Source organism: Ruegeria profundi (assembly GCF_049800715.1).
GTDB lineage: Bacteria > Pseudomonadota > Alphaproteobacteria > Rhodobacterales > Rhodobacteraceae > Ruegeria > Ruegeria profundi_A.
The window spans coordinates 55,830-112,331 of the sequence record NZ_JBNAFO010000001.1 but is presented as its reverse complement, the minus strand read 5'-3'; the positions used below and the strand labels follow the sequence as shown (position 1 = coordinate 112,331).

The following is a 56,502-nucleotide window of genomic DNA, read 5'->3' as shown; positions in this document are numbered from 1 at the left end:
GGACGGCTTTGGCCGCATACCCGAGGGACCAGGTCGCAGGTCTATATGGTGAGGATTGGATTACGTTTCTGAACCAATCCTCTGATATACATACATTAAATCAAGAGTTAAGTCATGCGTTGACCGAAGCGCCATACAAGGCGACACCTTCGAACGAAGACCTGAGGCAAATGGCCCGGCATTGGGTCAAGTCTCATAAACCGTATCGGAGCGCATGATGTTTTCCTTCGCTGCTCCCTGGGTCTTTCTCCTGCTGCCGTTGCCCGCAGCCGTGTATTTCCTCGCCCCACCTCGGCGTGAGAAGACGGCCTCCGTCCGCATTCCCTTTTTTCGCCGAGTCGCGCAAGCCGCTGGTGTTGAACCAAAATCCGGCTCCGTGATCCGAAAGCGCGCCAGACTGCAAACAGCCAGTATCATCACTATCTGGGTGCTTCTGGTTTTGGCCCTCGCCAGACCGGAGCGTTTGGGCGAGCCAATTGTGATCGAGAAATCCGCGCGGGATGTTGTTCTTGCCTTGGATATCTCAGGCTCGATGGATCAGCGCGACTTTCAGACTGAATCTGGCGCGCCTATGCAACGGCTGGATGCCGTCAAAGGCGTTTTGAAACAGTTCATTGCCGAGCGCGATGGCGACCGGATGGCCTTGATTATCTTTGGAACCCGCGCATTCATTCAAGCCCCGTTCACCGAAGACCTCAATAGTTTGAATGGGTTCCTGGATCAAACTCAAGTCGGTATGGCCGGTCCAAACACGGCGCTTGGCGATGCGATCGGCTTGGGAATTCGCACATTCGAGTCAAGCGAAGTCGACCAGCGCCTGATGATCGTTCTCAGCGATGGCGCCGATACCTCAAGCCGCATGACGCCGGTAAACGCCTCAGCCATTGCTGCCGAGAAAAACGTGGTCATCTACACGATTGGCGTCGGAGACCCGAACGCCTCTGGCGAAGATCGCGTCGACCTGCAGGCCCTGCAAGACATAGCCGACCGGACGGGCGGAGAGTATTTCTTTGCCGACGATACAACAGCTTTGGCGCAAACCTACGCCCGCATTGATGAGTTGAACCCACGAACCGTCGAAACCCAAAGCTATCGACCCCGTCAAAGCCTGTCTCATATTCCTTTGCTGCTGGCGCTGATGGCCATTCTGATTAGCACAGCCGGGTTCCATTTCTCCCACCGAAAAAAGGGAGTGAGCTGACAATGGACCTCACGGATTTCCATTTTATCCGAGTGTATTACCTGTTACTCCTCATCCCCATGGCGTTTCTGTGGTGGAGGATCAGGCCTAAGCCCACCCGTCAATCCATTCAGACTGCAGGGATCGCACCACATCTTGCTGCCGCCCTGCAATTGGGCGCGGAGGAGAACCGTCGAATTCACCCCATCGACGTCGCCATGATCATCGCCACGCTTGTCACTCTAGCGGCGGCGGGGCCAACTTGGTCGCGCGCGCCCAACCCGCTTATCGCGGATACCGCGCCGTTGGTGATCGCCCTTAAAGTCTCCGAAAGTATGGAGACCACCGATCTTGCGCCGTCGCGCCTTGATCGGGCCAAGTTCAAAATCGCCGACCTGATCAACGAACGCGCCGGAGCACGCACCGCCCTGATCGCTTATGCCGGTTCCCCTCACCGTGTTGCGCCTCTGACCGAAGATGCCAACATTCTGCGCCCGCTGCTTGAGGGGCTGACGCCAGCCGTGATGCCCAAACCAGGTGATTCCGCCGCTGATGCCCTGGCGCTAGCACAATCCATTCTGGACGAAAGCGAGAGCCCGGGTGCGGTTTTGTTCGTTCTGGACGATCTCGACCCGTCTCAGGTTCCCGCTCTAAGCACCCCAACCCATGATCTTTTCTTCCTGACCATGCTGCCCGATAACGACCGGATTGCGCAGCTGGGAAATGTCCACGCTGCTTCGACTGTTGCGTTCACGGATGACGACCGGGATATCTCTCGGCTGCAACGCCAAATTCAGTCGGCCTATACCGCAGCCCTGGACGATGACGATCGTTTGGACTGGCAAGACAAGGGTTGGATGCTGGCCTGGCCCGCTGCGCTTATGTCTCTTTTGTGGTTCCGTAAGGGTTGGGTGATCCGTTGGGCGCTTTTGGCGTTGCTCGTCCTTCCGCCCTCGGGCGCGCGCGCCGAGGGTTGGCGGGATTGGTTCCTGACACCGGATCAGCAGGGGCAAATTGCGATGAATCAGAAGCAGTTTGGAGACGCGGCCGAGCTGTTTGAGGACCCGTATCACAAGGGCTATGCCTATCTCAAAGACGGACAATATGAACAGGCCTCTGAGATTTTCGCCGGTTTGAACACGGCCGAGGCCGCTTTTGCCGAAGGCATGGCCCGTATCCGAAACCGCGAATACCGCCCGGCAATTGCAGCGTTTGAAACCGCTCTGGAACGTCGCCCGGATTGGCCAGAGGCGCAACATAACCTTGAGGTGTCTAAGGCCATCTTGGACTATGTCGAAACGACCCGGGAGCAGTCTGACACGGGCGAGGAAGCTGGCATCGGCGCGGACGATACTGTGTTCGACAATGACGACGCGCGCGGTAGCGAAACCACGGTCCAAGCACCCAAGGACGGACCACAAACGCTGAATGCGGAGCAATGGATCAGCACCATTGATACCGACATGCAGGATTTCTTGCGCAATCGCTTCCTGTTGGAAAATCAGGAGCGAACGGAATGAGATACGCGCTCCTCTTCATTCTCCTCTTCCCCGTTTCTGTCTTCGCACAAGGCAACGAAACAAGTGCCCCGCTGATCACCGTGGAGGCCCCGCAGGAGCCCGTCATCGTCGGCCAGCCAGCGATTGTTCGGATCAAGGTTCTGGTGCCGACCTTCATGCCTCAACCGCCGGAATTTCCCTCCTTGGAGCAGCAGAACCTTTTGGTGCGCCTACCCGAACGGGCCTCGGGGCCGGTTAGTGAGACCGTGAACGGCGAGACATGGTCGGGTGTCCAGCGCAGCTATCGAGTGTATCCTCTGATCGCCGGCGACATCACCTTCGATGCGCAGACGGTCGCCGTGACCTATGCCGATCCTGTCACGAATGCCCCGGTACAAGCCACGGTCGACCTGCCTCCGGTCAAAATCACTGCAGAAATACCGGGTGGCGCGGAAGGCCTCGATCCGTTGATCATCGCAACCGGTTTTACCCTCGAGCAGAAACTCGAAGGCCCAACCGACATGCAGGCCGGTGACGTCATCACGCGCGAATTGACTGCCCGCATCTCTGGTACAACGCCGCTGTTGATCCCGGTTCTGACACCGCAGCAGCAAAGCCCACTGCTGCGCGCCTATCCCAAAGAACCCCGGATTTCAGAAACCGAAGAACGTGGAGTGTTGTCCGGCCAACGTCAGGAGGAGGTCGTGTATATCGCGCAGCAAGAAGGTGACGCGCAGTTGCCCGAGGTTTCCATCGACTGGTTCAACCTGCAGACCAACCAGATCGAAACCGCCTCAGTTCCCGCGACGGACCTGACGCTTGCGCCACCAAAATGGCAGCCGCCAAGTCTGGACGCAGTTCTAAAGTTCGTTGCCTTTACCGCAATCGCCCTTTTTGCGACTGGTGCTTTGTGGCGTTTTCTTTCCGCACGCATCCGCGATCTGAGAGAGGCACACCGTGATCAGTATCTCGCGTCGCGGAGATATGCTGAAGACGCTTTGAAGACCGCGGTACAAGCTCATGATTTAAATGCGACGTATACCGCGTTGGAGCTTTGGAGATCGCGTGGCGGCAACTCTAAGAATGCAGAAAAGCTAGAGGAATGCCTGACCCGTATCGGCGCTGCCCGGTACTCCGGTCGCGATCAATCTGAAGACTGGAGTTCCGCCTTGCAAAGCCTAACCTCAATGAAAGATGCGGTCGCGCGCGACAAGGATGCTTTGCCGCCGCTGAACCCCTAAATTAACTCTGGCAATTGGCAATCAGTTTGCTGCGGTCGATCAGGCGAAGGCGCCCATAGCCGAGTTCGACCAGACCCAGATCCACCAAACGATGCAGGTTGCGATGCAAGGTCGGTTGAGAAACCGCGACCATCGCGGCCAGCTCCTCTTGCGATACGATGATCCATCCGTCGGCTTTCGCAGCACCCTCGTCCAGATGCAACAGACGCAAAACAAGGCGTTTCTCGGTGCCCGTGACGGCCAGATTGGCCATGATGCGCAGGGATGTTTTCATGTTCTCGCGCGTCAATGCGTAGAAATCGCGTATGTATTCCGGGTTGTCCTGAACCAGCCTCTCGACCCGAGAGGTGGGAAAGAACAAGGCCCGGGTTTTCTGGGTCGCCATCACACTAATGAGGCGTCGCGCTTCGGCGAACAGCGCCAAATCACCAACCCAAAACCCGCGCCCATCGCGATGCACGACAAATTCCTGTCCATCATCGGCCGGGGCGGTGATCTGAACAGCGCCGCTGAGAACCGCGTGAATTCCATTTGCCTCATCGCCGTAGAGATAAAGCGTTTCCCCCGCATCAAAGGTTTTTCGCACGGCGCAGGTCATAAGATCGCTCTGAAATTTGTGGCCGCGCGCGCCAAACCAATCCGACTGGGTCAGCGTTCGGATATCCTCATCAACATCAAACATTAGTATCTTTCAAAGCGATCATATGATAAGTTTTCGATACGTTTCATAGCCTAATCTAGTTCTGTTCGATTCTCGGACCAATAGATAGTTTTTTGTCCGACAATCAACACCTTGCTCGCGGTCTTTTCCTTAAGTCGGCCGCTGCCATTAACGATAAAATTACCGGGCCATTAATTCCCGTTTACTGAGGAGTACTACATGTCACCTCCACGAATGATTGCTAACAATTGGCGCAGTGCAGTGCGCAGGGTCGCTGTTGCCACCGTAGCCGTTGTCCTTGCCCTGCCGGCTTGGGCGCAGGATCAAAAGCCCAATATTCTTGTGATATGGGGCGACGACATTGGTCAGTCGAATATCTCGGCCTACACGATGGGCCTGATGGGATATCAGACACCCAATATCGACCGCGTTGCCAAAGAAGGCATGATCTTCACCGACTATTACGGTGAGCAGTCCTGTACCGCAGGTCGATCCTCCTACATCATGGGTCAGTCCGTGTTCCGGACCGGTTTGTCCAAGGTTGGCCTTCCCGGTGCTGATCTGGGGATGCAGGTCGAGGATCCGACCATTCCCGGCCTACTGAAAGACCACGGCTATGTGACCGGTCAGTTCGGCAAGAACCACCTGGGTGACAAGGATGAGCACCTACCGACAAACCATGGATTTGATGAGTTTTTCGGGAATCTTTATCACCTGAATGCCGAGGAAGAACCGGAAAACGAAGACTATCCCGGTGATCGCGTGTTGGCTGATGGCCGCACCTTCCGCGAGGCGTATGGCCCACGTGGCGTGATCAAATCCAAATCCGATGGCACGATCGAGGACACCGGCCCTCTGACCCGCAAGCGCATGGAAACCGTAGATGATGAGACCGTGGCGGCCGCAATCGACTTCATCACCCGCGCGCACGAGCAGGGTCAGCCCTTCTACGTCTGGTGGAACGGGACCCGAATGCACTTCCGGACCCACGTCAAGGACGAGATGCGCACCAAGGCCAACGAAATCTCGGGTCGTGTGGCCGATGAGTACACCGCAGGCATGATTGAACATGACATGCATGTCGGGCAACTGCTCGATTTGCTGGACGAGCTTGGCATCGCCGACAATACGATCGTTCACTACTCCACCGACAACGGCCCGCACATGAACACATGGCCGGATGCCGCCGCGACGCCTTTCTGGGGTGAGAAGAATACCAACTGGGAAGGCGGATGGCGTGTGCCCTCGATGGTGCGCTGGCCGGGCCAGATTGAGGCCGGTTCTGTCACCAACGAGATCGTTCACCATATGGACTGGCTGCCCACCTATCTTGCAGTCGCCGGCGATCCGGACATCAAGGAAAAGCTGAAAGCGGGCTATAGCTCGTCTGGTATGGGCCGTGACTACAAGGTGCATCTGGATGGCTACAATATCCTGCCCTTGCTGACCGGTGAGTCCACCGAAAGCCCCCGGAAAGAGATCTTCTACTTCTCGGATGATGGCGACCTGACGGCGCTTCGTTTTGAGGACTGGAAGCTGATCTTCCTGGAGCAGAAAGCATGGGCAACCCTGCGCGCCTGGATCGAACCCTGGACCGAGCTGCGCATCCCGTTGATCATCAACCTGCGACGCGACCCGTATGAGCGCGCATACCGGACCTCGAACACATACTATGACTGGCTGTTGGATCGGGCCTATTTCCTGGTTCCCGCCCAGCAATATGTCGGTACGTTCCTGAGCACGTTTGAGGAATTCCCACCGCGCCAGAAAGCGGCAAGCTTCAACCTAGATCAGGTTATGGAGAAGCTGACAACGCCGACCAACAACTAATACCGGCGTTCAAATATACCGGGCCGCCCGTCATGGGGCGGCCCTTTTCCATTCCAAAACCACCGAGAATTTCATGAAACACGCTGTTCTTAGCGCCCTTTTGTCTGTTGCCCCCTTTGCGTCGCTGGCGGACCCCCTGCCCAGCTGGACGCAAAGTGACTCGAAAGCCGCGATTGTAGAGTTTGTCCAGGCCGTGACCGACCCTGACGGCCCGGATTATGTCACCCCTGCGGACCGGGTCGCGGTCTTTGACAATGACGGCACGCTTTGGGCGGAACAGCCTGTCTATTTCCAGTTCATCTTTGCGATGGATCGGCTGGCCGCGATGGCTGAGCAAGATCCAAGCATCCTGACCACTCCGACCTTGAAAGCCGCTGCAGAGGGTGATCTTGCGACCGTCCTGGAAGGGGGGCACGACGCGTTGATCGAGGTCGTCAACGCCTCGCATTCCGGCGTCAGCGTCGAGGCGTTTCAGGCAGCCGTAGCAGACTGGCTTGCCACAACACAGCACCCCGATACTGGTTTACCCTTTGATCAGATGACCTACCAACCAATGGTCGAGCTGCTGCGTTATCTGCGTGATGAGGGGTTCACGACCTACATCGTCTCAGGCGGCGGTCTTCATTTCATGCGGGTCTTTGCCGAACAGGCCTATGGTATCCCGCCTGAACAGATCCTCGGCACTTATGGCACTACCAGCTATGCGCAGGTCGATGGTGTTCCAACCATCGTCAAGGAACCGGGCATCGCCTTTATCGACGACAAAGAAGGCAAGCCGATCAACATCGAACGCACGCTCGGCAAACGCCCCATTCTGGCCGGGGGTAACTCGGACGGCGACTTCGCCATGATGGAGTGGACCACGGCGGGTGATGGTCCGCGTCTTGGGGTCCTTGTCCACCACACGGATGCGGAACGGGAATGGGCCTATGACCGCGAGAGCCCAATTGGCCGCTTGGTTGACGGGCTGGATAAAGGCCCCGACATGGGCTGGGTCATTGTGGATATGGCGCAGGACTGGTCTCGCATCTACACTGGTGCTGACTAACCTGCGCCGGAGGCCCTAAGCCCATGTGGACATTGCTTGTTTCTGCTCTCGTTTTTTGTCTCTACGTGACAGCATGCTTGTTCTCGCTGCGCGCGGCACAAACCGCGCGTACCCCTCAGGGGGCCGTGGGCTGGGTGGTCTTCCTGATCTCGGCCCCGTTCTTGGCGGTACCGATGTATCTGTTTCTGGGCCACCACCGCTTTCGCGGCTACCGCATCGCGCGACAGGAAAGCGAGCGCGTCGTCGAAGGCATCAAGACCTTTGCCGACTATTCGAAACCCGATCCCTCGACCATGACACTCAACCCGCGTCCGTTCGAGGTTCTGGCCCACCTGCCCGTCTCACGCGGGAACGGGGCCGAGCTGCTGGTCGATGGGCAGGCCACGTTTGACGCGATTTTCAAGGCCATTGATGCGGCTGAAAACTACATCCTGATCCAGTTCTATATCGTCCGGGATGACACGCTTGGGCAAGAGCTGCAGAAAAAGCTGATCGCCGCTGCCAAGCGCGGTGTGCATGTTCGGTTCATGACGGATGCTGTCGGCAGCTACGGCCTTCCGACAACGTATCTCGAAACGATGCGCGAGGCCGGGATAGATGTGGCCGACCCCAAAGAACAACGTGGCCCGAACTTCCGGTTTCAGCTGAACTATCGCAATCACCGCAAAACAGTGATCATTGATGGCGAAACCGGCTTCATCGGCGGTCACAATGTCGGGGTCGAGTATCTGGGCCAAAGCGATCGTTTCGGCCATTGGCGTGACACACACCTGAAAATGACCGGCCATATCGTGCGGCAACTACAACTGATTTTCTGCGAAGACTGGCACTGGGCGCGCGATGAGGATCTGATTGACCACCTTGATTGGGCAGGAAGCGAGGCCGAGCAGGACATGAATGCCCTTTTGGTGGCAACCGGGCCGGGAGATGACACCGAAACCGGCGCAATGCTGTTCTTTGCCGCCATCGCTGAGGCCAAGGAAAGGTTATGGATCGCCTCGCCCTATTTTGTGCCGGATATCGACATCATGACCGCCCTGCAGCACGCCGCGATGCGCGGCGTCGATGTCCGTATTCTGCTGCCAGACGTGATCGACCACCGCCTGCCGTGGTTGGCCGCCTTCGCCTATTTCGATGAGATCCGAGACTGCGGCGTACGCGTGTTTCGCTACACTGACGGCTTCATGCATCAAAAGGCGTTTGTGGTCGACGATGCCCTGGCTGCGGTTGGAACGACAAATCTGGACAACCGCTCATTCCGGCTGAATTTCGAAGCAATGGCGCTGTTCTTCGACCCACGCGCGGCGGAAGCCGTCAGTGAGATGCTGTCGGCCGATTTCGAGAACTGCTATGAGCTAACGCGATCCATGCCCCAGCAACCAGCCCATATCCGTTTTGGTGCCCCTCTGGCGCGGCTCTTTGCCCCTATTCTTTAAGAGAAAATTCGGTCCTGAAATACGCGCGTCATCATCGCAACCATGTAAGCGGTCGACAGGCCAAAGGCCAACAGCCCCGCCACAGAAGCGAAAGATCCGAAAATCCGAAGTGCCTCACCCAGAACAATGTCGCCGTAGCCCAGGGTCGTGAAGGTCACCAAGGAAAAGTAAATCGCGGTGTTCCAATCCGGCAGAACGTCGAGCAACACCCAGACGATCGCCCAAATCCAAACCTGAATGGTGTGGATCGCGACAATGAAAACGAGAGCCACCGCAATCGGCATCGCCGTGCCCAGAAACACGCCTCTCTTTTCCAGATTGGTTTCCATCTTCATGATCACCACGGTACACCATGTCAAAAGCAGGATTTCGACCAGAAAACAAAGGCCCAGAAACGTGCTTCCCCAGACAATCTGATGTAGCAAGGTCATGTTTTTACGTCCTGAATCAAGCTGCGGTAAGGTCGTCTCAGCATGACCTTTGCGGCCCGCAAGCACAAGGGCACAGGCCGATGTCAGGTATCAAGACCCAGTCGGCACTGGACAGCGGGTCAAACAGTTGCACATCTAGGACGAAAAGCGAGGCGGATCATGCTGTTGTCGATTGAACATGTTCACAAGACCTATCCCGGTGGACGGCCTGTGCTGCAGGATGTTTCGCTGTCGCTGGACCACGGCCAAACCTTGGCGCTAACCGGTGAAAGCGGCAGTGGCAAATCCACCCTGCTGAACCTTTCGGCTGCGCTGGATCATTTTGATGCCGGAGAGATCACGCTGGACGGTATTGCTCTGTCACGTCTGGATGATGCCGGGCGCGCCGGGCTACGACGGAAACACGTCTCGCTGGTATTTCAGCAGTTCAACCTGATCCCATCGCTGACGGTCGCCCAGAACCTGTCCTTCCACGCGCGGTTGGCTGAGTGCCACGACCCCGAATGGGAGGTTCATCTAGCTGATCGCCTCGGCCTAAGTGATCTTCTGTCCCGCTTCCCTGAGCGACTGTCCGGCGGTCAACAACAACGCGTCGCCATAGGGCGCGCGATGGCCGTCAGACCCAACCTACTGCTCGCGGATGAGCCAACGGGAAATCTGGATGAAACCGCCAGTGCGGCCGTTCTGGATCTGATGCTGTCCCTCGTGGCTGAGTCAGGTGCCGCGCTGCTGCTCGTGACCCATTCGCAAGAGATCGCAGGCCAACTGGATCGCCGAGTTCACTTGGCAGGCGGGCGTATTCAATGACGGCTGCCATAATACAGGCGCTGTCGTCTCATTGGCGAAGCCATTGGTTGCAGCTTGCAACGCTTCTGATTGGGATCGCATTGGCAACCGGGCTTTGGTCGGCCGTTCAGGCGATCAACGCCGAGGCCCGCGCCAGCTACGCCCGTGCCAATGCGCAGCTTGCCTTGGGTCAATTTGACGAACTGCGCGACCCTTCAGGCGCGATCCCGCTGGACCGCTACGCCGACCTGCGCCGCGCAGGTTGGCAAGTCGCAGCGGTGCTCGAGGGGCCCTATCGCATCCAAGGCCGAACGCTGCGCGTGTTAGGCGTCGACATGGTCGCCTATCCGGCTCTGCCTGCGATCACCGAGGCTGAGGCCGAAACGGATCCCGCTGATATCCTGACGGCCCCGGGCCGCTTGCTGGCCTCGGACGAGTTGGCCACCCTATTGCAGTCACAGGACAATCTGCCGCCGGTCCTGATCACGACCGAGCTTCCACCCGACGTGATCCTGACGGACATCGGAGTCGCCGAAACCCTGCTCGGCGCGTCCGGCCAAATCTCTCGCCTTGTGGTTCTGCCGAACCAACCCCGCTCGGTCCCTCCACTGTCGGAAATCGCGCCCGAATTGGAGCGGGCCAGCCCTGCCTCACAAGTCGACACCGCGCAGCTGACCGATAGTTTCCACCTGAACCTGACCGCGTTTGGAATGCTGTCCTTTGCCGTGGGGCTGTTCATCGTCAACGGCACGGTCGGTCTGGCCTTTGCACAGCGTCGGGGCATGATCCGAACCCTGCGGGCGCTGGGGGTCTCGATGCGGCGGCTGGTCTGGTTGATCCTAGCTGAACTTACCCTACTGGCTCTGATCGGAGGCACTATCGGCCTGATCCTGGGTTTCTTCCTCGCCGGAGCACTTTTGCCAGATGTGGCCGCCACATTGCGTGGTCTCTATGGGGCGCCTGTGACCGGGCAATTGACCCTCCAACCCGCATGGGCGATGGTCGGACTGGGAATGGCGCTCGGAGGCACTCTGATCGCGAGCGCACAAGCCCTTTGGCGCCTGTCACGAATGCCGTTATTGGCTGGCCCGGGCGTGCAGGCCTGGCGCGGCAGCGGGCAAGGCCAACGGCTAGCGGCCTACAGCGGCGTGGCGCTGCTTGTCTTCGGGGGCCTCGCCTACACCGCGGTCGGAGGCCTCCTCGGAGGTTTCGCACTCTTGGCCGGTCTGTTGACCGGTGCAGCCTTGCTGTTACCACTTTGCCTGTCCATTGCATTAAAACTTTGCGCTCGTCGCGCCCGCGGACCGGTTGCGCAATGGGTCTGGGCCGACATGCGCGCACAACTGCCCGGTCTGTCGCTCGCCCTGATGGCGCTGCTGCTGGCCCTGGCGGCGAATATCGGCGTGGGAACCATGGTCTCCAGCTTCCGCCTCACCTTTGTCGGCTGGCTGGATCAACGACTGACATCCGAGCTTTACCTGACGGCTGAGAGCAACCAACAAGGGCGTGAGATCACCCAGTGGCTAGAGCCGCAAGTCACCGCCATCCTCCCCATACGCAACGTTGAACTGGCGCATGAAACCGGGCCGTTGTTCCTGTATGGCGTGGTCGACGACCCGACCTACCGCCAGTATTGGCCGTTGATCGCGCGCACCGATGACAGTTGGGATCGGGTCATGTCGGGTGGTGCGGTTTTGATCAACGAACAGCTTGCGCGACGCGCCGACCTTTGGCCCGGTGACGTGCTACGCCTTGGTCCGAACCACCAACTGCCAGTCGCAGGGGTTTACTCGGACTATGGCAACCCGACCGGGCAAGCGATTGTTTCGATGGCGCAACTGGACCAAATCGCACCGGGGCAAGAAGCGCGCCGGTTCGGCATTCGTAGCGATCCGAACCGCGCAACCGATTTGGCGCAGACTCTGCGCGAGCGGTTCGACCTTGCGCCTCAGGCCATCGTTCAACAGGCCGCGATGAAAGCCCAATCCCGCGCGATCTTCGAGAAAACCTTTGTGGTGACCTCTGCCCTGAATGTTCTAACGCTTGGGGTTGCCGGTTTTGCCATCCTCACCAGCCTCCTGACGCTCTGGACGCAGCGCTTGCCCCAGATCGCTCCGGTTTGGGCGCTTGGGTTGAATCGCGCGCAATTGGCGCGGCTGGAGCTTTCGCGCAGCGCCATTCTGGCCGCGATGACGGCTTGCCTTGCGCTTCCTCTTGGGCTGATCCTCGCCTGGGTGCTGCTGGCCGTGATCAATGTCGAGGCCTTCGGCTGGCGGCTGCCGATGTATGTCTTCCCATGGGACTGGCTGGTTCTCTTCCTGCTGACCCTCGTTGCCGCGCTGGCCGCGGCCGCCCTGCCCGCCCTGCGTCTGTTACGGCTGCCACCCGCCGACCTGCTGAGAGTATTTGCCAATGAACGCTAAGGCCCTTTTGATAGCCCTGCTTCTTTTTCCCCTCGGTGCCTTGGCTCAGGGGTATGCAGGGCTTGGCGGTTCTGCAGAAGGGTTCGAAGTCCCTCAACGCGGCTACACTTTCGAATTCCCCGCAGATCACGGCCCTCATCCGGCGTATCGGATCGAGTGGTGGTATTTGACGGCCAACCTGAAGGGAGACGATGGGCAGGACTATGGCATTCAATGGACCTTGTTCCGATCAGCCCTCAAACCCTTTGAAACCGAAGGCTGGCAGAGCCCTCAGATCTGGATGGGTCACGCGGCAGTCACCACGCCTGAACGCCATTTCTTTGCGGAACGCCTGTCACGCGGTGGCGTGGGCCAGGCCGGTGTCACGGCGCAGCCTTTTGCGGCATGGATCGACGAGTGGCGGATGAGTGGACCTGACTTTGATACTCTGTCTCTGACCGCCAATGGCACGGATTTTGGCTATAAGTTTGCGCTGAACGCTCAAGGGCCGTTGGTCTTTCATGGGGGTGCTGGCTATTCCGTAAAATCCGCCGACGGACAGGCGAGCTACTACTATTCGCAACCGTTCTACGCTGTGGAAGGCACATTGCATCTGCCGGACCGGGACGTCACGGTCACCGGTCAGGCGTGGTTGGATCGCGAGTGGTCCTCGCAGCCGCTGGCCGAGGATCAGAGCGGATGGGATTGGTTTTCGCTCAGCCTTGATACTGGCGAGAAGCTGATGGGTTTTCGCCTGCGCGGTGATCGTCAGGACTTTACGGCGGCCACTTGGATCAATGCAGATGGCACCACGCGGGCTTTGCCTGACGGGTCGGCCTCCTTCACGCCGCTTGAAACCGCGTCGGTTGCCGGGCGCGACGTGCCGATACGCTGGAACGTCACATTGCCGGACTATGACTTGGATGTTGAGGTCGCGGCGTTGCTCCCCGATGCGTGGATGGGAACGCGATTTGAGTACTGGGAAGGCCCGGTCACCGTCTCAGGCAGCCACGCCGGGCGCGGTTATCTGGAGATGACCGGATACTGATCTACCGCACAACGTAGACCGAGACGTTCGCATGCCGCACCACACGGGCGGCATTCGGCCCCAGAAGATAGTCTTTCAGGTCCGGCTTGTGCGCCCCGATTACGATCAAGTCCGACCCCGCGCTTTCCGCCGTTTTCAGGATCTCCTGATAAGCGGTCCCGGTGGCCACGACATGCCGGACGGAGGCGTTGCGCTCTGCACCCAAGGTCGCCACGCATAACTCGGTCAACTCAGCCTGTGCCTGTTCCAACGCCTTCTCGTGGTGGTCGGCCTCGAAGAATCCCGAGACCCAGCTTTCGCCATAGTCTGGAAGGACGGTCACCACATCCAGTTGCGCGCCGTCCATATCTGCCAGTGCGGCCGCTTTCTTCAGCACCGGGCTGTCCAGATCACCATTGCTGATATCTACGGCGCAGAGAACCGATTGTGTCATGCCGCCACCTCTTCTTGTCTGGCGGCCCGGCCGCGTTGCAGGAAGGCGATCAGGCCCAACAAGAGCATCGCCGGGATATAGATCAGCTGTTTCGGAGGCTGAGCGGACGGCAGGCTGACCGAGCTCAGACGCACCGCGTCATCGCCGTAATAGTCGAATATGCCAAGCTCATCCGCGACAGGCGAACCGAACAGAGGCTCTTCGAGCTTGACCAGTCCGTCCTCTTCCAAGAGCAGCAGGCCCATGGCGTCAACGCGCGCGGCACCGCCCTCTTCATCGCCGACAGTCACGACAACGGTAGTGTCCGTCATCTCGAGCGTGTCGAAGTCCGGTCCACTGACAACAACGCGGACCTCGGTGCCCGGAGGCGTTTCTCCGATGGTTTCCACGAAGGCGGCTGGCTCGACCGAGCTAAAGGGTGGCGAGATCCGGTCCATGAAGAAGTCTGGCCGGAACAGCGCAAAGGCCACCGCGATCAGAGCAACGCTTTCATAGATGCGGTTATGGGTCAGGAAATAACCCATGGTACCCGCCGTGAAGACCAAAATCGCAATCGTAGCAAATATGGCAACGGTGATCCCTTCGACCCATGTCACGTCGATCAGCAGCAGGTCTGTGTTGAAGATAAACACAAACGGCAGCGCAACGGTCCGCAGGCTATAGAAGAAGGCCGTGAAACCGGTACGGATCGCATCACCACCGGACACAGCCGCAGCCGCAAAGCTCGCCAACCCAACCGGAGGCGTCACGTCCGCCATGATCCCGAAGTAGAACACGAACAGATGCACGGCGATCAGCGGCACGATCAGTCCGCTCTGCGCGCCCAGCTCAACAACCACACCCGCCATCAGAGAACTTACGACGATGTAGTTCGCCGTGGTCGGCAGGCCCATACCCAGGATCAGGCTGAGGATACCAACCATCACCAGCATTAGGATCAGGTTGCCGCCCGACAGGAATTCGACCAGATCGGCCATCACTTGGCCCACACCGGTCAGGGTCACGGTGCCCACGATCACGCCCGCCGTGGCTGTAGCCAGAGCGATCCCGATCATGTTGCGCGCGCCGTCGATCAGGCCCTGCCACAGATCGGCAACACCATCGATGAAGCGGTTGTAGACCTCGCTCTCGCCCCGGAAGATCGCCTTGAGCGGCTTCTGCGTCAGAAGGATCACGAACAGCAGCGCCGTTGCCCAGAAGGCGGACAGCCCCGGCGATTTCTGCTCGATCATCAAGAAGTAGACCAGCACGATGATCGGCAGCAGATAGTGCAGACCAGCCTTGTAGATGTCGGCGATGACGGGCAGTTCCACCTCTTTGGCATTTGGATCATCCGGCTCAAGGTCAGGGACCTGCGCAGCCAGATACAGCAGCGCCACATAGACTGCGCAGACGATCAGGCTAAGCACCATGCCAGCGGCGGTTGGCACCATGCTGGTGACCGCTTCGACCGGGTATTGCGAGCCATAGCACAGGCCAGCAAAGACGATGAAGAAGGACAGCATCCCGACCACGGTCCGCGCGAGGTGAACCTCACGGTTGCCCAGCGTAGGCATGTTCCGCTTCACGGCTTCCAGATGCACGATATAGACCAGCGCGATGTAAGAGATCGCCGCCGGCAGGAAGGCATGAGTGATGACCTCAACGTAAGAAATGCCCACATATTCCACCATCAGGAAGGCCGCGGCCCCCATGACGGGTGGCATGATCTGGCCGTTCACGGATGAGGCAACCTCGACCGAGCCCGCCTGTTCGCTAGAGAAGCCGACGCGCTTCATGAGCGGAATGGTGAATGTACCGGTGGTCACAACGTTTGCAATCGACGAGCCCGAGATCAGACCGGTCGCCGCAGACCCCACAACAGCCGCCTTGGCCGGGCCACCGCGCAGGTGGCCAAGGGCGCCAAAGGCCATCTTGATAAAGTAATTCCCTGCCCCGGCCTTGTCGAGCAAGGCGCCGAACAGCACGAACAGGAAGACGAATTTCGTCGAGACTCCAAGCGCGATGCCGAACACGCCTTCGGACGTAATCCACATGTGGCTCATGGCTTTTTTCAGGCTCGCGCCTTTCCAGCGGATCACCTCAGGTACCCATTCGGACGAACCGAAGAAGACATAGGCCAAGAAGATCGTTGCAATAATCGCCATGGCCGGGCCTAGCGCACGACGCGCGGCCTCGAACAGTAACAGCAACCCACCCAGCGCGACCCATTTATCGGTGTCGTCCGCCAGACCGCCCGCATTCACGATCTTGTCGTAGAAGAAATACCCATAGAGCGCCACAAACGCGCCCAGCAGGCCCATAAGCCAGTCCTGCACGGGGATATAGTTCCGAGGGCTGGATTTCAGCGCCGGATAGGCCGCAAAAGCCAAGAACATCGCAAAGGCCAAGTGGATCTGGCGCGAGTTGTTGACCACGCTGCCGGGCAAAACGACGTTTGATACTGGAGAGGCCAAAACGACCTGAAACACTGACCAAAGCGCGGCGACGATCGCCAGAAAGATCCCGACACTACCGACCGGGTTACGACCGCCCGCGTCGGATGAGGCTACAAGCTCCTGCAGCTCTTCTTCGGATAGCGGTCGGTTGGATTGCGTGTCGGAACTCATATAAATGTCTCCCCGTCATCTGGCCTTTTTGGCCTTATTTTTGCCCGTTCGATCCGGGCTTGGGTTGCAGGGCGCCCTTGGGCACCCTGCTTTAGGTCTGGTTTACTGAACCCAGCCTTTTTCTTTGTAGTACTTTTCAGCACCCGGATGCAGCGGAGCCGACAGGCCGTCCGCGATCATCTCTTCGGGCTTCAGGTTTGCAAATGCAGGGTGCAGCTTTTTGAAATCGTCAAAGTTCTCGAAGACCGAGCTGACAACTGCATACACAGCATCTTCCGACACATCTGCCGAAGTTACGAATGTCGCGCCCACACCAAAGGTGGTGGTGTCACCATCTGAGCCACGGTACATGCCACCCGGAATGGTCGCGGTACGGTAGTACGAGTTGCCGTCGATCAGGCCGTCAATCGCGTCGCCAGTGACGTTCACCAGAACGGAGTCACATGCGGTGGTCGCTTCCTGGATCGAACCCGACGGGTGACCCACAGTGTAGATCATCGCGTCGATCTGGTTGTCACACAGAGCTGCCGACTGCTCGGCCGCTTTAAGCTCAGATGCCAGTTCGAAGTCGTCCAGCGTCCAGCCCATAGCTTCCAGAACAACGTCCATGGTGCCGCGCTGACCGGAACCGGGGTTGCCGATGTTTACGCGCTTGCCTTTGAGGTCTTCAAAGCTGGCGATGCCGGAATCGGCACGGGCCACAACGGTGAAGGGCTCGGGGTGTACCGAGAATACGGCGCGCAGATTTTCGAAGGGGCCAGCCTCTTCGAATTTCGATGTGCCGTTAAATGCGTGGTACTGCCAGTCGGACTGGGCCACACCAAACTCCAGCTCACCCTCGCGGATGGTGTTGATGTTGTAGACCGAGCCGCCGGTCGATTCGACCGAGCAACGTACGCCGTGTTCCTTGCGGCCTTTGTTGACCAGACGGCAGATCGCACCACCGGTAGGATAGTACACGCCGGTTACGCCACCTGTACCGATGGTGATGAACTCTTCCGCATAGGCGGCAGGTGCCATCATTGCAGCGGTCACAAACGCGCCGAGGCTAAGCTTGCTGCTGTTTTTCATTTAAGAACTCCCATTATTATGACTTGGGCGGGAAAAGGCTGACGCCTCCCTTCCGGGACCCGCATTGGGGATTGTGCCGATAGGTCAGATCAATCCGCATTGCAACAGGGCCAGCTGTATAGATTTTCCGATATCTCCCAACAGGTCCGAGGTTTCATTCAGATACGCTGAAAGTCAAGGCCAGCCCTTCAACAGAACGCCCCACGCATCAGATATGAGGTTGTTTTCAAATCTTTCCCCATCGCGCTGGGGCTTCTGACCCATTGGACCGCACATCGCGGCAAAACGCATTTTGTTCAGTGGATCGCGGGTTAAATGCCCAATTAGGGTGTACTTGCGTAGCATGACATCACCTGAAAAAGAAAAAACAGAGAGCAGGTTCCCCTAACTCTCTGTTTTTACTTTGGTACCCAAGGCCGGACTCGAACCGGCACGGTATCACTACCGGGGGATTTTGAATCCCCTGCGTCTACCATTCCGCCACTTGGGCCACGGACATTGGATTAGCGTCCCTGACTGGGAAGGTCCAGAGGCAAAAACACACTGCCCCGTCGATTGTTGGCCGCACGGCAGTTGACCCTCCCGCACGCCCGTGGTTTGCCTGTCACGACCCAAGACGCGACTGTGAGAGTGTGATGCTGCGATCCCTGTATGACTGGACCATTCGGCTGGCCGAGCACCCTCATGCCCTATGGGCTCTTGCAGTCGTGGCTTTTATCGAAAGCTCATTCTTTCCGATTCCGCCCGATGTCCTGATGATCCCGATGATTCTGGCGCGCCCCTCGAAGGCGTGGCTCATTGCAGGCGTTGCCCTGGTGGCCTCGGTTCTGGGCGGTATGCTGGGCTATGCGATTGGCGCCTTTGCCTATGAAAGCATCGGAAAACCCATTCTCGAATCCATGGGCAAGGCCGACGCGATGGAAGAGTTCAACACCCGCTTCAACGATTTCGGCTTCTGGGCCGTGCTGGCGGCCGGTGTTACCCCCTTCCCCTACAAGGTAATCACCATCATGTCCGGCTGGACCGGCATGCCGCTGGGTACCTTCATTGCGACCTCGATTCTGGCGCGTGCGTTGCGGTTCTTCCTTGTGGCAGGCCTACTGTGGAAGTTCGGAGAGCCGATCCGGGACTTCATCGAAAAGCGCCTCGGGCTTATGTTCACTCTGTTCATCATCCTGCTGTTTGGTGGGTTTCTGGCGGTTAAATATCTATGACAAAACGATCGACTTACGTGATCCTCGCAGCCGGAGGATCGGCAGCTCTATTGTTGGGCGCATGGGGATTTCAGCATATTGGTGGCCTGGCACCCTGCAAAATGTGCATCTGGCAACGCTATCCCCATGTTGCTGCAGTCGTGATCGGGGCTCTGGCCTTGGTGTTGCCAAAACTCAACCCGCTACCGCTGATAGGAGCCTTGGCCGCGATGATCACGGCCGGAATTGGCTTCTTCCACGCGGGCGTCGAGCAAGGATGGTGGGAAGGTCCCTCAACCTGCACCTCGGGCGATATCGGAGGGTTGTCAGCAGAAGAGCTGATGAACCAGATCATGGCTGCCCCGCTGGTGCGCTGCGATGAGATTCCGTGGGAAATGTTTGGCTTGTCCATGGCCGGATGGAACGCAGCCATATCTGCGGTTTTGGTATTGCTCTGGCTGGCCGCGTGGCGGGCGAAGGCTTAAGCCTCGTCCAGTTCCGCGTCCCAATAGAGGAAGTCGATCCAGCTGTCATGCAGGTGGTTCGGCGGGAATTTCCGTCCGATATTGCGCAAAGCCTCTGCATCGGGCTGACGCGGTGGTTTGCGCAGGTTCATTCCTGCCTGACGTAGCGATTTGGAGCCTTTGCGCAGGTTGCACGGGCTGCATGCCGCAACCACGTTCTGCCAGCTCGTCACACCTCCGGCGGCGCGCGGCACCACATGGTCAAATGTCAGGTTGTCCCGGCTTCCGCAATACTGGCAGCGGAATTCATCCCTCAGAAATAAATTAAAGCGCGTGAAGGCCACGCGCTTTCTGGGTTTTACATAGTCTTTTAGGACAACCACCGACGGTATTCGTATCTCGGTACTCGGGCTGCGGACCACTTCGTCGTATTCAGCCACGATGTCGACCCTGTCCAACCAGGCTGCCTTGACCGCCTCCTGCCACGGCCACAGAGACAAGGGATAGTAGGATAGAGGGCGGTAATCGGCATTCAAAACCAAGGCCGGATGCTGTTTGAGCATACCCGGTTCTCTTACAAAATCGGTCCTGAAGTCTCCGTCCATCACAGAATCGCTCCTCGCTCTCAGCTGCCCGTTTGTGACACCAGAGCGGAGAGCACCCGCTCCGGCCTTAAGATAACTATATATCGTGTTAAAACTCTGACAAGCCCTGAGTTTCCACAATATGTCGCAGACTGGGTAAGCCGAATCCGTAACAGACAGATGACAGTTATCCACAGGTTGCACACAGCGTGTTTTGCAGGCTATGGCGGAGGTATGAGCTGGTTCATTCGATTCAACAAACCCTTTGATGTGCTGCCGCAGTTCACCGACCGCGCAAACGCCGAGTCGCCGCGTAGCACCCTGTCGGATTTCATCGATCTGCCCGGCGTCTATCCCGCCGGTCGGTTGGATCGTGACAGCGAAGGGCTGATGCTGTTGACCGACAACGGCAAGCTGCAGGCGCAGATTTCAGACCCCAAGCACAAGATCGCCAAAACCTATTGGGTGCAGGTCGAGGGCGAGCCGGATTTGGCGGCACTCAAGGCCCTGCGCGACGGTGTCGAGTTGAAGGATGGCCTAACCCGCCCCGCCAAGGTGCGGGAAATTGAAGAGCCCGAAGACCTCTGGCCCCGTATTCCTCCAATCCGCGAACGCAAGACCGTGCCGGACAGCTGGATCGAACTGACGATTCGCGAAGGCAAGAACAGACAGGTGCGCCGGATGACAGCGGCGGTTGGTCTGCCGACCCTGCGCCTGATCCGCTGTCGCATCGGAGACTGGACGCTTGAAGGGCTCAAGACGGGCCAGTGGGACAGCCTGCCGATGCCGCAGATACAGGTTACGGCTCAGCGCAAACGGGATCGACGCCCCCGACGGTGACAGACCACAAGCGCCGGGCTAAACTGAACCGCATGAAGGTGACACCCGAGATACCGGCCCCCTCTGCCATCTTGGAAGCGGCGCTTTATGTCGATGATCTGGACGCCGCCGAACGGTTCTACGGTGAGGTTCTGGGTCTGGAAAAGATACAACGCATTGAGGACCGCCACGTGTTTTATCGGGTCGGAGCCTCTGTTCTGCTGATATTCAATCCTGAAAAGACCCAGCTGCCACCGCTAAACCCAGACCTGCCTGTCCCTCCGCACGGCGCGCTAGGGCCAGGGCATGTGTGCCTCGTCCTGACGCGGGATGAGATGGCTGCAATGCGAAAGCATCTGCTGGATTGGAACATCCCCCTGGATGCCGAGTTCGATTGGCCAAACGGCGCGCGGTCCCTTTACGTGCGGGATCCTTCTGGCAACTCGGTCGAATTTGCCGAAGGGCACCTTTGGGCCTGAAACCGTCAGCGCAAGGACTGCTTTTCCCCACCCACAACGCGATAGATCTCGCTTGAGATCACACCGACCTCAGCCAATACGGCTTGGAACGCCGCCATATGCGGGGCGGCGAAATGCGCCTCTAGCGACGCCTGATCCTGCCATTCTTCATAGACCCGGAAGAGGTTCGCGTGGCCGAGTACCTGACTGAACTCATAGATCAGGCAGCCCGGCTCTTTCACCGTTTCTGCGACCATCACCTTTGCAGCCTCGGCCGCCTTTTCTACATGATCGGCCGAGACTTCGACGGTTCCGGTGACAATCAACATGCGTTGCCCTTTCCAAGATCAAAGCGTTTCGAAATTCGATTGACCGGTGTGCCATCCCGCAGTGGGCGGCCATAGTCCACAGAATAGTCAACGAACCCCATTTTTTCGTAGTAGCCAAGGCCCGGCGAATTGTCCGCACGTATGGTAGCGTTGATCGCCTTGAACCCCAAGGTCGCCGCTGTTTTCGAGGTTTCTTGAAACAACGCACGCCCTGCACCACGCAATGGAGGATCGCGCCGGGTAAAGGTGGCAATATCCGCACAATCCTCGGGCAAGGCATCGTGAGTTCCCAACCACTGAAACCCGGCTAACGCGCCTTGGTCGTCCAGAGCGACGTGGCAGCAGATCTTATCGGCCCCGGTCAGATAGCTTTCTGCAAACAACGCCTCCGAAAACGGAATTTCATGTGCGGTTGTCCCACCTGCGGCGATGATATCGTTGAGAATGCGGCAGGCGTCGGCCACATCCTCGGGCATCATGGGGCGAACCGCAATCACAGCTACAGGCTCAGCTTGTCGCGCATGAAGGCTAGCGCCACACTCAGGCCGTCCGGCGCGATACCGTGGCCGGTGCCTTTCATGACATGGGCGTAGACCTCTTTGAAATCCGCCGCTTGCAGGGCCTCGGCCGCCTCGGGCAGCGATTGCGGAGGCACGACGTCATCGGCATCACCATGGACCAATAGGATCGGCATCCGACTGACCGTTTCGTCTGGAAGCAAGTCAGGCTCCAGCAAACGGCCTGAAAAGGCGACGATGCCAGCCACTGGGTCCTCACGGCGCGGGGCGACGTGCAGGCTCATCATTGTGCCCTGGCTGAACCCGAACAGTACGACCTGCTCGGGAAGCACGTCTTCGTCCACCATAAGCGCGTCGAGGAAGGCGTTGAAGTCGTCGCTTGCCATCTCCATGCCGCGTCGGGATTCTTCCTCGGACGATCCGTCGATCCACGGGATTGGGAACCACTGAAATCCATTTGGCATTCCTGGGATCTGCTCCGGCGCATCAGGGGCTACGAACAGCGTATCGGGCAAATGCTCGCCCAATGGGTCGGCAAGGCCCAACAGATCGGCTCCGTTCGCCCCATAGCCGTGTACGAACACCACGACCGAGCGTGTGTCGCCCGAAACCGGCTCTTTCCTGAGCGCGTTCAAAACCCGTGTCATCTGATCCCTTCTCTTTGCTTGGCCACCCGGTAATAGGCCCACAAAACCCGCGCCGCAACCGACCGCCACGGAGACCATGCCTCGGCCATCTGTCGCAGCTCTTTGTCTGTTGGACGTTTGGGTAGATCGTAGAGAACGCGCGCGGCCTCTTGCAGGGCCAGATCGCCCGGAGCGATCACGTCGGCGCGGCCAAGTGAAAACATCGCGTAAATCTCGGCCGTCCAGACACCGATTCCGGACACTTCGGTCAGGGTCGAGATGACTTCTACATCAGGAGCGTCGCGTAACGCTCTGTAATCAATACGCGCTTCAGCCAGAGCACGGGCATAGCGGATCTTCTGGCGGCTTAGCCCGACGGCCCGCAAATCCTCATCAGTCGCCCACATAATCTTGCGCGGGCCGGTCAGTTTCGCCTCTTGCATTCGTTTCCAGATCGCATTGGCCGAGGCAACGCTGACCTGTTGGCTGACGATTGCGCTCAACAACTGCGCAAAACCATCCGGTTTACGACGCAGAGGCAGAGGCCCCGTCTGTTCCATCGCATAGGCCATACGCGGACAGGATTGGGCAAGCCACTCGGCCCCTTCGGACACACAGGCGTTGGTTTCGATGATGCGTCCGACGGACATGTGCGCTCCGGTGTTTTCGGTCACTTGCACGTTAGGGCGCTTTGCCGCGTATGCAACCCGCTTGTGCAAGCCGCAGATCGCCGATACGCATGGCGTCATGACTGTGATTTCAGAGACTCCGAACGACTATCAGGCCAAGCGCAATGTTGCAGTCCTTGTGGCAGCGCAAGCTGTTCTGGGCGCGCAAATGCCAATGATGTTCATTGTCGGAGGGCTGGCCGGCCAATCTCTGGCCACAAACGCCTGCCTTGCGACGCTGCCCATTTCGCTGATCGTTTTGGGATCAATGCTGGCGGCAACGCCTATCTCTGCGATCATGCAACGCTGGGGCCGCCGCGCCGGGTTTCTGGTCGGAACAACCGCCGGTGCGCTTGGCGGTCTGATCGGAGCATATGGTCTGTATCTGGGCTCTTTCCCGGTTTTCTTGATCGGCAGTCTGTTGACCGGCATCTACATGAGCGCGCACGGGTTCTACCGTTTTGCGGCGGCTGACACAGCATCGGACGCGTTTCGGCCCAAAGCGATTTCTTATGTGATGGCGGGCGGGCTCGCAGCTGCCATAATTGGCCCGCAGATCGTCAAGCTGACCTCAACGGCCTATGTCATTCCGTTCCTGGGCACCTATCTGGCGGTGATCGGCATCAACGTCATCGGCTCGGCGCTGTTCTTCTTTCTCGACATCCCCACACCTCCGCGCGCGAGCGAAGACAGCCCCAAAGGCCGGTCGCGGATCGAGATGCTGAAGACCCCTCGGATCGCCGTCGCCATTATTTGCGCCATGGTGTCCTACGCGCTGATGAACCTCGTGATGACCTCGACCCCTCTGGCTGTGGTCGGGTGCGGATACACGGCCAATGATGCGGCAGATGTGGTGACTGGCCACGTGCTTGCCATGTATATTCCCAGCTTCTTCACCGGCCACCTGATTGCCCGTTTCGGCGTTGAAAAAATCGTTGCGCTCGGCCTTGCCATTCTCGGCGCCGCAGGCGTCGTCGCACTCCAAGGGGTGGAGCTTGGCAACTTTTTCATCGCTCTGATCCTGCTGGGGATCGGCTGGAACTTCGGCTTCATTGGCGCGACCTCAATGCTGGCCGATTCTCATGACGTGAGTGAGCGTGGCCGGATGCAGGGCATGAACGACCTTTTGGTGTTTGGCGGCGTGACCTTTGCCTCGCTGGCCTCGGGCGGGTTGATGAACTGCTCGGGTGGGTCCCCGGTCGAAGGGTGGACGGCTGTCAACCTTGCCATGGTCCCCCTCCTTACGCTGGCGGGAGGCGCATTGTTGTGGCTGGTCATGCGCCCGGCCGAGCCAGACACCGCCTGATCACCAGCGGCCCGTGCTGGCCGTCCACATCAGAGAGATCCTGCGCCCGAGTTCCCCCTGCGCCAGATCCCCGCGCGCGACACGCGCGGGATTGGCCAGGACCTTCCGCAAAACCCACTCGGCCTGCCATCCGGCATAGAGCGCCGGGCGAGCGGCGCGGGAAACCTCAGATCGCCTGCTGCGCGCGGACTTCAACCGCCTCAACGCAGTGTCCGCCAACGCGCGTACTCCGTCCTCAGTGCCGTCAAGCAAGGGAATCCGCCCTCGGGCCTCCAGTTCCGGAATGGCCCGAAACCAGTTTGCGACGCCGACTGCGTAGCCGAAATCGCGCAAAACGCCCTCATCCGCAGCCCCGAGGGATTGCGCAGCGACTACCATCAACGTTCCAGCGCTTTGGTCGATGTACTTCTCGAAATGCTCTGTATCCTCGAACGGATCGCGGTAGATATCCCACCGCCTGACAGCCACGTATTCATCCAGCAAACCGGCCAGATGTGGCGACAACACCCTGGACAGAGGGGTCACCACCTCATGCCGCCGCACCTGTCGCCCTTCGGCAATTTCCTGCAACGCATCGCGCCACCACTGCAGGCGCATTTCGGCAATCATCGCCTCTTGTGTGACCCATGGTGCGCGCGCAATTTCGGCATTCAACGCATAGATCGGAAACAGAACTGCCCGCGCTTCGACGGGGGACGCCATGGTGGCAAGAAAACGGTCCGGATCGGCCTTTTGCACAAGGGCCGCACAAGCCTTTACGTCTTCGTCAAAGACGGCGGTCACTCGGCCGCCGCTTTCCGATGCCCACTATCGCGGACCAGTTTCCACTGGATCGCCTCCAGCAGCGCTTCGAACGAGGCGTCGACTATGTTGGCACTTACACCCACGGTCGACCAATGCCGCCCCTGCCCGTCTTCGCTGTCGATGATGACGCGGGTCACCGCCTCGGTTCCGCCTTGGGTGATCCGCACTTTGAAGTCCACCAGCCGCATATCCGACAGCACCTGCGAATACTGCCCCAGATCCTTTGCCAGCGCCCTGGAGAGCGCGTTCACCGGCCCTCGGTCGCTGCCTTGGTCATCCACCGATTCACTGACCGAGAGCTTCTTTTCACCGTCCACTTTCACCACAACAACGGCCTCGGACAGGCTGACCATCTTGTTGTACTTATTCTTGCGGCGTTCAACGGTGACCTTGTAGCGCTTGACCTCAAAGAACTCGGGCATCTGCCCCAGCTCATCACGCGCCAGCAGCTCAAAACTCGCCTGAGCGGTATCGTAGGAATACCCCTCAGCCTCGCGCTGTTTGATCCGATCGAGAATACGGCCAAGGGCGGGATCGCCCTTTTCAACCATCAGGCCAGCGTCGTTCAGCCGTTTGCGCAGATTCGACTGCCCGGCCTGGTTCGACATCGGAATGATCCGCGTGTTCCCTACCGTCGCCGGGTCGATATGTTCGTAGGTCGATGGGTCCTTGAGAATCGCACTCGCATGAAGCCCCGCCTTGTGCGCAAAAGCCGAGGCCCCTACGTAAGCCGCTTGCTTGCTCGGCACCCGGTTCAGGATATCGTCCAACATCCTGCTCACCCGCGTCAAACCGGCCAGCGCGTTCGGGTTCACACCGATCTCGAACCCCGAGGCATAGGGCTCCTTCAACAGCAATGTCGGGATCAGAGCGGTCAGGTTGGCATTGCCACATCGCTCTCCCAAACCGTTCAGAGTGCCCTGAATCTGGCGCGCGCCCGCATCGACAGCCGCCAGTGAACACGCGACGGCGTTTTCGGTGTCGTTATGGGTGTGAATACCCAGCCGATCCCCCGGCAGACCTGCGGAGATCAACTCGGACACAATGCGCCCGACCTCGGATGGCAAAGCGCCACCATTCGTGTCACACAACACTACCCAACGCGCGCCCGCATCCAAAGCGGCCCGGCAGACCTCGGTCGCATAGGTCGGGTTGTCCTTGTAGCCGTCAAAGAAATGCTCCGCATCGAACAGCGCCTCACGCCCCTTCGCCACAAGATGCGCGACCGAGGCGCGGACGTTCTCGACATTCTCCTCCAGTGAAATGCCAAGCGCATGGGTCACGTGGTAGTCATGCGATTTGCCCACCAAACAAACGGCCTGCGTCCCGGCATTCATAACGGCCGCCAGGACATCGTCGTTCTCGGCCGACCGTCCGGAGCGTTTGGTCATGCCGAAGGCTGTCAACCGGGCAGAGGTCTTCGGAGCGACCTCGAAAAACGCGCTGTCCGTGGGGTTCGCCCCGGGCCACCCGCCTTCGATATAGTCCACCCCAAGCGCGTCCAAAGCCTGCGCGATCTGCACTTTCTCCGCCGTCGAGAACTGCACACCCTGCGTCTGCTGCCCGTCACGCAGGGTCGTGTCATAAAGATAGAGGCGTTCCTTGGTCATGGCTTGCTCCCGCTGGCCCAGAGTAGTCGATCTTTCCACGTGGCGCGCGGATTTCCTTCAAACATCTTCCAGTTTCGACGCATCAAATCCCGCAGCCGGAACCAGTTCAACGCCTTCTTTGCTCATGCGCACTTCCAGACCTGCGGCGACAAAAACGGATTTCAAACGGTCCACTTCTGAGAAGTCCTTGCTTTGCATCGCTTCGGCCCGTGCTTCAGCCAACCGGGCAGCGAAAGTGCTCAGATCCATCGCTTCGGCCCAAGCGCCCATATCATTGCCCAAAAGCCCGAGAACTTGTGCGCTGGCAAGCAGAGCCGCCGCATCTCCATCCGCAGCCAAACGGTGCAGTTCCGCGATGGCACCCGCCGTGTTCAGGTCGTCCGCCAGCGCCTCGATGACCGAGGGGGCCGCGCTGGCGGCGGGCTCGACGCCCGCTGTCAGCGCCCGCCACTTGCGCAAGGTGGCCTCGGCTTCACGCGCCTTTTTCTCAGTCCAGTCCATTGGCTTGCGATAGTGGGTCTGCAGGAAAACAAAGCGGATCACCTCACCCGGCACGCCCTGTTCCAGCAAGTCATGCACAGTGAAGAAGTTGCCCAGAGACTTGGACATCTTCTTGCCTTCGACCTGCAGCATCTCGTTGTGCAGCCAGACGCGCGCAAACTCACCCTTCGGATGAGCGCAGCAGCTTTGGGCGATTTCATTCTCATGATGTGGGAACATCAGATCATTGCCGCCGCCGTGAATGTCAAAACTCGCCCCCAGCAACTCATAGCTCATGGCCGAGCATTCGATATGCCACCCCGGACGGCCCCGACCCCAAGGCGAGTCCCACCCCGGCAGCTCATCGGTCGAGGGCTTCCACAGCACAAAATCCATCGGGTTCTTTTTGTAAGGCGCAACCTCAACCCGCGCACCGGCAATCATGTCATCGACCGAGCGACCGGAAAGCTTTCCGTACCCCGATTTCCAGCTATCGACAGCAAACAGCACATGACCTTCAGCGGCATAGGCATGACCTTTCGCAATCAGCCCGTCGATCATTTCGATCATCTGCGCGATATACTCGGTCGCGCGCGGCATTGCGTTTGGCTCCAACGCCCCAAGCGCGCCCATGTCATGCAGATACCAACCGATGGTCTCATCGGAGCGTTCCTGCACCAACTGCTCCAACGACCCCTCGGCCCCGGCCTGTTTGCGGGCCAGAGCGGTGGCGTTGATCTTGTCATCCACGTCGGTGAAATTGCGCACATAGGTGACCTGATCCGCACCGTAGACATGGCGCAGCAATCGATAGAGCGTGTCGAACACAACCACCGGCCGCGCGTTCCCCAAATGGGCCCGGTCATAAACGGTGGGTCCACAGACATACATCCGCACGTTATCGGAATCGATCGGAACAAAGTCTTCCTTCGTCCGCGTCCGTGTATTGTGCAGCTTGATTGTCGTCATCACTCGGGCTCCTAAAGCTTGCGCGTTGGCGCGGGCTTAGCAACTTGTCTCAGGGATGAAAACGAAAGAAACCGGCCCGCTTGAGAATTCAGCAGGTAATGCAGCAGATAATGGTGCAGATCATCCGGTTCATGCGCTCGGCATATCATGCGTCACGCGCCAAGCCAAGGCTTGAGTTCGCGCGTCTTCTCCAGCACTCTGCGCGCATGAGCCGGGATTTCGTCAACTCTATCTGCCGTAAGCTGCCGGGCGCCGAATGGTCGGATCCTTGGGGCGGCGGCCATGATGCGTGGAAGGTCGGCGATAAGATGTTTGCTTGCATCGGGACCGCGAATGATGGCGTTTCGGTTAAAACACCCGATATCGAAACCGCGCAGATGCTGATTGATGCAGGTGTCGGTGTGAAAGCCCCGTATTTCCACCGCAGCTGGGTTCGCCTGCCCTTTGACGCGGATGAGGACGAAATGCGGTACCGCCTTGCCGCCTCTTACGATCTGGTACGGGCATCGCTCACGAAAAAGGTTCAGGCCACCCTTCCTGCGCGAAGCTGATTGACAATTTCGGATCGCTCTGTCCCTGTCGCCACAAATACAAACCGAGGCAAGATCATGAAACTGTCAGATCGCATCACGCAGATCACCGGAGGCGGCAGCGACGGGTGGGATGTGTTCTATCGCGCGCGTCGCATGGTCGCCGAAGGCCACGCCGTGACGCAGCTGACAATCGGCGAACATGACATCGGCACCGATGCCTCGATCCTGGATGCGATGAACCGATCGGCCCGCGACGGCCATACCGGTTATGCCATGGTGCCGGGCACCGATCTGCTGCGCGACACGGTCGCCGCACGGGTTCAGACCCGGACCGGAGTACCAACCACCCGAAACAATGTCCTGATCACTCCAGGCGGACAGGCGGGGTTGTTTGCGGCTCATATGGCCGTGTGCAACCCCGGCGACGTCGGGCTGTTCCTTGACCCCTACTACGCCACCTATCCCGGCACCATTCGCGGAACCGGCGCTGTGGCGCGGGCGGTTCAGACCTCGGCTGAAGATGCCTTTCAACCGCGTGCCGAACAGATCGAGGCCAAGGTCGATGGCGCGGTGTCATTGCTGATCAACACACCGAACAACCCGACCGGAGTGGTTTACTCGCCCGAAACGCTGCAAGCCATTGCCGAGCTGTGCCAGAGGCGCGACCTGTGGCTGATCTCGGATGAGGTTTACGACACACAGATATGGAACGGCGCGCATCTGTCTCCGCGTGCCCTGCCCGGTATGGCCGATCGCACTCTGGTCGTCGGTTCCATGTCCAAATCGCACGCAATGACCGGATCACGTTGTGGCTGGATCATTGGCCCAGAAGAGGTCATCAGCCACCTCATCAATCTCGCCACCCACACCACTTATGGCGTTCCGGGCTTCATTCAGGATGCCGCGCGCTTTGCGCTGAACGCGGGTTCAACGCTGGAAGACAAGATTGCGGCCCCCTTCCGTCGCCGCCGCGCCCGCGCGCTAGAGGTGCTGGCCGAACAGAATACCATCGGCCTCGTCCCCGCGGATGGCGCGATGTACCTGATGTTGGATATCCGTGCGACCGGTCTGACCGGTGAGGGGTTTGCAAATGCCCTTCTCGATAAACACGCGATTGCCGTCATGCCCGGAGAGAGCTTCGGTACAGCCGCTGCAGGACACGTGCGGGTTGCCATGACCATCGATGATGACCGCTTCGAAACGGCTCTGAAGACGATCTGTGCCTTCGCATCCGAAATGGCAGGTCAGCAAGCCGCCGAGTGAAGGCGCTTAGAACCGGAACGTTGTGCGCAGGTTGAAGATATTCGTGTCCAACCCACCGCCCGAGCGGGTGACATCGTCAAAATCCTGCCGCAACGCTTCGCCACTGATCACGAAGTTGTCGCCGATGGGATAGGCAATGCCGATTCCATAAACCGCCGCTGTGTCATTCTCTTCCGAGGTTTCAACACGCGCAGCGCCGACCACGACATACCCCATTGCCGCGCCAAAATCATACCCGCCGCGAAACTTCAGCCGGGTTATACTGTCAACGCTGCCCTGATCCTGACCAAGGTTGAGGGACAGGCGGTTATACTCCAGCTCACCGCCCAGAACGAAGGCACCGAAATCGCGGTCATACCCGACATGAGGTCCGAAAACGGTATCGTTGCCACCCGCGCCACCAGACCCGTCCGCATCCGCGTAGCCAAAGCTGAACCCCGCATAGGCCCCCGTCCAGTCCTCGGCCGAGGCCGGGCTGGTTATCGCCATCGTCGCAGCGACAATAAGGGCCGAGAGGGGCTTCATACACGTCTCCAAATTAGGCGCATCGCCGGTTTTTTTGCGGACCAAACACCCGCGTATTTGAGTGTTTAACCTAGGAACGCCACTGCTAAATTCAAATCTGCATCAACGATAAGTGAATGCAGTATAACAGATTTCCCCTATAACGGGTTAAAATCTCTTTAAGATACGTTCAAAAACCCAGCGCGAGCCTTTTCACCATAAAAAACGCCCCGACCACCTGAGTGATCGGAGCGTTGAATAAGCGCCTGCATGGTTCTTAAAGATAGTCGGACCGCTGCAGACCGTATTTGGCCATCTTCTCGTTCAACGTCCGGCGCGGCAGGCAAAGCTCATCCATCACCGACGCGATCGAACCCTTGTGGCGGCGCATGGTGTTGTCGATCAGCATCCGCTCGAACGCTTCCACGTATTCCTTCAGGGGTTTGCCTTCGGTGGTCATGACCGGCTGCATTTCCTCGTGATCGGACATCAGCAAGGACGCAATCGTCCCGGAACCACGCCGCGATTGCAGCACCGCGCGTTCAGCGATGTTGATCAACTGCCGCACGTTGCCCGGCCAAGGGGCTTGCAACAGTTGCGCCGCTTCCTGCGCACTGACCTGAGGGGCGTCGCAGCCATATTCCTCGGCGAACTGCTCACTGAGGCGGGTAAACAGCGTCAGGATATCCTCACCGCGCTGTCGCAGCGGCGGCATTGTAATGCGCAGTGCGGCCAGGCGGTAGAACAGGTCCGGGCGCAGCACGTCCTCGGAGGTTTTACCCGCCTCTTGCAGGTTTGAGATCGCGACGATCCGCGTTTCTGCCGGTGTCCCCTGCTCGTTCATCACGCTCAGCAGGCGGGCCTGCAACGTGTCACTCAACGCCTCGACATCTTCCAGCACCAGCGTACCGCCTCGCGCCTCTTCAATCGCGGGAAGCTGCGCATCCTCGGGCATCATCGGGCCGAACAGGCGTTTCGAAAGCACTTCTTCTTCCAGCGCCGCACAGGACACCAGAACGAATTTCTTGCCCGCTCGGCTGCCAACGGCGTGCAGAGCATGCGCGACAAGCGTCTTGCCGGTACCAGTCTCTCCGTCAATCAGAACATGGCCGTCCGCCTGCCCCAGATCGAGGATATCCTCGCGCAAACGCTCCATCACCGGGCTAGCACCGATCAGTTTGTTCATGATCTGCGTACCACCGGACAGCTCACGCCGCAGGGCCCGGTTGTCCAGCGTCAACCGCCGTGCGTTGCTGGCGCGTTTGGCCAGTTCTGACATGCGGTCGGGGTTGAAGGGTTTTTCGAGGAAATCAAACGCGCCAACGCGCATCGCCTCAACCGCCATCGGCACATCGCCGTGGCCGGTGATCATGATAACGGGCAGCGTGCTATCCGCCCCCATCAGTTTTTTCAGCAATTGAATGCCGTCCATGCCCGGCATCTTGATGTCCGAGATCACGATCCCCGGATAATCCGGCCCGAGAACCTTGAGTGCATCTTCTGCGCTGGCAAAGGTTTCGGTGTCATATCCCGACAGCGCCAGCCATTGGCTGATCGACTGGCGCATGTCCTGTTCGTCATCGACAATGGCGATTTTCATGGCCTGTGCCATAGTATTCCCTCGTGTTATTCAGCGGCCTGGAGGCCGTCGCTTCCCAGTGGCAGTTGCATCTCGAAGACCGCGCCACCCTTCTGGCCGTTGCGTGCGGTTAGCCGTCCGCCATGGTCGTTCACGATCCCTGACGAGATAGCAAGCCCCAGCCCGACTCCGTCGCCGGGCTGCTTGGTGGTGTAGAAAGGCTCAAACAGGCTTTCGATATCCTTGATACCATACCCGTTGTCGCGCACGGTAAGCACCGCCATGTCGCCCGCCGCCAGGATGATCTCAACATCCGGCTCTGCTACAGATTTGGTGGCGTCCAGTGCGTTGCGCAAGAGGTTGACCATCACCTGCTCAATCCGCATCCGGTCGCCCATAACAATGACAGGGTCTTCGGGCAGGATCTGCGTGATCTTCACATGGCGCTGCCGCAGCTGAGGCTCCATCATCGACAGCGACGAGGCCAGCGCTTCGCCAAGGTTTACTGGCGAAAACGCATCCGCCCCCTTACGCGCGTAAGACTTTAGCTGCCGGGTAATCGCGCCCATCCGCTCGATCAGACCATCAATGCGACCAAAGCTGGCGAGGGCCTCTTCCGGTCGGTTTCTGCGCAGCAGCAGACGTGCCCCGGCAAGATAGGTTTTCATTGCAGCCAGAGGTTGATTAAGCTCGTGACTTACCGCCGCTGACATCTCGCCCAAGGCGGCCAGTTTGGAGCTTTGCGCAAGCGTCTGTTCCGCCAAATCCAACGTCTTTTCAACCCGTTCGCGCTCAGCGATTTCTCGCTGCAGCCTTGCGTTCAATGCGCGAAGCTCTGCCGACTCGCGCTGGAAAAGAACCACGCGCGAGGCCGCACGACGGCTGAGAAGATAGAACGCCGCCGCCAGGAGAATCGCAAAGCCCATGATTTCCAGCGCCAGCACGCTGTTCACCTTTTCGCGGATCGAGTCATAGGTGGTGAACGAGGCCATTTGCCAACCGCGGAACGGTATGCGTGTCTCAAGCCGAATGACGGCCTCACCTTCCAGATAACCATCCGGCGGCAATGCAGACCAGTCGGCCGTCGCCCGCAGCGCGCGCTGGATCGCACTTTCCGGCGTCTGCCGCAGCATGGCCGAGCTTTCGTCCAGCCCCCGCCATTGCGGCTCGGTCGACAGAATGATGTTGCCGGTGCTGTCCCGCACCAAAACGGCATCGGAGATCCCGGCCCAGGCGCGTTCGAATTTCTGCAGGTCAACCTCTACCACGATCACGCCGAGGATCTCGGAATTCGCTTCGATCCTGCGGGAGTAGATAAAGCTGTAGTCGCCGGTTTCGCGCGGGCTGACCGTGAAAATCGTCGCGTTCGAGCGGATTGCATCCACAAAATAGGGCGCATTGCGATGCCCTTCGAGCAGGCGATTGCGGTCAGTAGCCGCCACCGTTACGCCATCCCCGTCCATCAGCATCAGGGACGCGGCCCCGATCTCTTCCACGAAAGAGATCAGACGCTGGCTGGACAACAGATAGTCACTGGATTGCAGTGCCGAGATCAGCGTCGGGTCCCGCGACAGAAGCTGCGGCACAATCGCATTGCGTCGCAATTCGCTAAGGAGGTTGCCAGAATACAGGGCAAGGCGCAGCTCGGCGCGGTTGCGGGTCGACTCAGTGAAACGGTCGGTCAGCAACCGGTTCGTCACCCAGATCGTCGCAACAGCGGTCAAAAGGACGAGAATAACAGCCACACGTAGCCGCCACCCCAAAGGGGCGCCGCGAAATGGACGGGTCATTTTGTCCTTAATCGAGTGAAGGCCTGAACTCATTCCCGAAAGTTACGCGGGCTGAGCGGCGACCTCAAGTCACGCCGGGGCCAGAACGCCCGACAATGCGCGGAACAATGCCGTCCCGTCGGTGCCACCATGCCCTTCATCCGCTGCGCGTTCGGGGTGCGGCATCATGCCAAGAACGCGACGGTTTTCCGACAAGATGCCCGCGATATCCCCGACCGAGCCATTTGGATTCTCGGTATAGGTGAACGCAATCCGGTCCTGATCCTTCAGCGCGGACAAGGTGGCGTCATCGGCGAAATAGTTTCCGTCATGGTGGGCAATCGGAATGCCGATCATGTCGCCTGCATTGTAGCCTTGCGTGAAGGCGCTGTCGCTCGTTTCGACCTTTAGGCCAATCGTTTTGCAGATGTATTTCAGACCGGCATTGCGCAGCAGCGCACCGGGCAGGATTCCGGTTTCAGTCAGGATCTGGAACCCGTTACAGATGCCAACAGCATAGCCGCCACGCTCGGTATGATCGACCACAGCCTTGCAGATCGGAGATTGCGCCGCGATGGCCCCACAGCGCAGGTAGTCGCCATAAGAGAAGCCACCGGGAACGCCGACGATGTCGACCCCCTCGGGCAGCGCGGCATCCTTGTGCCAGACCATGTCAACGGCGAATCCGGCCTGTTCAAAGGCTACGGCAAGGTCCCGGTCGCAGTTTGATCCGGGGAATACGATGACGGCTGCGCGCATGGCGGACCCTCCTAGCAAGTAAAATCAGTGACAACCGCCACACCCGGAGGTGCAGGAGCGTCGAAAGCGGCGAGTTCTTCACTCACCTGGTTCAGAGATACGTGTCGTGTCACGAGCGGGCTGAGATCAAGATCCGAACCCATGATCAACGACAGAAGCGATGGATAGCGCCAACTGGGCATCCCTCGTGTTCCATATACAGAAAGCTGACCGGAATAGAGCACATCCATCGGCAGCGTCATAGCCGCATGATCGCCCGCAGGCATGCCGATCTGAACCATCCGGCCCAGTTTGCGCAGGGACCGCATCGACGCCACGGTCGTGGCTTCAATCCCCAACGCCTCGATTGCCACATGGGCACCACCGCCAGTGATATCTTTCACCGCTTCAGGCGCATCGCATGTCGCCGCGTTCACAACCGCATCCGCGCCCAGGGATTTGGCGTAGCTCAGCTTGTCTTCCGAAATATCGACGACAACCACCCGTGCGCCAAGCGCCTTGCCCAATAACAGGGTTGAGACGCCTACTCCGCCACCGCCGAACACGGAAAGCCATTCGCCGCCTTGTAGCTGCGCGCGTCCAACCAGCGCCTGCCACGCGGTCGTCACCCGACATCCAAGCGCCGCCGCGATCTCGGGCGCGAGTGTCTCGGGCAGTTCCGTCAGATTGGCATCCGCATGCGCAACCGCAATATACTCGGCGAACGCACCGTCACAGGTAAACCCCGGCACGACCTGGTCGGCGCAAGTGGTTTGGTTGCCTTGAGCACAGTCCTGGCAATGACCACAAGCCAGAATGAAAGGCGCAATCACCCGATCACCGGTTTTCCAGCGGCGGACGCGGCTGCCTACCGCAACTACCTCACCGCAGTATTCGTGACCGGGAGTCATCGGCAGGATCACATCCGGGTCTGAACCCGACCACGCATGCCAATCTGACCGGCAGACGCCGCAGGCCAACACTCGGACGACAACGCCATCCTCGGCCGGTTCAGGGTCGGGAATGGTGGTCAGCTCCAGCGGCTGGCGATAGGTGATCAGACGCGCTGCCCGCATCCAATCAGACCAGTTCGATCTCGTAGCGTTCGATGACAGTGTTGGCCAACAGCTTTTCGCACATCTCGGTCACGTCTGCCTCGGTCGCGCCTTCGGCCAGTTCCAGATCAATGACCTTGCCCTGGCGCACAGCTTTGACCTGATCAAAGCCCATGGCACCCAATGCGTGGCGGACCGCCTCACCCTGAGGGTCCAGCACCCCATTCTTGAGCATCACATGCACCCGTGCCTTCATCTTCGCAACTCCACCTGAGGGCCACGATCGAAGGCCCATTTCGTTGCGCGGGGGATAGCGCGGTTGCGCCTTTGGGACAACCCTGTTTGCGGCGAAGATTGAAAAGCTACGAAAGGGCGTGCCTCAAATCGGTCCGCGCGGGTGATGCGGGTCGAACGGCATACCCTGCTCTCGCACGAAAAACGCCGCCCAGATCGGGACGGCGCTTTGCAAATCTTTTAGGCAGAGGCCGAGATCAGTTGATCAGCGTCGGCTTGGTCACGTTGCTTTGCGGCAGAACACCCAAGCGGCGCGCGACCTCGGAATAGGCGTCGGTCAGGTTGCCGAGATCGCGGCGGAAAACATCCTTATCCAGCTTCTGGCCGGTTTCGATATCCCACAGGCGGCAGCTGTCGGGGCTGATCTCATCAGCGACGATCAGACGCTGGTAATCACCGTCGAATACGCGGCCGATCTCAATTTTGAAATCAACCAGTCGAATGCCCACGGCCAGCATGACACCACTCATGAAGTCGTTCACGCGCAGTGCGAGGCTGAGGATATCGTCCATGTCCTGCTGACTGGCCCAGCCAAAGGCCGCAATATGTTCCTCGGTGACCAGCGGATCACCCAGAGAGTCGTCCTTGTAGCAGTACTCGACAATCGGACGCGGCAGCTGCGTGCCCTCTGCAATGCCCAGACGTTTGGACATCGTACCGGCTGCATAGTTGCGCACGATCACTTCCAGAGGGACGATCTCGCAATTCCGCACCAGTTGCTCGCGCATGTTCAGGCGGCGGATGAAGTGGTTCGGAACACCGATCTGGGTCAGGCCGTTCATGAAGAACTCGGACAGGCGATTGTTCAGGACGCCTTTGCCGTCGATCACGTCTTTCTTTTCCGCGTTGAACGCGGTTGCGTCATCCTTGAAGTACTGCACGATTGTGCCCGGCTCGGGGCCTTCATACAGAATCTTGGCTTTGCCTTCGTAGATTTTCTTGCGACGCGCCATCGGGGCCCCTTCCATATCGGCAATACGCGCAGATCGCGCGGCTGCGGCCCTCATAGAACAGCCCGCCCCAACCCGCAAGTTGTCTGGTTGCTTTCCATCAGAGCATCCGCTTTCGAAAGGTTCCTCATAGGTATTGCGCACCCTTAAGACCTGCCAACGAAGCCTGCGTGCAGCAACACAGCGCATTTGGTCGCGCAAGGCCCATTTTCGCTATACATTCCGAAATTCGTTTCTTATCTAGATGAGGAATGTCCACGCTATGAGGTCCCAATAAAATGACCACGTTCGACGAACGCGAAAACGCCTTTGAAGCCAAGTTCGCCCATGACGAAGAAATGCAGTTCAAGGCCCAGGCCCGCTGCAACAAACTGCTGGGCCTTTGGGCGGCGGCAAAGCTGGGGAAAACCGGCTCTGAAGCGGACGACTACGCCAAAACCGTCGTGATCGCCGATATGGAAGAGGCAGGTCACGAAGACGTCGTGCGCAAGGTCTCTGCCGATCTGGGCGGTCTATCCTCAGATGACGAAATCCGCGCCAAAATGGCCGAGCTTCTGCCCGAAGCCAAAGCTCAGGTCATGAGCGAGACGAACTAAGCCACCGGCCACCTCATGATCTTCATGAGTAATATGAATTTGATTTGACGCCCCGGTCATGAGACACGGGGCGTCTCATATTCATACGGGCGCTTTGCGCCAAACACGTCGGACCAAGCCCATGACAAACGCGTTGACCCAACTTCTCGAGACCAAAGAGGCCATTCTGGCCGATGGTGCGACCGGAACAAATCTGTTCAACATGGGACTGCAATCGGGCGACGCACCCGAGCTGTGGAATGTGGATGCGCCGGACAAGATCCGCGCGCTGTATCAGGGCTCGGTCGATGCGGGCAGCGATCTGTTCCTGACCAACACCTTCGGCGGCACCTCGGCCCGGCTCAAGCTACATGACGCGCAAAACCGCGTGGGTGAGCTGAACCGCATTGGCGCTGAACTCGGGCGTGAGGTCGCAGACAAATCCGGACGCACCATCGTGGTTGCCGGCTCGGTCGGGCCAACCGGTGAGATCATGGAGCCAGTCGGAAGCCTGTCGCATTCCGAAGCGGTCGAGATGTTCCACGAACAGGCTGAGGCCCTCAAAGAGGGTGGCGTTGATGTTCTGTGGGTCGAAACGATTAGCGCCCCGGAAGAATTCCGCGCCGCGGCCGAGGCCTTCGCGCTGGCCGAGATTCCATGGTGTGGCACCATGAGCTTTGACACTGCTGGGCGCACCATGATGGGTGTTACCTCGGCGGATCTGGCCCTTCTGGTCGAAACGCTGCCCAACCCTCCGATAGCGTTTGGCGCGAATTGCGGCACCGGAGCGTCGGACATCCTGCGCACTGTACTTGGGTTCACCGCGCAAGGGACCGAGCGGCCCTTGATCTCGAAAGGCAATGCCGGAATTCCGAAATATGTCGATGGTCATATCCACTATGACGGCACGCCTGATCTGATGGCCGACTATGCCGTGATGGCCCGCGACGCAGGTGCAAGGATCATCGGAGGCTGCTGTGGCACCATGCCCGCACATCTTGAGAAAATGCGTGTAGCTCTGGACAGCACAGAGCGTGGCGCACGCCCGACGCTTGATCAGATAACGGATGCGCTAGGGCCGTTCTCATCCGCCTCGGATGGTACGGGCGACGACGCCGCGCCCGAGCGCCGCACCCGACGCCGCCGCCGCGCCTGAGTTAGCGCCCCTCGAATTTCGGGGGGCGTTTTTCCATGAAGGCCACCACGCCTTCGGCAAAGTCGCGCGAACGTCCACATTCACCTTGCAAATGCGCCTCGGTCGCCAATTGCTGTGGCAAGGTCTTCTCATAAGTACCGCGGAGCGCCTGTTTGATCGCGCCATAGGCCGCCGTCGGACCTTGGGCCAAATGTGCGGCCCGACTACGCCAATGGGCATCAAACGCATCATCGGCGACGGCTTCCCAGATCAGACCCCAATCATCGGCCTGTCGTGCGGTGATCTTGTCAGCAAACAACGCGGCCCCCATGGCCTTGGCCAGCCCCATCTGACGCGGCATGAACCATGTGCCACCAGCATCCGGCAGCAAGCCGATGCGGGAAAAGGCCTGCAGGAAATAGGCGCTCTCGGTCGCGATCACCACATCGGCACAGAGCGCAAGGTTGGCCCCTGCCCCAGCTGCCGGTCCGTTGACCGCAGCAATGGTAGGCACCGGGCTGTCATGGATGGTCTCGAGCATCGGCTCATATTCATCGCGCAGCGAGCGTTCCAGGTCGATCTTTCCGGTCGAGGACGCATCACCCAGATCCTGCCCGGAACAAAAGGCCGGTCCGGCCCCGGTCAACACGATGCACCGCGCATTTCGAGCCGCGTGTTTCATCGCGTGGGTGATCTCGGCTCGCATCTGCGTAGTCAGCGCGTTCATCTTGTCGGGGCGGTTCAGCGTCAGCACCGCCAGCCCGTCCGTGATGTCCAGCAGGATCGTTTCGTAGTCCATAAAGCTCTCCCTCGCGCCTGTGCGTGAGCGGACACTGCCGTATTCACAGGCCGAGGAAAAGCGGAACCACGCGTCAGTCTTTCAGAATTTGGCGCAGGCGCTCTTTTTCGGCGTCGCTCAGCCCGTCGCTTTCACCCAATGCTTGCGCCTTGGCCCGGTTGCGCAGAAAGACCAAGCCCACACCAGCTGCAATCAGCAACATGATCGGCCCGGCCAACCACAGCATCAGGTTCGAGCCCGTGACCGTCGGCTTCAGCAGCACATATTCACCATAGCGGTCAACGATGAAGGCGATCGCCTCTTCATCCGTATCCCCGGCCACCAGCCTTTCACGCACCAGCAAACGCAAGTCGCGCGCCAGATCGGCGTTGCTTTCATCGATACTCTCGTTTCGACATACCAGACAGCGCAACCCGGTGCTGAGGTCGCGGGCCCGTTGTTCCAGCTCCGGATCGTCCAGCACTTCATCCGGTTGCACCGCAAAACCCGGTGCAGCCACCAGCATGAGGATCAAGATCAGACGTTTCATTCTGCGGGTACTCCGGCGGAAGGGGCTTTGCGTGCACCAGCGGCCACCCGGAATCGTCGGTCGCAGAGGCTGAGGACGCCGCCCAACGCCATCATGAGACATCCGGCCCAGATCCAGTTGGCGAAGGGTTTGATATAGGTCCGCAAGACCCAGCCTCCATCTGCCTGCTGGTCTCCGATCACCACATAGAGATCGCGCATGACCCGGTAGTCAATCGCGGCCTCGGTGGTGGGCATACGCGCAACCGGATAGTCGCGTTTTTCGGGATGCAACGTCCCGATCATGCGCCCGTTGGTCTCCACCTTCACATCCGCCATGGTCGAGAAATAGTTCGGCCCTTGCACGCGATTGACATCCTCAAGCGTCAAGGTGAATTGACCAACCTCAAAAGGCTGTCCTGGTTGGGCAACGCGGATATCCTCAACCTCCCACGCAGTCAGACCGGCGATGGCGAAGATGGTCACACCCAGACCCGTGTGGGCAACCGCCTTGCCCCAATCGGCCCCGGGCAGGCGGAACAGGCGTTTCAGACTGCCGTTGCGTCCCGTCCGACTCCATAAATCAAGAACGGCGCCGAAGGTGATCCATGCGCCCAGAAACAGACCAATTGGCCCCAAGGCACTGCGTCCCGTCTGCATGGCCCAGACCAGCACGCCAAGGGCGACGGCCAGCACAAACGCATAGCGCAGCGACCATGCTGTTTTGCCCAGTTTGCCGCGCTTCCACGGCAACATCGCGCCAACCGGCAAGACCAACCCTAACAGCACCATGAATGGCGTGAAGGCCGCGTTAAAGAACGGAGGTCCGACCGAGAGTTTCCGGTCAAACATCATCTCGGCCACCATCGGCCACATGGTGCCCACGAACACTACGAAACAGCTGACGGCCAACAGCACGTTGTTCACGACCAGTGCGCTTTCCCGGCTGACCATGCCAAAGACGCCTTTCGCCTCCATCGCCTGCGCCCGCGCCGCAAACAGCGTCAGCGCGCCGCCGATAAAAAACACAAGGATCAACAGAATGAACACGCCCCGCTCTGGATCTGTTGCGAAGGCATGGACTGAGGTCAGAAGGCCCGAGCGCACAATGAATGTCCCGATCAGCGAGAATCCGAAGGCAATGATCGCCAGCAGGATTGTCCAGCTCTTCAGCGCCTCGCGCTTTTCCACCACAATGGCGGAGTGCAACAATGCAGCCGCCAAAAGCCACGGCATAAACGAGGCATTCTCGACCGGATCCCAGAACCAAAAGCCACCCCAGCCAAGCTCATAATAGGCCCACCACGACCCCAGCGCGATCCCGATGGTCAGAAACACCCAAGCGGCCAGAGTCCACGGTCGCACCCACCGGCCCCAGGCCGCATCGATACGGCCCTCGATCAACGCGGCCACGGCAAAGCTGAACGCCATGCTCAGACCGACATAGCCCAAATACAGAAACGGCGGGTGGAACGCCAAGCCCGGATCTTGCAATAGCGGGTTCAGGTCGCGCCCATCGAACGGAGCAATCGCCAGACGATCAAAAGGGTTCGAGGTAAACAGGATAAAGGCAAAAAACGCCACGGCCACAGCCGACTGCACAGCCAACACGCGAGCTTTCAGCGTCGGCGGCAGGCCAGCGCCAAAAAACGCGGCCATTGCGCCGAACAGGGTCACAATCAACACCCACAACAGCATCGAGCCTTCGTGGTTCCCCCATGTACCACTGATCTTATAGATCATCGGCTTCGCCGAATGGCTGTTCTCAACCACGATTCTCAGCGAGAAATCAGACGTGGTGAACGCCCAAACCAGCGCTCCGAAGGAGAACGCCGTCAGCAGGAATTGTGAGATTGCCGCCGGTTCCGCAAACGCCATCCATCCAGCCCAGCGTTTCGATGCCCCGATCAGGGGCACCACGCTTTGCACGATAGCGACGAAAAAGGCGAGGATTAGCGCGAAGTGACCTAGCTCTGTAACCATAGGGCAGGATATATGCCGGAGGCACGGCAATCGCCAACCACTTTCGTTTGATTTCGGGGCACATAGTGTCGCAACTCAGCCTCGTTCGCGTCGCCAATCCTCTAGCGCCGGGTTCGCATCGGCCAGCAGGCTCTCTTGCGACAAGCGCGCATCCGGCCCCGTATCTGCCACACCGGGTCGGTCACTACGCATATTTCCTAGCGCATCAAGATTGGCCAGAACTGTTGGAGTCCGCGCCATCACGTCCGAGATATCGCGTTGCAAATCCTGCGATTTCGCCTGATGTCGCGCTCCGAAATAGAACGATACAATCACGCCCAGCAACCACCACAAAGGCTCGGGCACGAGCGCGATCCCCTGCATTCGCGCCGAAAACCAGATCGGATCGATCATGGCAGCAGCAAACAAGCCCAACGTTCCCAGCGCCAAGGCCGGACGCGGAAGCCGGTTCAACCCATCCATGAACCGGTCGAACATGCCTTTGGGCGGCCTTTGAAACTCAGCCCCGAACTGGGTCATGGCCTGAATTTGCGCCACGATCCGGCGCTGGGCGCCCGCATCCGCGTTTTCCCGAAAGACCTCTGCAGTTTCGCGCACCACGTTGCGCCCGCCACCGAACAAGAACCCCAAAACGCCCGTTATCAATCCCATCCCGCAACCCTCCTCTGAAACGCCTCATCGCTCAGGTGATAGCGATCAGACAGGAACTCTTCCGCCCGTCTGATCCAACCGCCTTTCCCGCCCGCACGGGTACGCGCATACTTTCGCGATGCAGGCCGCCGATCTGCGAGCCGAAAGTAATAGTTCCGCCGCGCCACCCCATAAGCGTCCCGCAACTGAACCGAATTCGGGCGCGCCGCGTCCTGACTGGCGCCTATGGTTTGTGGGCCGATAACCCCGTCCACCACAACGCCAAAACCCATCTTCACCAACAGCGATTGCAAAATGCGTACCGCCTGCGCGCCCGCATTCACATACATGTCGAACACGCTGGCCTGCAGCGCCTCAGGCAAAGCAGCGATCCCCGGTTTCTCAAAATAATGCTGCACAAAGATATCAATGGCATGCGCGCGGCTGAGCGCCCGTACATCCGCGGCATCAACCACCCCGTCCCGCGTCAAATCCAAGCCCAAACGCCGCATCGTGTGAATGGTCACGCCGAAATTGGTGGCTCCTCCCGGATCATCCGGGTCATCCACAAACCCACCTTCCCGCTGCACGATTTCTTCGGCAATCTGTCGAACCGTCTGCATCCCGACCCCCACCTGAACTAGTCGAGGGAACGATCCTGCAAACTCCTTAACAACCCCAAACGAAACAGAGCGCCGCCTGCCATCCGCGCGCAACGCCCCTGCTTCTTCTGTTCAAAAATACCTCCGCCGGAGGCACGCAGCGCAGCTGCGTTCAGCTTTCGCCAGGATCCTTGTAAACGCCCTGTTCTTTCAAGGCGTCCATGACCTCTTTCGGCATATAAGTCTCATCATGTTTGGCAAGGATTTCAGTCGCTTCAAACACACCGTTCACGTAGCGACCCGTCCCAACCATACCCTCATTTTCCGAGAAGAGATCCGGCAGAACCCCGGTAAAGGCCACGGGAACACTCTCTCCGCCATCGGTGACCACGAAGCGCACCGTTTCGCCCTGCCCCCGCACGATCGAGCCCTCTTCGACCAGACCACCAATTCGAAACACCTCGGTCGGCGCGGGCGGTTCAGCGATCACCTGGCTGGGCGAGCGGAAGAAGTTGATGCCATCGCGCATTGCATACCCAATCAACGCAGTCGACACCGCCAGGGCCGCTACGGCCACCAGAATGATCTGAACTCGGCGACGTTTCTTGAGCGTTTTCATACCGTCCTCACGGGAACAACGGGGCCATCATCAGCCCTCGGGTTTCATCCTCACCTAACATCAGGTTGGCATTCTGCAAGGCCTGCCCGCTGCTACCTTTTGTCAGGTTATCCAAAGCGGCGATCACAATCGCGCGCCGTTCCATCCGGTCCGCAACAACACCTATGTGGCAGAAATTCGATCCCCGCACATGGTGGGTCGAGGGCGCCTCGCCCATCGGCAGAACCTCAATAAAAGGCTCTTCAGCATAGGCTTTTGCCAGCGTTTCGTAAACGCTCTGCGGGTCGCCCTTCACGTAGGAGGTTGCCAGAATACCCCGGTTCGCCGGGATCAGGTGCGGTGTGAATTGGATATGCACCGTGCGCCCGGCCAATTTCGAAAACTCCTGATCGAATTCGCCCAAATGCCGGTGCGTGCCACCGATGGAATAGGCATTCGCGCCTTCGCTCAGCTCGGCATGCAGCAGGTTTTCTTTCAACGACCGGCCAGCGCCCGACACAGCGCATTTCAGGTCGAGGATGACGTCGTCCAGATCAATAACCCCAGCCGAAATCAGCGGCCGCAGCACATATTGTCCGGTTGCCGCGTTGCAGCCCGTACCGGCCACAAGCCGTGCGGTCCGAATGTTGTCACGATAGAACTCGGTAAGGCCATAAACCGCCTCTTCCTGCTGCTCCAATGCGCCATGCGGGTTGCCGTACCATTTTTCATACTCATCGGCGTCCTGCAGCCGGAAATCAGCAGACAAATCAATGATCTTCAGGTTCTTCGGCAGGTCCCGGATCACTTCCTGACTAGTTTTGTGCGGCAACGCGCAGAAACACAGGTCGATCTGGGAAAAGTCGATCTCAGAAATCTTGCACAGGTCCGGCAGGTTCATATGGCGCAGATGTGGGAAAACCTGAGCCATCGACAGGCCCGCCTTTCGTTCCGCCGCTAGAGCCACGATCTCCATGTTCGGGTGCTCGGCGATCAGCCGCACCAGTTCAGCGCCAGTATAGCCCGAGGCGCCCAGAATTGCGATTTTATGGGTCATGTCAGACCTCTTCTTTGCATGTGTCACATATCATGACCGCCACTGTGACGGTCTTGGATTTAGAAAATCGGAGGGGTGGCGTCCTTGACCTAAATCAGGCCGCCTCAAACGAGATTTGTCGTCGGAGGAACTGTGTCGCCCGATCACTGACAAAACCGGGCTTGCCGGTGGTCAGATAGCCGCCTTCTCCCTCACCGAGCATGGTCGGGTGGCGTTGCAGATAGTCGGCCAGGCTTTCAGCCACCAGATCGCCCTGGCTGAACACCTGAACATCCGCGCCCAGAGCAGCCTGAAACGTCTCGGCCATCAAGGGGTAATGCGTGCAGCCCAGAATCGCCGCCTGAGGTTCGGGCATCTTGCGCTTCAACGCATCCACATGGCTGCGCACCAGAGCTTCGGCCAGAATCAAATCACCGTCTTCAATGGCATCCACCACGCCGCCGCAGGCCTGTGCCTCGACATCCACACCAATCGCGCGAAACGCCAGTTCCCGCTGGAAGGCGCGGCTGGAGACTGTGGCGGGCGTTGCAAACAAGGCCACATGCTTGACCGCCACTTCCCGCGGAGGCGAGTTGTCGCCCCATTGCCGCTCGGTCAGCGCCTCGATCAGAGGGACAAAGACCCCAAGAACCCGTTTGCCTTCGGGCACGCCTTCTTCCTGCATCCGGCGCAGGGCAGCCGCGCTGGCGGTATTGCAGGCCAGAATCACCAGATTGCAGCCGCGATCCCACAAGTCGTAGACCGCCTTGCGGGTCAGCTGATAGATATCCTCGGCATCGCGCACGCCGTAAGGCGCATGCGCACTGTCCGCGTAATACAGGAAATCCACGTCAGGCAGCCGTTGCTGCGCGGCGTTCAGGACGGTCAGACCGCCCAAACCGGAATCAAAGATACCTACTGCCATTAGCCCCTTCAGGCGCGATGCCGTTCCTCAAATTCATAGCCGTAGTCATATGACTTCAGCGGTGTCGGAGACAGCTCATACGTGGCTTTGCGCAGGAAATCCATCATCTTGCGCGTATCCTTGCTGAGTGGGTCCAGAACATCACGGCCAATCGGTTCGCCGATCACCACTCTCACAGGTGTATCGACGCGTTTCTTGAACTCCTTGATCAGCAATCCCATCCGCAGGGTGTTGTGCAAATGGCTGGCGATCTGGAACAAACGAGACGTGTGGCCGTCAAAGAAAACCGGCACCACTGTGGCATGGGATTTGGCGACCATCCGAGCGGTGAATCCGCGCCAGCCGGGGTCCATCGGGTGGTCGAACGGCGTGAGGGCCGTGCTGACGGTGCCACCGGGGAAGATTCCAATCGCCCCACCGTCGCCAAGATAGTTCAAGGCGGTTTTGCGGGTTTCGAGGTTCAGCTTCATCGCCTCTTTCGTCTCATCAAACGAGATTGGCAGAATGATGCGGTTCAGATCTTCCGCCTTGCGGAACACGCGATGGGCCAGAATCCGGAAATCGCCGCGCGTTTCAGACAGGATATGCCCCATCATCAATCCGTCCAGAATGCCGTAAGGGTGATTGGCAATCAGGATCAGAGGGCCGTCCTTCGGGATATTCGACAGCGCCCCGCCCACAACATCCAGCGTCAAACCGTAGCGTTCGACCATGACATCCCAGAAATCGCGCCCCTTGGCGACGTCTTGTTCGTACCCGTCCGCACGCTTGATCAGGCGCATGCGGCCTGTGGTGTTTTCCATCAGCTTGATGACCATCCGACCGCCCTTGGTTTCGGCGGAATGGGCATAAGAAATGTCTCGAACGACGTGACGGCGCGATGGCATCTGAGGACTCCGGAACTAACTGCCTGCATTATACGTTGAGCGGAGATTTTGCCTAGCGAAGGTGACAGGTTTGTGACGCCTCATTCCGCCGCAGCGCGCATCTCCGGTCCTCCGCTGCGGATCGTCGCCAGCAGCTCCTCGCGCCGTTTGGCAGCTTTGGCTTCGTTTTGCATTAAAACAGGGCCAAAACCGCGGATATCCAGTGGCAAACGGGCCAGTGCAACAATCGCATCCTGCGTGTCTTCCGTTATCAGAGGCAGTACCTCTTTCATGTCCTGTTCGTACTGTTTGATCAGCGCGCGTTCCATCCGCCGCTCGGCTGAGTAGCCGAAGATATCCAAAGGCGTGCCGCGCAAACTCTTCAACTTGGCCAACAGTTTAAGAGGTCCAAGCATCCATTCCCCAAAGGCGCGCTTGCGCGGCCTGCCATTGCTACCCTCCCCACCAAAAATCGGCGGGGCTAGATGGAAAGTCATGTTGAAATCGCCGTCGAACTCGGCTGCGGCCTTGTCCCGGCTGGTCAGTAAAAGGCGCGCGACTTCGTATTCATCCTTGTAGGACAACAGCTTGTGATAGCCTTTTGCTACAGCCTCGCGCAGCGTTTCATCTGCTATACCGTCCACCAGCTTGCGGTAGCGTTTCGCCAATCGGGCCGACTGGTAGTCGGTCAGGTGCTGCGCCCGGAAGTCGATCATTTGGTCCAGGGTCTTGGGCAATTCCGAGACGGAAGGTGCCAGTATCGCCTGTGCCTCCTCCGGGTGTAGAACAGCCCAGCGACCCACGTCAAAAGCCCGTTTGTTGCGTTCCACGGCGGTTCCGTTCAGCTCAATCGCGGTCATGATCGCCTCATGACTGACAGGCAGAGTACCGCGCTGCCATGCCGCGCCGAAGACCATCATGTTGGAGTAGATCGAATCGCCCATCACGATCTTGGCCAGATCGGTCGCATCGAACAGGCTCACCCCGTTCTTCAGCCGCGCTTGCAGCGCCAGCTCCAACTGCTCGCCCGGAATACGGAATTCTGTATCGCGGGTAAAATCGCCGGTCACCGTGTTGTGGTTGTTGACCACCGCGCCGGTCTGTCCGGCCCGTGTCAGGCCCAGAGTTTTTGCCCCGGCCGAGACCACGAGGTCGCCGCCGATCAGCGCATGCGCCTCGCCGGTTGCGACGCGAATGGCGCTAATATCTTCCGGTCTGTTCGCCAGACGGCAATGAATGTGCACCGCGCCGCCTTTTTGGGCGAGGCCGGCCATCTCCATCATACCCGCGCCTTTGCCGTCAATCTGTGCCGCTTGCGCCAGAATCGCCCCGAGGGTCACAACACCTGTGCCACCAATTCCGGTGATAACCACATTATGCGTACCCTTGATTTGCGGCAGATCAGGCATCGGCAGATCGGGCAGATCAAGCTGTTTGGTCGCCTCTTTCCGGATCTTTGCCCCTTCCAAGGAAACAAAGGACGGACAGAACCCGTTCAGGCACGAGAAATCCTTGTTGCAGCTGGATTGATCAATCGCGCGTTTGCGGCCCAGTTCGGTCTCCTTGGGCACGATTGAGACGCAGTTTGACTGCACCCCGCAATCACCGCATCCTTCGCAAATATCTGTATTGATGAAGACGCGTTTGTCCGGGTCCGGGAACTCACCGCGCTTGCGGCGACGGCGTTTCTCAGCCGCGCAAGTCTGGACATAGACGATGACCGAGACGCCTTCGATCTCGCGGAACCGATCCTGCACTTTCATCAACTCGGCACGTTCAAAGCTTTCCACGCCCGAAGGTAGAGCCCCAAGGTTCACGTCTTCCTTCTCATCATAGACCAGCGCAACATGCTGCACGCCCATGGCTTTGACCTCGGCCACGATCCTTTCAGCCGTCAAATCGCCTTCGTTCCCCTGCCCGCCAGTCATGGCAACCGCATCGTTGAACAGGATTTTAAAGGTGATGTTTGTGCCCGCCGAAAGCGCCGCCCGGATCGCTTGCACGCCCGAGTGGTTATACGTCCCGTCGCCGAGGTTCTGGAACACGTGTTTGGTGGTCGAGAACGGAGCCTCGCCTATCCAGTTCGCACCCTCGCCGCCCATCTGGGTAAAGCCAGTCGTCTCCCGGTCCATCCACTGCACCATGTAGTGGCACCCGATACCTGCATAGGCGCGGCTGCCCTCGGGCACTTTGGTTGAGCTGTTATGGGGACAGCCCGAGCAGAAATAGGGCAAACGCGTCGCGATTTCTTGTGCGTTATCAGCCCGTCGCGCCTCGGACAGTTTGGCGAGGCCTGCGCGGACACCATCCGTATCGCGCCCCTCTTCGATCAGTATTCCCCCAAGCTTTTCGGCAATCATGATCGGGTCCAACGCGCCGCGTGTGGGGAACAACTCCTCACGATGCAACGTACCCGCGCCACCCTTGTACCAGCCATAAACGCGGCGACCCCGGCGGTCGTCAAAGATCGCCTCTTTGACCTGCACCTCGATCAGCTTACGCTTTTCCTCAACGATCACGATCAGGTCCAGACCTTCGGCCCAATCATGGAACCCGGCCATATCTAGCGGGAACGTCTGCCCGATCTTGTAAGTTGTGATGCCCAGCCGTTCTGCTTCGGTCTCGTCAATGTTCAACAAAGAAAGTGCATGGGTCAGATCCAGCCAGTTCTTACCTGCCGCTACGAACCCGATCTTGGCCCCCGGCTTGCCCCAGACACGTTTGTCCAGCTTGTTGGCATGCGAGAACGTCTCGGCCGCGAAACGCTTGTAGTCGATCACGCGGGCCTCTTGCAGATGCGGCGTATCGCCAAGACGGATGTTCAACCCACCTTCGGGCATGTCGAATTCGGGGATCACGACGCCCATCCGGTCGGGCCTGCCATCGACGACCGAGGTCACCTCGATCGTGTCCTTCATCGTCTTCAGACCAACCCAGACACCCGCGAACCGGCTGAGCGCAAAGCCGTAAATGCCGTAGTCCAGAATCTCCTGAACGCCTGCTGGGCTGACCACGGGCATATACATATCGACCAGAGACCATTCCGATTGGTGCAACACGGTGGAGCTTTCACCCGTATGGTCATCACCCATCGCCATCAATACACCGCCATATTGCGCGGTGCCCGCCATATTGGCGTGACGCATCACATCGCCCGACCGGTCAACCCCCGGCCCTTTGCCGTACCAAAGACCAAACACGCCGTCATACCGGCCATCGCCGCGCAGGCCCGACTGCTGGCTGCCCCAAAGCGCGGTGGCGGCAAGATCCTCGTTCAGCCCATATTGAAAGGTCACATCGCTTTCAGCCAGATAGCGCTGGGCGCGCATCATCTGCTGATCCACCGCACCCAAAGGTGAGCCACGATAGCCTGTCACCAGTCCGGCGGTGTTCAACCCGGCCTGTTGATCGCGGGCCTTCTGCATCAACATCAGACGCACAAGCGCCTGTGTTCCGTTCAAAAGAACGGGTGATTTCTCAAGATCGAAGCGGTCGTTCAGCGTTATGAGTGGCTGACTCATCAGACGTCTCCCCTCGTCAGATCAGTGTGCTTTATATTCACGCATTTTAGGTCACAATTATTGACCTGTATAGCCATTATCCCCTGAATCCCAAGGATTTCATGGTTTGATTGTGGAACTTGTTACCTATTTCATATAGGGCTTCACGAGGATAACGAAAGTTGCGGCGATGGATTGGGACAAGCTTAGAATATTTCACGCGGTGGCCGATGCCGGCAGCCTGACCCATGCGGGGGACAGGCTCAATTTATCTCAATCCGCCGTGAGCCGTCAGATCCGCGCGCTGGAAGAATCACTCGATGCGACCCTGTTCCACCGCCACGCACGCGGTCTGATTCTAACCGAACAGGGTGAGTTGCTGTTTGATGCAACCTCGGCCATGTCCAAACGTCTAGACGCCGCCGCCGCGCGCATCCGCGACAGCGAAGAGGAAGTGTTCGGCGTCCTGCGTGTGACCACCACTTTCGGCTTCGGCACCCTGTGGCTCGCCCCGCGCCTGCCTAAGCTATACGAACAGTACCCCGATCTTAACATCGACCTGATGCTGGAAGAGCGTGTTCTGGACCTGCCCATGCGTGAGGCCGATGTTGCCATCCGCATGAAAGAGCCCAGCCAGGCCGATCTGATCCGCAAACGCCTGATGACCGTTCAGATGAAGCTATATGCCACACAGGAGTATCTGGAATCCCATGGCGGGATGCTGAAATCGCTGGACGAGATCAAGGAACACCGCCTGATCAGCCAGACCCCGTCGGCCCCGCAGGTGGGCGCAAGCGCGGCGATGGTGCGCCATCTGATGACCTTCAATCCGGGGTCCCTGCTGACAGTGAACAATTATTTCGGCGTGCTTCAGGGTGTGTTGCACAATTTGGGAATTGGCGTCCTGCCCGACTACGTGACGCAGGACTTCCCGCACCTCGTTCCGATCTTGTCGGAAATCGAAAACGCGGACGTTCCCGTTTACCTCGCCTACCCGGAAGAATTGCGCCATTCCAAGCGGGTCGGAGCATTCCGCGACTTCGTTCAGGACGAGATCATCGCGCAACGCAAGCAGCTGAAAATGATGGGTAAACTCTAGCTATGCACTCGCAGCATAGCAGCAATGCTGAACGATCAGATTAAAACTTCTTGAACGTTCACAAACCGACCCCTAAATGAGCACTCGAAGGCGGTGATGCTGAAACGCTCATCATCTTCATACCTCCCTGTTGGACTATGGCCGAGCTTAGTGCTCGGCCTTTTTTTTGGCTTCTCCAAGATTCATTTTTTAGTTTTCCCCAAACTCACCGTCCAGAGCGATGAAATTTCTGGGAAAATCTCCATCACCTGCCTATGATCCGAAAAAACGTTTAAAAATTCGTGTTCGAGGACAGCACCATGATAAGCCCCCTCCGCCTTCTGGCGGCGATTTTTTCACTATTTTTACTGGTTGGACCCCTGCATGCCCAAGTCGCGGGCACGTCGACCTCCAGTGCGCCTGCCCCTGTTAGCATTCCCGAAGACCTGACGCCCGAGCAGGTTGATGACTTGGTTGCACGGATGTCGGATGATCAGGTCCGCTCTATCCTGTTGGAGCGTCTGGACGCGGTGGCCGAGAAAAACGCAGCCGCTGCAGAGGATCGCGAGGATCCGATTACCGAGTTGAATGAAGTCTGGAGCGAAATGGTCGCCTCTTGGACGCATGTCATAACGACCGTCCCCAATATCTTCAGCGCGCAAGCCACCGCCATCAAGAATTTTGCGACCACATTCACCTCATTCGGTGCGTTGGTTCTGATGGGGCTGATTGCTAGTGTTCTGGTTGTGGGCTTCATCGCCGAAAAACTGTTCGAGATTCTGACCCGCCGCTGGCATGTCCAGACCGAGGCGGAGGCCGAGGGCGATCTCTGGGGCGCTGCCCGGTATCTTTTCGGTCGTTTCTGTCGGGAAATCGCAGGGCTTGTAGTATTTTACGTGGTCATCCGCGCGGTTGGGCGTGGACTGCTGACGCCCGAGCAAATCACCTATGCCGGGCCGTTTGTGTTCTACCTGATCTGGGTGCCACGGCTGGGTGCCGCCGCCTCGCGCTTTGTGCTGGCGCCGAACAAACCCCATTACCGTCTGGTCAATATCGACGATCACTGGGCCAAATACCTTCATCGCAACCTGATCGGGTTGCTGATCCTGATCGGTTTCACCCTGTTCCTGCTACACTTCAACAGCCTGAACGGCATCACGGGTGATGATACGCGTATCGGCTTCTGGCTGAACGCAGGCATTCACATTTATATCGGCCTGATCGCGTGGAAAGCGCGCGAAGGTCTGTCGCAGATGATGCTGGGAACTGACCCGGACCACACCAAGTTCGACGAGGAAGTGGCACATTATTACCCGTACTTCGCCATTGCGGTCTCGGCTGCGACATGGCTGCTGGTCGAGTTCCTGGTGGCTCAGCGCAACCCGGCATCGCTGGCTCTGCTGGTTCAGGGCGCGCATTTCACGACCATGTTCTGGCTGTTGATCGCCCCGGCGCTCGACACACTGATCCGAGGGCTTGTCCGGCATCTGCAACCGCCGATGCAGGGCGAAGGTTCGGTGGCTGAACGCGCCTATAAGTCAACCAAGCGCAGCTACATCCGTATCGGTCGGGTTCTGGCGGGCATTCTTGTCATCTTGATGATCGCCAATGCCTGGGATCTCGATCTGCAGGAAATCGCTGGTGGAGACGCGGATTCAGGCAGCAAACTGGTGCAGTTCTTCATCATCATTGCCGTCGGCTACATCTTGAATGAGGTCGTCTCGCTCTGGATCAACCGCCGACTGGCAAAAGAGATGACCGCCGCGCAAAGCCCGGACGAAGAAGCTGGCGAAGGCGGCGGTGCTGGTGGCTCGCGTCTTGCAACGGTTTTGCCGCTGCTGCGGGTAACGGCTCAGGTGGCGATTGCCGTGATCTTCGTTTTGCTGGCCTTAGGCGCCCTTGGGCTCGACATCACACCGCTTCTGGCTGGTGCTGGTATCCTGGGTCTGGCCATCGGTTTCGGTGCGCAAAAACTGGTGTCTGACATCGTTGGCGGCATTTTCTTCCTGATCGACGATGCCTTCCGCGTGGGTGAGTATGTCGATGTGGGTGGCACCACCGGCACGGTCGAGAAGATCTCGATCCGCTCGATGCAGCTGCGTCACCATCGCGGGCCGGTGCACACCATTCCCTATGGTGAGATTCAGAAGCTGACTAACTACAGCCGCGACTGGGTCATCATGAAGCTGAAGTTCACCGTGCCTTTCGACACCGATCCCAACAAGGTGAAGAAGATCTTTAAGAAGATCGGCGCCGAGATGATGGAGGACGAGACCCACAAGGATGGCTTCCTGCAGCCCTTCAAGTCTCAGGGTGTGTTCGACTTTGACGATGTCGGCATGATCATCCGGGGCAAGTTCATGGCAAAACCCGGCAAGCAGTTCACCCTGCGTAAAGAGATCTTCAACCGCGTCAAGGCAGCCTTCAAGGAGAACGGCATCGACTTTGCCCGTCGCGAAGTGCGCGTTGCCATCCCCGGTCTGGATGACGCTGAACACCTGAGTGAAGACCAGAAAGCAGCGGTCGGCGCCGCCGCTGGAGCGGTCGCGCAGCAAGCGCAGCAACAAGACCAGCAGAAGTAAACTCACCCGGCGCGCGGCTGTTTTTGTCGCGTGCCGATCCCTCGATTGAGGCTCTGTACGATCCGCACAATTTGCACCTTTGTCCGGTTTGCAACAGGACAGCGCGCGGAAAGTGCCTTTTCTCTTCCCCCCGGCGGTCCCTTCCCCTAAAAGGCGCCAAACATTGCCATCTCGGGGACCGAAACAGGATGCAAGAGCCAGCCATCACACCTGATCTGATTGCCGCCCACGGGTTGAAGCCCGAGGAATACGACATGATCCTCGAGATCATCGGGCGTGAGCCGACATTCACCGAGCTTGGCATTTTCTCGGCCATGTGGAACGAGCATTGCTCGTACAAATCCTCCAAGAAATGGCTGCGTACCCTGCCAACCTCGGGCCCTCAGGTTATTTGCGGACCAGGTGAGAACGCGGGTGTTGTCGATATCGGCGACGGGCAAGCTGTTGTCTTCAAAATGGAAAGCCACAACCACCCGTCTTACATCGAACCCTATCAGGGTGCGGCAACCGGCGTTGGCGGCATTCTGCGCGACGTCTTCACCATGGGCGCGCGCCCGATCGCCTCGATGAACGCCCTGTCCTTCGGCGAACCGGGCCATCACAAGACCCGCCAACTGGTCAACGGCGTGGTCGAAGGTATCGGCGGCTATGGTAACTGCTTCGGCGTACCCTGCGTCGGCGGCGAAGTCCGTTTCCATCCAGCCTACAATGGCAACTGCCTTGTGAACGCCTTTGCAGCAGGTTTGGCTGATAGTGACAAAATCTTCTACTCGGCGGCCTCTGGCGTCGGAATGCCCGTCGTGTACCTCGGTGCCAAAACTGGACGTGACGGCGTGGGCGGTGCAACCATGGCTTCGGCCGAGTTCGACGATACCATCGAAGAGAAACGCCCAACCGTTCAGGTCGGCGATCCCTTCACCGAAAAGCGCCTCATGGAGGCGACGCTGGAGCTGATGAAAACCGGCGCCGTGATTTCGATCCAGGACATGGGCGCGGCAGGCCTGACCTGCTCGGCCGTTGAGATGGGCGACAAAGGTGGTCTGGGTGTCCGTCTGGACCTCGAAAACGTACCGCAGCGCGAAGAGAACATGACAGCCTATGAGATGATGCTGTCCGAGTCTCAGGAACGCATGCTGATGGTTCTGAAGCCCGAGCTGGAGGCCGAAGCCCGCGCCGTATTCGAAAAGTGGGACCTCGACTTTGCCATCGTCGGCGAAACCATCGCGGAAGACCGTTTCCTGATTATGCACAATGGTGAGGTGAAGGCTGATCTGGTCCTGTCGAAACTCTCGTCGACCGCGCCGGAATATGACCGCCCATGGGTTGCGACGCCCGAGGCTGCGGAATTGGCCGACGTGCCGCAGATCGACCCGATTGACGGTCTGCGCGCCCTGCTCTCTTCGCCCAACTATGCGGGCAAGCAGTGGGTTTATGAGCAGTATGATACCATGGTCATGGCTGACAGCGCCCGTACGCCGGGTCTGGGTGCCGGTATGGTGCGTGTTCACGGCACCGATAAGGTACTTGCCTTCACTTCAGACGTGACACCGCGCTATGTCCGCGCCAACCCGATCGAAGGCGGCAAGCAAGCGGTGGCCGAGGCTTATCGTAACCTGACCGCTGTCGGGGCCAAGCCGCTGGCCACAACCGACAACTTGAATTTCGGCAACCCCGAAAAGCCCGAGATCATGGGCCAGTTCGTCGGCGCAATCCAAGGCATCGGAGCCGCCGTTGGCGCGCTGGATGTGCCCATCGTGTCCGGCAACGTCTCGCTTTACAACGAGACCGACGGTCAGGCGATCCTGCCCACCCCGACCATTGGCGCTGTTGGCCTGCTCAACCACACTGATGAGATCATCGGAAACGAGGTGCGCGAAGGCCACGTGGCCCTTGTGATCGGTGAAACCAAAGGCCATCTGGGTCAATCCGCCCTTCTGGCCGAGGTGTTCAACCGCGAAGAAGGCGATGCGCCCCACGTGGATCTTGAGGCCGAGAAGCGCAACGGCGACTTCATCCGCGCCAACCGCGAGATGATCAAGGCCTGCACCGACCTGAGCGACGGCGGCCTCGCACTTGCCGCGTTTGAACTGGCCGACGCAGCTGGCGTTGGCGTTCACCTTGACGATGCCTCGACCGAGGTACTGTTCGGCGAAGATCAAGCCCGCTATTTGGTCGCCTGCAACTTTGATCAGGCCGAGGCATTGATGATCGCAGCCGGCCAGGCTGGCGTTCCCCTGACCTCAGTCGGTCGCTTTACGGGCGAAACTGTAAAGATCGGCAGTTCCGAAGTCCCTCTGGCCGAATTGACTGAGGTTTTCCGCCAAAGCTTTGCCACCGCGGTCGCCTGATCTCACTTCTCGTTCTGCAAAGGAATAGTTCCGCGCCCTGATCGGTGCGGGATTTGCATATCTGAAAGACCTTCCACATCTTGCACGCGCCTTCCCATCGCTCTACATCTTGGGAAAGACCTTCAGGAGTAAGCCTAGATGCCAATGAGC

The 56,502-nt window shown here is 58.9% G+C and carries 53 protein-coding genes and 1 tRNA gene (2 of these 54 running past the window's edge); 23 read left to right on the top strand and 31 right to left on the bottom strand.

The window, feature by feature from the left end; genetic code table 11:
• The 4 genes in view from ACP15L_RS00560 to ACP15L_RS00545 are tightly spaced (at most 2 nt apart) and all read left to right on the top strand, a layout consistent with a single transcriptional unit that may run on beyond the window.
• Nucleotides 1–218, top strand: the 3' end of a protein-coding gene (locus ACP15L_RS00560) for a DUF4381 domain-containing protein (RefSeq protein ID WP_425082751.1). 256 nt of this gene lie to the left of the window's left edge; the window shows 218 of its 474 coding nt (coding positions 257–474); the start codon falls outside the window, past its left edge; the stop codon is at nucleotides 216–218.
• Nucleotides 218–1,201 carry a vWA domain-containing protein gene (locus ACP15L_RS00555; protein WP_425082750.1) on the top strand — a complete coding sequence of 328 codons (984 nt, stop codon included), beginning with the start codon at nucleotides 218–220 and terminating at the stop codon, nucleotides 1,199–1,201. The genes ACP15L_RS00560 and ACP15L_RS00555 overlap by 1 nt, the downstream gene beginning before the upstream one ends.
• A 2-nt stretch (nucleotides 1,202–1,203) precedes the next feature.
• Nucleotides 1,204–2,700, top strand: coding sequence for a VWA domain-containing protein (locus ACP15L_RS00550; protein WP_425082749.1), 1,497 nt, complete (start codon nucleotides 1,204–1,206; stop codon nucleotides 2,698–2,700).
• A complete protein-coding gene (locus ACP15L_RS00545; RefSeq protein WP_425082748.1) occupies nucleotides 2,697–3,920 on the top strand; it encodes a hypothetical protein in 1,224 nt (407 codons plus the stop codon). The genes ACP15L_RS00550 and ACP15L_RS00545 overlap by 4 nt, the downstream gene beginning before the upstream one ends.
• Nucleotide 3,921: 1 nt before the next feature.
• Here ACP15L_RS00545 and ACP15L_RS00540 read toward each other — a convergent pair whose 3' ends face one another.
• A complete protein-coding gene (locus tag ACP15L_RS00540) occupies nucleotides 3,922–4,602 on the bottom strand; it encodes a Crp/Fnr family transcriptional regulator (RefSeq protein ID WP_170373655.1) in 681 nt (226 codons plus the stop codon).
• A gap of 198 nt (nucleotides 4,603–4,800) precedes the next feature.
• Between ACP15L_RS00540 and ACP15L_RS00535 the strand changes: the two genes are divergently transcribed.
• From ACP15L_RS00535 to cls, 3 genes are all read left to right on the top strand, one after another.
• The gene (locus ACP15L_RS00535; RefSeq protein WP_425082747.1) at nucleotides 4,801–6,411 is read left to right on the top strand and encodes an arylsulfatase; all 1,611 of its coding nucleotides are present in this window, start codon (nucleotides 4,801–4,803) and stop codon (nucleotides 6,409–6,411) included.
• Between the two features lie 73 nt (nucleotides 6,412–6,484).
• Nucleotides 6,485–7,459, top strand: coding sequence for an HAD family hydrolase (locus ACP15L_RS00530; protein ID WP_425082746.1), 975 nt, complete (start codon nucleotides 6,485–6,487; stop codon nucleotides 7,457–7,459).
• Nucleotides 7,460–7,482: 23 nt separating this feature from the next.
• Nucleotides 7,483–8,895, top strand: a complete 1,413-nt coding sequence (gene cls / locus ACP15L_RS00525; RefSeq protein WP_425082745.1) for a cardiolipin synthase — start codon at nucleotides 7,483–7,485, stop codon at nucleotides 8,893–8,895.
• Here the strand turns inward: cls and ACP15L_RS00520 are convergent.
• On the bottom strand, nucleotides 8,892–9,326 hold the full coding sequence (locus ACP15L_RS00520; RefSeq protein ID WP_425082744.1) for an ion channel: 435 nt from the start codon (nucleotides 9,324–9,326) through the stop codon (nucleotides 8,892–8,894). The genes cls and ACP15L_RS00520 overlap by 4 nt on opposite strands.
• A gap of 159 nt (nucleotides 9,327–9,485) precedes the next feature.
• Between ACP15L_RS00520 and ACP15L_RS00515 the strand changes: the two genes are divergently transcribed.
• Genes ACP15L_RS00515 through ACP15L_RS00505 form a run of 3 tightly spaced genes read left to right on the top strand, consistent with a single transcriptional unit; the run spans nucleotide 9,486 to nucleotide 13,562 of the window.
• Nucleotides 9,486–10,133, top strand: coding sequence for an ABC transporter ATP-binding protein (locus ACP15L_RS00515; RefSeq protein ID WP_425082743.1), 648 nt, complete (start codon nucleotides 9,486–9,488; stop codon nucleotides 10,131–10,133).
• The gene (locus tag ACP15L_RS00510) at nucleotides 10,130–12,535 is read left to right on the top strand and encodes an ABC transporter permease (RefSeq protein ID WP_425082742.1); all 2,406 of its coding nucleotides are present in this window, start codon (nucleotides 10,130–10,132) and stop codon (nucleotides 12,533–12,535) included. Before ACP15L_RS00515 ends, ACP15L_RS00510 begins: the two co-directional genes overlap by 4 nt.
• Nucleotides 12,525–13,562 (top strand): lipocalin-like domain-containing protein, encoded by a 1,038-nt coding sequence (locus tag ACP15L_RS00505; protein WP_425082741.1) that lies wholly within the window; start codon nucleotides 12,525–12,527, stop codon nucleotides 13,560–13,562. The genes ACP15L_RS00510 and ACP15L_RS00505 overlap by 11 nt, the downstream gene beginning before the upstream one ends.
• A 1-nt stretch (nucleotide 13,563) precedes the next feature.
• Here ACP15L_RS00505 and ACP15L_RS00500 read toward each other — a convergent pair whose 3' ends face one another.
• The 4 genes from ACP15L_RS00500 to ACP15L_RS00485 all read right to left on the bottom strand — a co-directional run bounded on the left by ACP15L_RS00500 (nucleotide 13,564) and on the right by ACP15L_RS00485 (nucleotide 18,165).
• Complete coding sequence (locus ACP15L_RS00500; RefSeq protein WP_425082740.1) at nucleotides 13,564–13,995, bottom strand: universal stress protein; 432 nt, start codon at nucleotides 13,993–13,995, stop codon at nucleotides 13,564–13,566.
• Nucleotides 13,992–16,604 carry a TRAP transporter permease gene (locus tag ACP15L_RS00495; RefSeq protein WP_425082739.1) on the bottom strand — a complete coding sequence of 871 codons (2,613 nt, stop codon included), beginning with the start codon at nucleotides 16,602–16,604 and terminating at the stop codon, nucleotides 13,992–13,994. The genes ACP15L_RS00500 and ACP15L_RS00495 overlap by 4 nt, the downstream gene beginning before the upstream one ends.
• A 102-nt stretch (nucleotides 16,605–16,706) precedes the next feature.
• On the bottom strand, nucleotides 16,707–17,675 hold the full coding sequence (locus ACP15L_RS00490) for a TAXI family TRAP transporter solute-binding subunit (protein ID WP_170467054.1): 969 nt from the start codon (nucleotides 17,673–17,675) through the stop codon (nucleotides 16,707–16,709).
• 404 nt (nucleotides 17,676–18,079) lie between these two features.
• Nucleotides 18,080–18,165, bottom strand: a tRNA-Leu gene (locus ACP15L_RS00485).
• A gap of 145 nt (nucleotides 18,166–18,310) precedes the next feature.
• On the opposite strand from ACP15L_RS00485, the gene ACP15L_RS00480 reads away from it, so the two are divergent.
• Both ACP15L_RS00480 and ACP15L_RS00475 read left to right on the top strand, forming a co-directional pair.
• Nucleotides 18,311–18,889 carry a YqaA family protein gene (locus ACP15L_RS00480; RefSeq protein ID WP_425082738.1) on the top strand — a complete coding sequence of 193 codons (579 nt, stop codon included), beginning with the start codon at nucleotides 18,311–18,313 and terminating at the stop codon, nucleotides 18,887–18,889.
• Nucleotides 18,886–19,353, top strand: coding sequence for a disulfide bond formation protein B (locus ACP15L_RS00475; RefSeq protein WP_170638759.1), 468 nt, complete (start codon nucleotides 18,886–18,888; stop codon nucleotides 19,351–19,353). Before ACP15L_RS00480 ends, ACP15L_RS00475 begins: the two co-directional genes overlap by 4 nt.
• On the opposite strand, the gene ACP15L_RS00470 is transcribed toward ACP15L_RS00475, so the two are convergent.
• The gene (locus ACP15L_RS00470; RefSeq protein WP_170458136.1) at nucleotides 19,350–19,937 is read right to left on the bottom strand and encodes an HNH endonuclease; all 588 of its coding nucleotides are present in this window, start codon (nucleotides 19,935–19,937) and stop codon (nucleotides 19,350–19,352) included. The genes ACP15L_RS00475 and ACP15L_RS00470 overlap by 4 nt on opposite strands.
• A gap of 213 nt (nucleotides 19,938–20,150) precedes the next feature.
• Between ACP15L_RS00470 and ACP15L_RS00465 the strand changes: the two genes are divergently transcribed.
• Nucleotides 20,151–20,756 (top strand): rRNA large subunit pseudouridine synthase E, encoded by a 606-nt coding sequence (locus ACP15L_RS00465; RefSeq protein WP_425082737.1) that lies wholly within the window; start codon nucleotides 20,151–20,153, stop codon nucleotides 20,754–20,756.
• 32 nt (nucleotides 20,757–20,788) lie between these two features.
• The gene (locus tag ACP15L_RS00460) at nucleotides 20,789–21,214 is read left to right on the top strand and encodes a VOC family protein (RefSeq protein ID WP_425082736.1); all 426 of its coding nucleotides are present in this window, start codon (nucleotides 20,789–20,791) and stop codon (nucleotides 21,212–21,214) included.
• Between the two features lie 5 nt (nucleotides 21,215–21,219).
• Here the strand turns inward: ACP15L_RS00460 and ACP15L_RS00455 are convergent, their stop codons facing one another.
• From ACP15L_RS00455 to ACP15L_RS00440, 4 genes are read right to left on the bottom strand one after another with little or no spacing between them, the layout of a single operon-like run.
• Entirely contained in the window at nucleotides 21,220–21,522 is a 303-nt protein-coding gene (locus tag ACP15L_RS00455; RefSeq protein WP_425082735.1) for a putative quinol monooxygenase, read from the bottom strand.
• The gene (locus ACP15L_RS00450; RefSeq protein WP_425082734.1) at nucleotides 21,516–22,019 is read right to left on the bottom strand and encodes an N-acetyltransferase family protein; all 504 of its coding nucleotides are present in this window, start codon (nucleotides 22,017–22,019) and stop codon (nucleotides 21,516–21,518) included. The genes ACP15L_RS00455 and ACP15L_RS00450 overlap by 7 nt, the downstream gene beginning before the upstream one ends.
• A 2-nt stretch (nucleotides 22,020–22,021) precedes the next feature.
• A complete protein-coding gene (locus ACP15L_RS00445; RefSeq protein WP_170479682.1) occupies nucleotides 22,022–22,687 on the bottom strand; it encodes an alpha/beta hydrolase in 666 nt (221 codons plus the stop codon).
• Entirely contained in the window at nucleotides 22,684–23,316 is a 633-nt protein-coding gene (locus ACP15L_RS00440) for a DNA-3-methyladenine glycosylase family protein (protein WP_425082733.1), read from the bottom strand. Before ACP15L_RS00440 ends, ACP15L_RS00445 begins: the two co-directional genes overlap by 4 nt.
• Before the next feature lie 97 nt (nucleotides 23,317–23,413).
• On the opposite strand from ACP15L_RS00440, the gene ACP15L_RS00435 reads away from it, so the two are divergent.
• Nucleotides 23,414–24,640: an MFS transporter gene (locus ACP15L_RS00435; RefSeq protein ID WP_425083195.1), complete on the top strand. Its 1,227-nt coding sequence runs from the start codon at nucleotides 23,414–23,416 to the stop codon at nucleotides 24,638–24,640.
• Here ACP15L_RS00435 and ACP15L_RS00430 read toward each other — a convergent pair whose 3' ends face one another.
• From ACP15L_RS00430 to cysS, 3 genes are read right to left on the bottom strand one after another with little or no spacing between them, the layout of a single operon-like run.
• Nucleotides 24,641–25,423, bottom strand: coding sequence for a squalene/phytoene synthase family protein (locus ACP15L_RS00430; protein WP_425082732.1), 783 nt, complete (start codon nucleotides 25,421–25,423; stop codon nucleotides 24,641–24,643).
• Nucleotides 25,420–27,054, bottom strand: a complete 1,635-nt coding sequence (gene cimA, locus ACP15L_RS00425; RefSeq protein WP_425082731.1) for a citramalate synthase — start codon at nucleotides 27,052–27,054, stop codon at nucleotides 25,420–25,422. The genes ACP15L_RS00430 and cimA overlap by 4 nt, the downstream gene beginning before the upstream one ends.
• A gap of 57 nt (nucleotides 27,055–27,111) precedes the next feature.
• Nucleotides 27,112–28,503, bottom strand: coding sequence for a cysteine--tRNA ligase (cysS, locus tag ACP15L_RS00420; RefSeq protein ID WP_425082730.1), 1,392 nt, complete (start codon nucleotides 28,501–28,503; stop codon nucleotides 27,112–27,114).
• Between the two features lie 98 nt (nucleotides 28,504–28,601).
• Between cysS and ACP15L_RS00415 the strand changes: the two genes are divergently transcribed.
• Nucleotides 28,602–29,054: an MmcQ/YjbR family DNA-binding protein gene (locus tag ACP15L_RS00415; protein WP_425082729.1), complete on the top strand. Its 453-nt coding sequence runs from the start codon at nucleotides 28,602–28,604 to the stop codon at nucleotides 29,052–29,054.
• Between the two features lie 57 nt (nucleotides 29,055–29,111).
• Nucleotides 29,112–30,299 (top strand): pyridoxal phosphate-dependent aminotransferase, encoded by a 1,188-nt coding sequence (locus ACP15L_RS00410; protein ID WP_425082728.1) that lies wholly within the window; start codon nucleotides 29,112–29,114, stop codon nucleotides 30,297–30,299.
• Between the two features lie 6 nt (nucleotides 30,300–30,305).
• On the opposite strand, the gene ACP15L_RS00405 is transcribed toward ACP15L_RS00410, so the two are convergent.
• From ACP15L_RS00405 to purC, 7 genes are all read right to left on the bottom strand, one after another.
• The gene (locus ACP15L_RS00405) at nucleotides 30,306–30,824 is read right to left on the bottom strand and encodes an outer membrane protein (RefSeq protein WP_209254895.1); all 519 of its coding nucleotides are present in this window, start codon (nucleotides 30,822–30,824) and stop codon (nucleotides 30,306–30,308) included.
• Nucleotides 30,825–31,080: 256 nt separating this feature from the next.
• Nucleotides 31,081–32,415 carry a sigma-54-dependent transcriptional regulator gene (locus tag ACP15L_RS00400; RefSeq protein ID WP_170373631.1) on the bottom strand — a complete coding sequence of 445 codons (1,335 nt, stop codon included), beginning with the start codon at nucleotides 32,413–32,415 and terminating at the stop codon, nucleotides 31,081–31,083.
• A gap of 14 nt (nucleotides 32,416–32,429) precedes the next feature.
• Nucleotides 32,430–34,172 (bottom strand): ATP-binding protein, encoded by a 1,743-nt coding sequence (locus ACP15L_RS00395; protein WP_170373630.1) that lies wholly within the window; start codon nucleotides 34,170–34,172, stop codon nucleotides 32,430–32,432.
• A 69-nt stretch (nucleotides 34,173–34,241) separates the two neighbouring features.
• Nucleotides 34,242–34,910 carry a phosphoribosylformylglycinamidine synthase subunit PurQ gene (purQ, locus tag ACP15L_RS00390; protein ID WP_425082727.1) on the bottom strand — a complete coding sequence of 223 codons (669 nt, stop codon included), beginning with the start codon at nucleotides 34,908–34,910 and terminating at the stop codon, nucleotides 34,242–34,244.
• 11 nt (nucleotides 34,911–34,921) lie between these two features.
• Nucleotides 34,922–35,965, bottom strand: a complete 1,044-nt coding sequence (locus ACP15L_RS00385; protein ID WP_425082726.1) for a zinc-dependent alcohol dehydrogenase family protein — start codon at nucleotides 35,963–35,965, stop codon at nucleotides 34,922–34,924.
• Between the two features lie 4 nt (nucleotides 35,966–35,969).
• Nucleotides 35,970–36,200: a phosphoribosylformylglycinamidine synthase subunit PurS gene (gene purS / locus ACP15L_RS00380; RefSeq protein WP_419739650.1), complete on the bottom strand. Its 231-nt coding sequence runs from the start codon at nucleotides 36,198–36,200 to the stop codon at nucleotides 35,970–35,972.
• Between the two features lie 235 nt (nucleotides 36,201–36,435).
• Entirely contained in the window at nucleotides 36,436–37,191 is a 756-nt protein-coding gene (purC, locus tag ACP15L_RS00375; protein ID WP_170467720.1) for a phosphoribosylaminoimidazolesuccinocarboxamide synthase, read from the bottom strand.
• A 275-nt stretch (nucleotides 37,192–37,466) separates the two neighbouring features.
• Between purC and ACP15L_RS00370 the strand changes: the two genes are divergently transcribed.
• Nucleotides 37,467–37,784 carry a DUF1476 domain-containing protein gene (locus tag ACP15L_RS00370; protein WP_425082725.1) on the top strand — a complete coding sequence of 106 codons (318 nt, stop codon included), beginning with the start codon at nucleotides 37,467–37,469 and terminating at the stop codon, nucleotides 37,782–37,784.
• A gap of 121 nt (nucleotides 37,785–37,905) precedes the next feature.
• Nucleotides 37,906–38,919 carry a betaine--homocysteine S-methyltransferase gene (bmt, locus tag ACP15L_RS00365; protein ID WP_425082724.1) on the top strand — a complete coding sequence of 338 codons (1,014 nt, stop codon included), beginning with the start codon at nucleotides 37,906–37,908 and terminating at the stop codon, nucleotides 38,917–38,919.
• A gap of 1 nt (nucleotide 38,920) precedes the next feature.
• Here the strand turns inward: bmt and ACP15L_RS00360 are convergent, their stop codons facing one another.
• The 10 genes from ACP15L_RS00360 to ACP15L_RS00315 all read right to left on the bottom strand — a co-directional run bounded on the left by ACP15L_RS00360 (nucleotide 38,921) and on the right by ACP15L_RS00315 (nucleotide 50,365).
• Nucleotides 38,921–39,697, bottom strand: a complete 777-nt coding sequence (locus tag ACP15L_RS00360; protein WP_170373625.1) for an enoyl-CoA hydratase-related protein — start codon at nucleotides 39,695–39,697, stop codon at nucleotides 38,921–38,923.
• A gap of 73 nt (nucleotides 39,698–39,770) precedes the next feature.
• A complete protein-coding gene (locus ACP15L_RS00355; protein WP_425082723.1) occupies nucleotides 39,771–40,226 on the bottom strand; it encodes a cytochrome c-type biogenesis protein in 456 nt (151 codons plus the stop codon).
• Nucleotides 40,223–42,187, bottom strand: coding sequence for a heme lyase CcmF/NrfE family subunit (locus ACP15L_RS00350; protein WP_170641472.1), 1,965 nt, complete (start codon nucleotides 42,185–42,187; stop codon nucleotides 40,223–40,225). Before ACP15L_RS00350 ends, ACP15L_RS00355 begins: the two co-directional genes overlap by 4 nt.
• Before the next feature lie 75 nt (nucleotides 42,188–42,262).
• On the bottom strand, nucleotides 42,263–42,838 hold the full coding sequence (locus tag ACP15L_RS00345) for a holin family protein (RefSeq protein ID WP_425082722.1): 576 nt from the start codon (nucleotides 42,836–42,838) through the stop codon (nucleotides 42,263–42,265).
• Nucleotides 42,829–43,440, bottom strand: coding sequence for a holin-associated N-acetylmuramidase (locus ACP15L_RS00340; protein ID WP_425082721.1), 612 nt, complete (start codon nucleotides 43,438–43,440; stop codon nucleotides 42,829–42,831). Before ACP15L_RS00340 ends, ACP15L_RS00345 begins: the two co-directional genes overlap by 10 nt.
• Nucleotides 43,441–43,591: 151 nt before the next feature.
• Nucleotides 43,592–44,038 (bottom strand): cytochrome c maturation protein CcmE, encoded by a 447-nt coding sequence (ccmE, locus tag ACP15L_RS00335; RefSeq protein WP_170467093.1) that lies wholly within the window; start codon nucleotides 44,036–44,038, stop codon nucleotides 43,592–43,594.
• A gap of 7 nt (nucleotides 44,039–44,045) precedes the next feature.
• Nucleotides 44,046–45,074: an N-acetyl-gamma-glutamyl-phosphate reductase gene (gene argC, locus ACP15L_RS00330; protein WP_425082720.1), complete on the bottom strand. Its 1,029-nt coding sequence runs from the start codon at nucleotides 45,072–45,074 to the stop codon at nucleotides 44,046–44,048.
• Between the two features lie 94 nt (nucleotides 45,075–45,168).
• Entirely contained in the window at nucleotides 45,169–45,978 is an 810-nt protein-coding gene (locus ACP15L_RS00325; protein ID WP_170373618.1) for a glutamate racemase, read from the bottom strand.
• 8 nt (nucleotides 45,979–45,986) lie between these two features.
• A complete protein-coding gene (locus ACP15L_RS00320; RefSeq protein WP_170373617.1) occupies nucleotides 45,987–46,865 on the bottom strand; it encodes a lysophospholipid acyltransferase family protein in 879 nt (292 codons plus the stop codon).
• 80 nt (nucleotides 46,866–46,945) lie between these two features.
• Nucleotides 46,946–50,365 (bottom strand): indolepyruvate ferredoxin oxidoreductase family protein, encoded by a 3,420-nt coding sequence (locus tag ACP15L_RS00315; RefSeq protein ID WP_425082719.1) that lies wholly within the window; start codon nucleotides 50,363–50,365, stop codon nucleotides 46,946–46,948.
• 169 nt (nucleotides 50,366–50,534) lie between these two features.
• Here ACP15L_RS00315 and ACP15L_RS00310 point away from each other — a divergent pair, with 169 nt between their 5' ends.
• The 4 genes from ACP15L_RS00310 to ACP15L_RS00295 form a co-directional block, all read left to right on the top strand.
• Nucleotides 50,535–51,443, top strand: a complete 909-nt coding sequence (locus ACP15L_RS00310; RefSeq protein WP_170659474.1) for a LysR family transcriptional regulator — start codon at nucleotides 50,535–50,537, stop codon at nucleotides 51,441–51,443.
• A gap of 299 nt (nucleotides 51,444–51,742) precedes the next feature.
• A complete protein-coding gene (locus tag ACP15L_RS00305) occupies nucleotides 51,743–54,004 on the top strand; it encodes a mechanosensitive ion channel family protein (protein WP_425082718.1) in 2,262 nt (753 codons plus the stop codon).
• Nucleotides 54,005–54,192: 188 nt separating this feature from the next.
• The gene (purL, locus tag ACP15L_RS00300) at nucleotides 54,193–56,352 is read left to right on the top strand and encodes a phosphoribosylformylglycinamidine synthase subunit PurL (RefSeq protein WP_425082717.1); all 2,160 of its coding nucleotides are present in this window, start codon (nucleotides 54,193–54,195) and stop codon (nucleotides 56,350–56,352) included.
• A gap of 138 nt (nucleotides 56,353–56,490) precedes the next feature.
• Nucleotides 56,491–56,502, top strand: partial view of a BolA/IbaG family iron-sulfur metabolism protein gene (locus tag ACP15L_RS00295; RefSeq protein ID WP_170373612.1) — the beginning only. Its footprint extends 225 nt past the window's final position; only the first 12 of its 237 coding nucleotides appear in the window; it begins with the start codon at nucleotides 56,491–56,493; its stop codon lies off the right edge, out of view.

Coding starts and splice junctions, on each gene's coding strand:
- ACP15L_RS00555 (WP_425082750.1), top strand. CDS start 218: ATGTTTTCCTTCGCTGCTCCCTGGGTCTTTCTCCTGCTGCCGTTGCCC.
- ACP15L_RS00550 (WP_425082749.1), top strand. CDS start 1,204: ATGGACCTCACGGATTTCCATTTTATCCGAGTGTATTACCTGTTACTC.
- ACP15L_RS00545 (WP_425082748.1), top strand. CDS start 2,697: ATGAGATACGCGCTCCTCTTCATTCTCCTCTTCCCCGTTTCTGTCTTC.
- ACP15L_RS00540 (WP_170373655.1), bottom strand. CDS start 4,602: ATGTTTGATGTTGATGAGGATATCCGAACGCTGACCCAGTCGGATTGG.
- ACP15L_RS00535 (WP_425082747.1), top strand. CDS start 4,801: ATGTCACCTCCACGAATGATTGCTAACAATTGGCGCAGTGCAGTGCGC.
- ACP15L_RS00530 (WP_425082746.1), top strand. CDS start 6,485: ATGAAACACGCTGTTCTTAGCGCCCTTTTGTCTGTTGCCCCCTTTGCG.
- cls (WP_425082745.1), top strand. CDS start 7,483: ATGTGGACATTGCTTGTTTCTGCTCTCGTTTTTTGTCTCTACGTGACA.
- ACP15L_RS00520 (WP_425082744.1), bottom strand. CDS start 9,326: ATGACCTTGCTACATCAGATTGTCTGGGGAAGCACGTTTCTGGGCCTT.
- ACP15L_RS00515 (WP_425082743.1), top strand. CDS start 9,486: ATGCTGTTGTCGATTGAACATGTTCACAAGACCTATCCCGGTGGACGG.
- ACP15L_RS00510 (WP_425082742.1), top strand. CDS start 10,130: ATGACGGCTGCCATAATACAGGCGCTGTCGTCTCATTGGCGAAGCCAT.
- ACP15L_RS00505 (WP_425082741.1), top strand. CDS start 12,525: ATGAACGCTAAGGCCCTTTTGATAGCCCTGCTTCTTTTTCCCCTCGGT.
- ACP15L_RS00500 (WP_425082740.1), bottom strand. CDS start 13,995: ATGACACAATCGGTTCTCTGCGCCGTAGATATCAGCAATGGTGATCTG.
- ACP15L_RS00495 (WP_425082739.1), bottom strand. CDS start 16,604: ATGAGTTCCGACACGCAATCCAACCGACCGCTATCCGAAGAAGAGCTG.
- ACP15L_RS00490 (WP_170467054.1), bottom strand. CDS start 17,675: ATGAAAAACAGCAGCAAGCTTAGCCTCGGCGCGTTTGTGACCGCTGCA.
- ACP15L_RS00480 (WP_425082738.1), top strand. CDS start 18,311: ATGCTGCGATCCCTGTATGACTGGACCATTCGGCTGGCCGAGCACCCT.
- ACP15L_RS00475 (WP_170638759.1), top strand. CDS start 18,886: ATGACAAAACGATCGACTTACGTGATCCTCGCAGCCGGAGGATCGGCA.
- ACP15L_RS00470 (WP_170458136.1), bottom strand. CDS start 19,937: ATGGACGGAGACTTCAGGACCGATTTTGTAAGAGAACCGGGTATGCTC.
- ACP15L_RS00465 (WP_425082737.1), top strand. CDS start 20,151: ATGAGCTGGTTCATTCGATTCAACAAACCCTTTGATGTGCTGCCGCAG.
- ACP15L_RS00460 (WP_425082736.1), top strand. CDS start 20,789: ATGAAGGTGACACCCGAGATACCGGCCCCCTCTGCCATCTTGGAAGCG.
- ACP15L_RS00455 (WP_425082735.1), bottom strand. CDS start 21,522: ATGTTGATTGTCACCGGAACCGTCGAAGTCTCGGCCGATCATGTAGAA.
- ACP15L_RS00445 (WP_170479682.1), bottom strand. CDS start 22,687: ATGACACGGGTTTTGAACGCGCTCAGGAAAGAGCCGGTTTCGGGCGAC.
- ACP15L_RS00440 (WP_425082733.1), bottom strand. CDS start 23,316: ATGTCCGTCGGACGCATCATCGAAACCAACGCCTGTGTGTCCGAAGGG.
- ACP15L_RS00435 (WP_425083195.1), top strand. CDS start 23,414: ATGACTGTGATTTCAGAGACTCCGAACGACTATCAGGCCAAGCGCAAT.
- cimA (WP_425082731.1), bottom strand. CDS start 27,054: ATGACCAAGGAACGCCTCTATCTTTATGACACGACCCTGCGTGACGGG.
- cysS (WP_425082730.1), bottom strand. CDS start 28,503: ATGACGACAATCAAGCTGCACAATACACGGACGCGGACGAAGGAAGAC.
- ACP15L_RS00415 (WP_425082729.1), top strand. CDS start 28,602: ATGCAGCAGATAATGGTGCAGATCATCCGGTTCATGCGCTCGGCATAT.
- ACP15L_RS00410 (WP_425082728.1), top strand. CDS start 29,112: ATGAAACTGTCAGATCGCATCACGCAGATCACCGGAGGCGGCAGCGAC.
- ACP15L_RS00405 (WP_209254895.1), bottom strand. CDS start 30,824: ATGAAGCCCCTCTCGGCCCTTATTGTCGCTGCGACGATGGCGATAACC.
- ACP15L_RS00400 (WP_170373631.1), bottom strand. CDS start 32,415: ATGGCACAGGCCATGAAAATCGCCATTGTCGATGACGAACAGGACATG.
- ACP15L_RS00395 (WP_170373630.1), bottom strand. CDS start 34,172: ATGACCCGTCCATTTCGCGGCGCCCCTTTGGGGTGGCGGCTACGTGTG.
- purQ (WP_425082727.1), bottom strand. CDS start 34,910: ATGCGCGCAGCCGTCATCGTATTCCCCGGATCAAACTGCGACCGGGAC.
- ACP15L_RS00385 (WP_425082726.1), bottom strand. CDS start 35,965: ATGCGGGCAGCGCGTCTGATCACCTATCGCCAGCCGCTGGAGCTGACC.
- purS (WP_419739650.1), bottom strand. CDS start 36,200: ATGAAGGCACGGGTGCATGTGATGCTCAAGAATGGGGTGCTGGACCCT.
- purC (WP_170467720.1), bottom strand. CDS start 37,191: ATGGCGCGTCGCAAGAAAATCTACGAAGGCAAAGCCAAGATTCTGTAT.
- ACP15L_RS00370 (WP_425082725.1), top strand. CDS start 37,467: ATGACCACGTTCGACGAACGCGAAAACGCCTTTGAAGCCAAGTTCGCC.
- bmt (WP_425082724.1), top strand. CDS start 37,906: ATGACAAACGCGTTGACCCAACTTCTCGAGACCAAAGAGGCCATTCTG.
- ACP15L_RS00360 (WP_170373625.1), bottom strand. CDS start 39,697: ATGGACTACGAAACGATCCTGCTGGACATCACGGACGGGCTGGCGGTG.
- ACP15L_RS00355 (WP_425082723.1), bottom strand. CDS start 40,226: ATGAAACGTCTGATCTTGATCCTCATGCTGGTGGCTGCACCGGGTTTT.
- ACP15L_RS00350 (WP_170641472.1), bottom strand. CDS start 42,187: ATGGTTACAGAGCTAGGTCACTTCGCGCTAATCCTCGCCTTTTTCGTC.
- ACP15L_RS00345 (WP_425082722.1), bottom strand. CDS start 42,838: ATGGGATTGATAACGGGCGTTTTGGGGTTCTTGTTCGGTGGCGGGCGC.
- ACP15L_RS00340 (WP_425082721.1), bottom strand. CDS start 43,440: ATGCAGACGGTTCGACAGATTGCCGAAGAAATCGTGCAGCGGGAAGGT.
- ccmE (WP_170467093.1), bottom strand. CDS start 44,038: ATGAAAACGCTCAAGAAACGTCGCCGAGTTCAGATCATTCTGGTGGCC.
- argC (WP_425082720.1), bottom strand. CDS start 45,074: ATGACCCATAAAATCGCAATTCTGGGCGCCTCGGGCTATACTGGCGCT.
- ACP15L_RS00325 (WP_170373618.1), bottom strand. CDS start 45,978: ATGGCAGTAGGTATCTTTGATTCCGGTTTGGGCGGTCTGACCGTCCTG.
- ACP15L_RS00320 (WP_170373617.1), bottom strand. CDS start 46,865: ATGCCATCGCGCCGTCACGTCGTTCGAGACATTTCTTATGCCCATTCC.
- ACP15L_RS00315 (WP_425082719.1), bottom strand. CDS start 50,365: ATGAGTCAGCCACTCATAACGCTGAACGACCGCTTCGATCTTGAGAAA.
- ACP15L_RS00310 (WP_170659474.1), top strand. CDS start 50,535: ATGGATTGGGACAAGCTTAGAATATTTCACGCGGTGGCCGATGCCGGC.
- ACP15L_RS00305 (WP_425082718.1), top strand. CDS start 51,743: ATGATAAGCCCCCTCCGCCTTCTGGCGGCGATTTTTTCACTATTTTTA.
- purL (WP_425082717.1), top strand. CDS start 54,193: ATGCAAGAGCCAGCCATCACACCTGATCTGATTGCCGCCCACGGGTTG.